Below are 50,663 nucleotides of genomic sequence, written 5' to 3'. Positions count from 1 at the left end.
GCCGGTCCTCCGGCACCAACGACAAGGCCGGCGCCCCGCAGAACCTGATGCGCTGGACGCTGACTAGCGGCCGCCCGTCGGCGCGGGCCGCGCACAGCACGGACAGCGGGTCGTCGCCGGGGTGCGCCCGGCGGCGGGCGATGTGCGGGCCGAGCAGGGCCGTCAGGGCGGGGCGGGGTCCCCCGAAGTGGTCGAGGCCCGCACGGCACAGGGCGTGCACGCGCGCGGTGGACTCGATGGGCAGCCCGAGAGCGGCGACGACCGCCGCGGTGGGCAGCCACTGGCAGAACTCGGCGACGAGATCGGCCTCCTGACGCGCCAGGAGACGGCGCGCCAGCACGTACGCCGCCCGCTCCACTCCGGCGGCGAGGGCCGCGGGCACCCGGTCCTGGAACACCTTGAAGGCGCCCTCCAGGCGGGCGGGCACGGGCCCGGGCTCTGGGGCGCCGAACCTCGGATCGGCCAGCACGGCACGCACGTCCTCGTACCGGCTGACCAGCCAGGCACCGAACGGCGCGTCGTAAAGGAGGGGGTGGCGGCGGCGCAGGGTGCGGTAGAGCGGGTACGGGTCCCGCGCGACACCGGGGTCGAGGAGGCTCGGCGGGGTGAGGGCGGGCGACGGGGTGAGCGGGGGCGTGTACGGGGTTTCGCGCGCGGGGTGGGGCGGCGCCGGCGCGGTGTCCGCGATGGGGCCCGGCGTCGGGGCGGACGGGGTCACGGCGGGCGGGGAGGGCAGGCGCGAGTCGGTCGGCGGCCGGCCCGCCCGCGGCGCGCGGGTCGGCGGGCAGGTGACTGTGGGTGGGGCGGCCCGCAGCGCCGCCGGGGCGCCCTCGCCGGGAAGGCCGTGTGGACAGAGCACGGCGGGCCTCCATCTCGGGTCTGCGCGCCGGACCCGCGCGCGGGCTGCCCCCAGCGGACCACCGCGCACGCCGGGGCGCAGTTCACGTACACCCGTACGAGTGGTCCGCGTGTCGTGTCCCTGGGCGGGAAGGGCGGGGGGGTAGGCGTCGTGAAGGCGGGCCGGGTGCCCGTTCCGCCGTCCCCGCGCCCCTGCCGTAACCGCTCTCCGGAGACGGGCCGCCGCGCCGGGCCGGTACGCGCTCCCGAGCGAGCCGGAGCACACACCCCGGCGAACCCTTGGGCACCCCCGGGCCACCCGGTGCGCGCAGCCGAGCGGCCCCGTCCGTTTCCTGGTGCGGCCCACGGCCGGGAGAAGTGCTGCCGGGTGCCCTCTGGCGTCGGTCCGGCAAATCGTTGACAGTTCTCCAAGAGCGTGGAGTACTGCCGAGAGCGACGCAGGGCGGACCAGTCGGGGGTGAGTCACCTGCCGGAGTTGCGCTACCCCAGTGTGACCGAAATCGTCACGTCCGCACGGGCGTTGGCGTCCCACCGTCCGGACCTGTGCGTCCTGAGACAGGTGGGGGTCTCCCGTGGGGGACGACCCCTCCACCTGCTGTCGGTCGGACACGCGAGGCGCGCCGTCCTCGTCGTGGCGGGCGCCCACGCCAACGAGCCGACCGGCGGTTCGACCCTGCTGCACCTGGCCGAACGGGCGCTGCACCAGAGGGAGTTGCGCAGGGACACCTCATGGCACTTCCTGCTCTGCGCGGACCCGGACGGAGCGAGCCTGCATGTGACGCCCGCCCCGCGCACCCTGCTCGAATACCACCTGGGCTTCTTCCGTCCGGCGGGCCCCGAGCAGCCGGAGTGGTCGCCGTCCGTCCTGCCGCCCGACCGGCTGCCGCCGGAGACCCGCGCGCTGACCCGGGTCATCGACGAACTGCGCCCCTACCTCCAGGCGACCCTGCACGGAACCGATCTGGGCGGTAGCTGGGTGCAGTTGACCAAGGACATCCCGGGGCTCGCGGAGCCGTTCGCCAAGTCGGCGGCCGAGCTGCACATCCCGGTCGAGACGGCCGCGTCGGACGCGGCGGGGTGGCCGGCCTCCGGCCCCGGGGTGCATGTGATGCCGGCGCCGGGCTCGGACACGGCGTACCCGAGCATGCCGGACGACGCCCGGCACAGCACCTGGTACCACGCCCACCGCTACGGCGGTCTGACCGCGGTGGTGGAAGTGCCGATGTGGGCGAGCGACCTGGTGGACGATCCGGCGCCGCACCCCGATCCGGCCGCGGCGCTGCGGCGGTTGGCCCGCAGGCTGCTCACCGACGCGCTCCAGGTGGAGGCGGTGCTCGCGCGGGCGGCGCCCCGGCTGCCCGGTCCCGACGGTCCGCTGCTGCGGGCCGCGAAGTGGGCGCTGGAGCTGGTGCCGGGCCTGGCCGGGGACTGGTCGCAGGCGCCTCCGCCGGACACGACGCGGGCCTATGTGGGCAGCGTCGACGCGTTCGGGCGGCGCCTGCCGCTGCGGGCCGCGTCGATGCTGCTGCGGGTGCTCCAGGAGGCCGGCGACCGCGAGGCGCCCCTGCTGGAGGATCTCGTCGCCGCCTGGAGCGAGGCCTTCGCCTTGCGGTTCCGGGCGCGCTGGGTGCCGCTGGAGAACCAGGTCGAGCACCAGGCCCGTACGGTCGTCGCGGCGGCCCGCCACGCGAGGGAGAGGGCCGCCTGACGCGCGGGGGCCGTCACCGCAGGCCCGAAGCCGGCTCCCCGGCCGGCCGGAACGGAGGGAATGCCGGTCAGCCGGAACGCGGCGCGCCCCGGCCAGTTGGAACCGAGGGCGTCCGGGCCAGTTGGAACCGAGGGCGTCCGGGCCAGTTGGAACGGAGACCGGTCGCGACGGCGGGCGTCAGGTCGGCCGCCGGGGCCGACGGCGCCCGGTCAGTCCGAGGCGAGGCGGAACAGCATGCGGCCGAAGCCGACCTGGTCGCCGTCCTGGACGACGGAGACGCCGATGACACGGCGTCCGTTGACGGTCGTGCCGTTGGTGGAGCCGAGGTCGCGCAGCACCCACACCCCGCTCTGTCGGCTCAGTTCGGCGTGGACGCGGGAGACCGTCTCGTGGTTGAGGCGCAGCCCGCTGGCCGGGTCGCGGCCTATCCGCAGCGGGTACGGGCTGCCGGGGTTGGGGAGCTGGAGCTTGGGGAGCCGCTCGGCCTGCCAGGCCCTGCGCAGCCGGACGGTGAAGCCGGAGACGGCCTCCACGGTCCCGAAGACCGCCTTGGACCAGCGGCTCTCGGTGGGCAGGTCGGCGGTGAGCACGGCGAGTTCGTCGGACCGCCGGGCGGCCAGCGCCAGTTCCATACGGCGGATGAACGTGTCGTGCGAGAGACGCCCGAGGGCGACGCCGTCACGGAGCGACTTGAGCGCCCGGTCGCGCTCCGCGTCGGACAGCCGCGCGGGGTACGTGTGGAACTCGAAGGACGACGTCACGTTCGTGATTGTCGGTCAGCGAGGACGGCGTGTCCAGAAAATCCGTGAAGGGCCGGGGCGGTCGACGGGCACCGGCCCGGGCGGCCGGCGGACGGGACGCGCGCGCCCAATGGGCGAGGGACACGCGGCAAAAGGGTGGATCGGAAAGCGAATTGATCTCGTGTGGCGCACCATGGACGGACTGGGTCACGCTGAGCCGACAAGGGAGAACTCTGTGCGATTCGAGGTGTGGGCACCGCAGGCCGACCGGCTGACACTGCACTGCGCGGACGTCACGCGCGCGATGGAGCGCGATCCCGGCCGTCCGGGCTGGTGGACGGCCGAGGCGGACGCGCGGGACGGGACACGGTACGGCTTCGCGGTGGACGAGGGTCCCGTACTGCCCGATCCGCGCTCCCGCCGGCAGCCGGACGGCCCCGACGGGCTGAGCGCGGTGGTCGACCAGGAACAGTACGCGTGGCGGGCCGAATGGTCCGGGCGGGCGCTGCCGGGCGCGGTCCTCTACGAGCTGCACGTGGGGACGTACACACGCGAGGGCACGCTGGACGCGGCGGCCGACCGGCTGGAGCATCTGGCCGAACTGGGCGTCACACACGTGGAGTTGATGCCGCTGTGCCCGTTCCCGGGCCGGCACGGCTGGGGGTACGAGGGTGTCTCCCTGTGGGCCGTGCACGAACCGTACGGCGGCCCGGAGGCGCTGAAGCGCTTTGTCGACCGGGCGCACGAACTCGGTCTGGGCGTCGTCCTGGACGTCGTGCACAACCACCTCGGGCCGTCCGGGAACTATCTGCCCGCGTTCGGGCCCTACTTCACCGACACCCACCAGACGCCGTGGGGCTCGGCGGTGAACCTCGACGCGCCCGGCTCGGACGAGGTGCGCGACTATTTCGTGGGCAGCGCGCTGGCGTGGCTGCGCGACTACCGGCTCGACGGGCTGCGCCTGGACGCGGTGCACGCGCTGAAGGACACCCGCGCGCTGCACTTCCTGGAGGAGCTGTCGGCGGCGGTGGACGCGCTCGGCGGCGAGCTGGGCCGGCCGCTGTTCCTGATCGGCGAGTCGGACCTGAACGACCCGCGGCTCATCACCGCCCGCGAGGATGGCGGCCTCGGTCTCGACGCCCAGTGGAACGACGACTTCCACCACGCCCTGCACACCACGCTGACCGGCGAGGGACAGGGCTACTACGCGGACTTCGCGCGGGCCCCGCTCACCGCGCTGAGCAAGACGCTCACCTCGGGCTACTTCCACAACGGCACGTACTCCAGTTTCCGGGGCCGGCGTCACGGGCGGCCCATCGACCGCGCGCGGGTCTCGGCGCAGCGCCTCCTCGGCTACGCGCAGACCCACGACCAGATCGGCAACCGCGCCCAGGGCGACCGGCTCTCGGCCTCCCTCTCCCCCGGGCTGCTGGCCTGCGCGGCGGCGCTGACGCTGACCGCGCCGTTCACGCCGATGCTGTTCATGGGCGAGGAGTGGGGCGCGAGTACGCCGTGGCAGTTCTTCACCGACCACACCGATCCCGAGCTGGCGGAGGCCGTACGGCGGGGCAGGCGGCGGGAGTTCGCGGCGCACGGCTGGGCGGAGGAGGACGTACCGGACCCGCAGGACCCGGCGACCCGGGACCGCTCCTGCCTGGACTGGTCGGAGCCCGAGGCGCCCGCCCACGCGCGGCTGCTGGCCTGGCACCGCGAGCTGATCGCGCTGCGCCACCGCCAGGCCGACCTGTCGGACCCCGATCTCGCCGCGGTCCGGGTGGCCCACGATCCGGAGGCGCGCTGGCTGGCCGTGCGGCGCGGTGACGTCCGGGTGGCGGTGAACCTGTCGAAGGACCCGGCGGTGATCCCGCTCGGTGTCCGCCGGGGGCGGGTGCTGGCGTCCTGGGACCCGGTCGCGGGAGCGCTCACGGACGGCGTGCTGAACGTGCCGGGCGAGTCGTGCGTGGTGCTCACCCAGGCGTGAGGCGCCTCGGGGGGAGGCGGGCGGGACGGGCGGGCCGGGCGGAGCCGTCGGTCTCGGTGGCGGAACAGGCGTCCTCGGTAGCGGAACAGGCGTCGGTGTCGGCGTCGACTCCGGCACCCGCGTCGGCCTCCGCATCGGCGTCGTCATCGGCACCGGCGTCCGTGTCGGCCTCGGCACCAGCTCCGCACCGCACCGGCACCGGCACCGGCGTCCGTGTCGGCACCGGCACCGGCACCGGCACCGGCACTCCTAGGGTGATTCGTCCGGCCCGTCCCGCAGGTCCGTCACCCGCTCCAGCAGGATGGGCTCCCAGGCGCGCCGCAACCGCGCCTCCAGGAGCGGCACGGGCTCCTCGTTCCCGTCGTGGAGGCGGTCGGCGAGACGTACGACGGTGTCGCAGCGGGCCAGCCACAGCCCGCGCAGGCAGGGGCGGGCGCCGTAGCCGGCGAGGGTGGCGGCTCGTACGGCGGCGGGGGCGCCGACGGCGACGGCGAGCCCGGCGATGTCCTCGGCCGGGTCGCCGACCACCGCGCCGCCCCAGCCGAGGACGCCCCGCAGGCGCCCGCCGGCGCCGGTCACGAGGTGGTCGCCCCGCAGGCCGTGATGGACGAGGAACGCGGCGCCCGGCTGCGCGGCGAGCTGGACGGCGGCGGACTCCGCGAGCTGGTCGAGCCGTGCCGGGTCGAACTCCTCGGCGGGCAGCCGTTTCGCGGCGCGCACCGCGGCGGCCCGCAGGGTGTTCAGGGACCGCGGCCGGGCCTGCGGCACACCGAGCGTCCCGGCCTGGCGTACGGGCACCTCGCGCAGCCCGGTCAGCAGGCCCGCCAGGTCGGCTTCCCCGGCGGCCGAGACGTCCTGCTCCTCGCCGGTGCCGCCGGGCAGCCGGGTGTCGAGGGTGTAGGCGAGGCCGCTCGCCCACTCGCCGTGCGCGACGCTCACCGGGATCTGCACCCCGAGGTGCGGGCGGACCAGGTCGCGCAGCCGCAGCTCGCGGCGCTGCCGTACGGAGGCCTCGCGGTCCCCGGCGAGACGCAGTACATGGCGTGCGCCGACCCACCAGGTGAGTTGCCCGCCCTCCCCCGTGACGGGCCGCACCTCGGGTCCCGGGCCGGCGGCGCCGTCGTCGGCGAGCACCGAGCGGACCAGTCGGCCGACGGTGTCCCGGGTGGGGGTCGGAGTGGGGGTCGGGGTCGGTTGACTCATGGGCGCGCCCTTGTCGTCCGGGGGCGGGGGCGAAGCGGTCGCCGCGCGGTCGGTGCGTCCACGTCAGCCGACGATCACCATCTCGCGGGAGGTGTTGTTGAGCCGGCGTCCGCCGTCCTCCGTCACCGTGACGATGTCCTCGATGCGGACGCCGAAACGGCCCGGCAGGTAGATGCCGGGTTCGACGGAGAAGCACATGCCGGGGACCAGCGGCTGTTCCTCGCCCTCGACCATGTACGGCGGTTCGTGGGTGGTGACGCCGATGCCGTGTCCGGTGCGGTGGATGAAGTACTCGCCGTATCCGGCGTCCTCGATGACGGCGCGGGCGGCCCGGTCGATGTCCTGGCAGGCGGCTCCCGGGCGCACCGCGCGGAAGCCGGCCTCCTGGGCGGCGCGCACGATGTCGTGCACCGCGCGCTCCTCTTCGTCCGGCTCGCCGACGTGGACGGTGCGGGAGGTGTCGGAGCCGTAGCCGTCCTTGAGGCCGCCGAAGTCCAGGACGACCATGTCGCCGTGTTCGATGACCCGTTCGTCGGCCTCGTGGTGCGGGTTGGCGCCGTTCGGCCCGGAGGCGACGATGGTGAAGTCGACCTGGGAGTGTCCGAAGCGGCGCAGCAGGCCGGCCAGCTCGGTGGAGACCTCCGACTCCCTGCGGCCGCCGAAGGTGACCTCGCGGATCTCCTCGAAGGCGGCGTCGGCCGCGGCTCCGGCCGCCGCGAGCCGTTCCAGTTCCGCGGCGTCCTTGACGGCCCGGAGCATCGGCAGTACCTCGGTGAGCGCGGCGTACCGGGTGTCGGGGAGCCGTTTCTGGAGGCCGAGCAGGTGCAGGGCCCAGCCGTTGTCGCTGATGCCGAAGCGGCCCGCCGGGTCCAGGAGGGGCGCCGCCGCCTCGTAGGGGTCCGTGCCGTCGGTCCAGTCGTGCAGGGTCAGCGCGGGCGCGCCGGCCGACTTGGCCGCGTCGGGCGCCTCCAGGGTGGGCACGACGAGCGCCGGGTCCTGCCCGGCCCTGAGCACCAGCAGGGTGAGCCGCTCCGTCTCGACCGGGCGGTACCCGGTCAGCCACACCAGGTCGGGGCCCGGCGCCACCAGGACGCCGTCCAGGCCGGCATCTGCCGCGGCTCGGGCGGCACGGTCCATACGGGCCTCGTAGTCGGCGGCGGTGAAGGGGGCGGGGTCGGGCATCGGTGCCTCCGGGTGTGCGGAGTTCCCCGTAGGGCTACGGGCAGCATCCTCCCTCTCCGCCGGGGCGGGCGCGAGCCGATACGCCCGGCCCGTCGCCCCAGCCACGCGGCGCGGGCGGCCGGACGTGCGGGGTGGGCAGCCGGAGCTGCGGGGCGGGCCACGCGGGAGGGGCGGGTGTCCAGGCGACTTCGGCGGGGGCCGGGGGCGGGGGCCGAGGCCGGGGCCCGGGAGCCGGGGGACCATTGGCAGGAGGGCAGGGGGTAGGGGGCAGGGGCCAGGTGCCGGGCACGGGCCATGCCGGGCAGGGGCAGGGGCGAAGTCGGGGCCGGGCCCGCTCCGGGCCCGGGGGCCGCTCACGTCACGATGCCCGGGATCGCCGAGAGGTGGGCGCGGGTGCCGTTCGTGTGGCGGACGCCCAGGGGGATGCCCTCGCCGGGGCGGGCCGTGGTGATCGCGTGGGCCAGGTCGGACGCCGACTTGATGGTGGTCCCGGCGACGGAGAACAGGATGTCGCCACGGACCAAGCCGGCGGTGTAGCCGGGGCCGGGCTGGTGTACGCCGACGAGCAGGGCGCCCGCGCCGTCGGGGGCGTCGACGGCCTCGATGCCGAGCGTGGCCCGCGCCGGGCCGTCGGGAGCCTTCCCCGGCGGGACGGGGGCGGCGCTGCCGGAGGCCGTCGCCGTGGTGGTGCCGCCCGGCCGCGGTGCCGCGGAGGCGCCTGCCCGACCGGGGCCCCCGGAGGGGCCGTGCGCCTCCCCGGCCGCCGCGGCCTGCTTCTGCATCGCCGCCAGCTTGCTCATGCCGATGACCGTCGCGCCCACCGTCCCGAGCCCCACCCCGGACAGCACCAGCACCACCCCGACGAAGAGGCTGAACACCAGCGTGACCAGTCGTCGGCCACGGCGCCGTGCCGCGTGCGGTCGCCGGACTGCGCCGACGGGACGCTCCCCGGTGCCCGGTTCCTGCCCGGGCATCGGCTTGGGACGCAACGCGGTCTGTTCCATGGGGTCGCCTCCGGCGGATGCTCTGCGGATCGCCTGCGGCTTCTGCCCTACCCCGCGCTCCACCGCGCGAAGGTTCCCTAACGAGTGAGACTGACGCGCCCGTTCGAGAGACCGCTCGGCCGGCGGACAGGCGCGCGGACATGCCGGAGAGCGGTACGGGCGCCCCGGTTCGTACCGGACCACCCGCACCGCCGAACCCGGCCGGTCACCCCGGCGGCCACACCTCCGGCCGCCACACCTCCGGCCGCCACACCGGCAACCGCGTTCCGTGGCGGCTCAGGAGACGGCCGCTCAGAGCGCGACAGGCTCCGCCTGCCAGGCGAACGGCAGCCGGGGAGTCTGGTCGGGTACGAACCCGTGCGCCCGCCGGGCCAGGTCCGCCGCGCCGTAACGGTGGCAGTCCTGATGCCACTTCAGGATGCCGGCCAGCCAGTTCCGCAACTGGCCCACATAGCCCTCCATGATCCCGCGCACCTCCTCCGAGAGCTTGAAGTCCTCGAACAAGATGGGGAATTCATGGGCGGCGACATGCTGGAACTGCTCCATCCGCTGGGTCATCAGGTCATGGATGATGCCGAGCCCGGTCGGATAGTCGACGCCGAAGAAGTTCTGCACGACGAGGATGCCGTTGTGCACCTCCCCCTCGTACTCGATCTCCTTCTGGTACGAGAACACGTCGTTCAGGAGCATCGCGTAGTCCATCGCCGCGTTCTCCAGCGAGCGGACCGGGCCGCTGCGGTACACCTCCGGCGGGACGGCGGGCCCGTGACCGAGGCGGCACAGGCCCATGGTCAGCTCGGAGCCGAAGGTGGCCCGGCGCATCTCCAGATAGTCGATCGGGTCCGGGACACGGTTCTGGATCTGGTTCGACAGCTCCCACAGCCAGCTCTCGGTCATCACGTCCACCGACGCGCGCACGCTCCGCCGCGCCTCCGGGGTCATCTCCGCGGTGGTCCGCCGCCACAGGTCGATCAGGCCCCGCTCCATGGCGTTGACCGGTACGGGGACCTCCTCGCCGTCGATGGGCATGCAGGCCGACAGCCGCGCGGTGGTCAGCTTGGCGGCGGCCAGGTCGCGGCGGTTGCCGAAGAGCAGCGGGTAGTAGTCGTCGCCGTACGTCCCCCAGGCCAGCCACTGTGAACTGAGGTCGAGCGCCTCGGGCGTGGCGTCGGGATGGATGCCGGCCGCGCACAGCGGCAGGTCGTAGGCGATGAGTTTGTCCTCGTCCCAGACGCCCTCCTGGAGCATGCCCGTGCCGTACATCCAGCCGGTCAGCCGCTCACGGGCACCGGCGAGGTGCGGACTGAGGGTGACCTCGAACGGCATGTGGAAGTCGGGGAGTTGCGAGGGTCCGACCTTCTGGAACGGCACGTGGGTGTAGGCGCGCAGCCGCTCGGCGCCGGCCGCGGAGAGCAGGCCCGGCACATCCGCGGCGGAGGTGCCGAAGCCGCCCGGGGCGAAGGGCCGCGGCTCGTCGGTGGCGCCCTGGTTCATATAGCGGCTGGAGCGCATGTGCCACTCGTGGCCGCCGGACTGCCAGTCCTGAAGTCCCTGGGTGTAGGCGGCGACCGCGGCGACCTCGGGCGGGGTGAGTCCCTTCTCGGCGGCCAGCGCGGGGACTTCGGTGAGGGCCGTGTGCTCGAACTGGTGGAGCCGCGAGGTGAGGATGTCGTTGACGGTCTCGGCGGCCTGCTGGGTCGTGCAGCCGAAGAAGGTCTCCAGGACGAGGACGCCGTTGCTGAGTTCGCCCTCGTCCTCGACCTCGCGCTGGTAGGAGAAGAGGTCGTTGCGCAGATGGACGCCGTCGGAGAACGTCTCCATCAGGACGCGCAGCGGCCTGGACTCGGCGACGGACGCCGGGACTTCGGCGGTCGCGTACTCGACGAGACCGGCGGACCAGGGCGCGCCGCCGACCTTGCGGCGCATCTCGATGTACTCGACGGGGTTGGAGACCCGCCCTTCGTTGATGTTGGACAGCTCCCACATCGACTCGTTCAGCAGGTGCTCGGTGGAGACGGCGAACCGGCGCCGCCAGTCCTCCGTCATCGCGGGCACGGTGCGCGCCCACAGGTCGGCGAGGCCCGCCTCGACGGGGTTCTCCGGCTCCGGTACGGGAGTCGACAGGTCGAGCGGCATGAAGAGCGGCAGCCGGTCCAGATAGGCCTTGCCGCCCTCGCGGTCCTGGGTGCGTTTGAACGTCTCCAGGAAGTGGTCGTCGAAGAAGAACACCCACACGTACCAGTCGGTGATCAGGGACAGGGCCGGTCCGTCGCAGTCGGGGTGGGTGTACGCGCACAACAGGCCGTAGTCGTGCGCGTCGAGGTCGGACTGCTCCCAGATGCCGGAGCCTTCCAGCATGCCCATTCCGCGGGCCCACTCGACGGTGTGGGCACGCGCCTCGTCCAGGTGCGGGTTCAGCCGGGCGGTGTACGGCATGTAGAAGTGCGGGAGTTCGAACGGCTGCGTCATGGCCGGGCCCTACCCATGGCCCCGGACGGACATCCGCGGGCCGGGACATGATCACACCATCGCGTGAACCGGCGCGAAAGCCGCACGCGGCGCCCCGTTTTCCGGTCTCGGAGGGGGGAAATCGCCCAGGTCCAAGCGCCGCGTCCGGCGTGGGGGCCGGCACGGCGTCCGACCACGCGACCGGCACCGCGCCAAGTGCCGTGTCTAGCGCCGCACTTGGATCAGCGCGTGCGTCCCCCCGGTGCGCCAGCGGTCGTCCTCGGCGGCGTCCAGGGCCGCTTCGGTGGCGGAGTCGAGCCCGACGACGACATCGGACTTGAGGGTCCGCAGCGCCGCCACCGGCCCGGGGAAGTAGGCGGTGACGTCCGCGAAGGGGGTGGTCGCCGGGTGCAGCCGGTCGCCGATCAGGCGGCGGTAGTTGAGGTCGCCCTTCAGCACGGTCACCTCGGCCGCGGCGAACTCCCGCCGCAGGTCCTCGGGCAGTTCGGTGTACGGGAGCGGGGCGCAGGCGAAGGGGTGGGCGCGCAGGGTGAGCCGGCCGTCGGCGAGGGCGGCCCGGAGCCGCTGTCCGGCCTCGCCCGCCGCGCCCTTGGCCGAGGTGAGCCGGCCCAGGGCGTCGAGGACGTCGGCGGTGGTGGCGTCGGAGACGTAGTACGGGGACGGCTTGAGGTGCAGGACGGCGCGGCCGGCGCGGCCGTACCGGAGCAGGTGGTCGATCAGCAGCAGGTCGGGAAGGAGTTCGCGGCCGGCGTTGTCCGCGACCAGGCAGAGCGTGCCGCCGGTGAACAGGGATCGCAGCGTCTCGGTGTCGTCGGCGACGAGCGGGGTGTCGGCGGCGGCCTCGCCCGCGCCGGCCTGGAGCCGGAAGCCGAGGTCGGCGCGGTTGCCCCACAGGGAGCCGTGCAGCAGGGCCGGTTCGCGCTCCTCGGCGGGGCGGGCGGCGAGGTCGTCCAGCGCGGCGAGTTCCTCGTCGGTCTCCGGGGTGTCCAGCTCGGCGAGCTTGAAGGGCCGGAAGGGGTCGATGCCCTGCCAGGGGCCGGGGATGAAGTAGCCGACGGCTTCGAGGAGTTGGCGGTAGAAGTAGCTCTCGGACCAGAGGAAGGGCACGTCGAACCAGGACCGGCCGTAGTACGCCCGCCCGCCCCAGGCGTCCCAGCGGGTGCGGTCCGCCGCCGTGGCCGGCAGCGGTTCGATCACGCCCTCGGAACTGTTCGTGAGCAGGTCGGCGAGCGCCCGGCGCTGCTCGGGGCCGTACGGGGTGGCGTCCGCCACCTTCTCGATGAGCGCCGGATGCCGTTCGGCCAGCACGCTCCAGGGGAACGAGCCGCGCACCGAGGAGACGACCACCGGAGCGTCGTCGGGGGCGGCGGCGGAGGGGGCGGTGGCGTCGGGTTCGGGCATGGCGTTCACCGTACCGGCCGGGCGGGACGGTCCCAGGGGGCGGGCGCGCGTCGGGCGGGTCGCCCGTGTCGTAGGACTGCGCCGCAATGGCCCCCCGGGCGGGCGTCGGGCCGCCGCTCCCCCGGAGGTCCCGGCGGCGGCCCGGAGACGTCCGCGCCCGGTGTGAACGGACGGCGCGGCGGGCCCGTACTTCACGGTGCCCCGCGCGGAAGCCGGCCCGGCCGCGCGCGGGGTACGCCGCTTCGCCGACGCTTCGAGGAGACCTCCGGATGACCGCCTCCCGCACCGCCACCGCGGCCGCTGTCGCCCTGGCGGCCCCGCTGCTCCTCACCACGTGGGCCGCGGGCCCCGCGTCGGCGCACGGCGCCCCGACCTCGCCGGTCAGCCGGGTGTTCGCGTGCTCGCCCGAGGGCGGCGGCCTGAGCCGTACGGACGCCTGCCGGGCCGCGGTCGCCGCCAACGGAGCGCCGTTCACCGCGTGGGACAACCTGCGGGTGGCCGGGGTGAACGGCCGGGACCGCTCGGTGATCCCGGACGGCGAACTGTGCAGCGGGGGCCTGCCCGCCTACAAGGGGCTCGACCTGGCGCGCGCCGACTTCCCGTCCACGCGGCTGGTGCCCGGCGCGTCCTTCACCCTCGCCTACAGCTCCACGATCCCGCACACGGGCACCTTCAAGCTCTTCCTGACGAAGCCGGGTTACGACCCGACGCGCCCTCTGCGGTGGTCGGACCTGCCGGCGCGGCCGTTCGCGACGGCCACCGACCCGGCGCTGGTCGACGGCGCCTACCGCATCCGGGCGAAGCTGCCGTCCGACCGCACCGGCCGCCAGATGCTGTTCACGATCTGGCAGAACACCAGCACGACCGACACGTACTACTCGTGCTCGGACGTGGTGCTCTCCGGAGCGCGCGCGGCGGCCACCCCGACCCGGAGCGCGGCTCCGCCGAAGAGCACGGGTGCGGCGCCCGGCGCACGGGTCACGCACTCCCACGCGGCGCCCTCGGTGTCGTCGACGCCCCGCAGGACCGCGACGCCCACACCGTCGGACTCGCCCTCCCGGGTGACCACGTCACCCACCGAGTCGGCCGGCACCGACCGTCTGGTGCCCGCCGCCGACAGCACCTCGGGCGGCGGCGGGGCCACACTCCCGCTGGTCGCCGGGGGCGCGGCGGCGCTGCTGCTCACCGGCGGAGTCGCCGTCACCCTGCGCCGCCGACGCTGAACCCGCGTCCCGTAGGTCCCGTACGCCGCAGACCGCACACGTCGGGCTCCGCGCCGCGGGGGACTCGGGGACCTGAGGGACTCGGGGGCTCGCGAATGATCACCATCTGCGACAATCGAGACCGTACGTGATCTCGGCCGGAGATGGGCCGGGAGGGACCGCCGGTTCGCCGGCGGCCGGCCGCTTCGGGAGTGGTGATGGATCTGCGGCAGATGGAGGTCGTGGTCGCGGTGGCCGAGGAGGGCGGGTTCACCGCGGCGGCCCGGCGGCTGCACGTGGTGCAGTCCGCCGTGTCGAGCACGGTCCGCGCGCTGGAACGGGAGCTGGGGACACCGCTGTTCGACCGCACCACCCACCGGGTGTCCCTGACCCCGGCCGGTGAGGCGTTCGTCCCGGCGGCCCGCGCGGCGCTGCGGGCGGCCGAACAGGCCCGGGCGGCCGTCGACCTGGCGCGCGGGCAGCTCCGCGGAACGCTGACCGTCGGCACCATGCAGGGTGTCTGGGCCGATCTGCACAAGCCGCTGGCCGCGCTGCGCGCCGAGCATCCGGGGATCGTGGTGCGGCTGCGGCAGGCGGCGGTGGTCGACATCCGGCAGGCGTTGCGCGAGGGCACGGTGGACCTCGCGGTGGTGGCGCTCGACCGGCAGCAGCAGCGCGGTCTGGTGACCCGGCTGCTCTCCCGCGAGGAGATGGTGCTGGTGTCCGCCCCGCGCCGGGCCGTCGCCGGGTCCGGCCCCGACGGCACGGTCACGCTCGCCGAGGCGGCCGGGCTGCCGCTCGTGGACTTCGTGCCGGGCTGGGCGATCCGCCTCTCGGTGGACCGGGCGTTCCGGGCCGCCGCGCTGGAACGGGAGACAACCTTCGAGGTCAACGACATCGTGGCGGCGGCCGAACTCGTCCGCAACGACCTGGGCGTCTGTGTGATGCCCGCCTCGATCGCCGCGCGGTTCCCCGACCTCGTCACCCGCGCCTTCGACCGGCACGCGCCGCACTGGAAGGTCATGGTGGTCCGCCCGCGCGGCGAGGCCCCGCCGGTGGTCGCCGCGCTGCTCCGCCACATGACCTGAGCACCGGTCGGGCCCGCTGACCGCCGGGGCCGGTCGGGCCGCCTGGCCGGAGGACAGCGGAGGACAGCTCAGGCTTCCTGGTCGGACGGGTAGGGCTGCGGGGTCAGCCGGTGCAGCCCCTTGCGGTCGTAGTAGCGGGTCATCGCGAAGCCGAAGAGGAGACCCACCGCGGCGCCGACGCCGATCATCGTCCAGGCGCGGTCGAGGCCGGCGTCGGCCCGCGCGTCGAAGAAGAGGATGGCGCGCACCCCGTCGCTGAGCTGCCGCATCGGCTCGAAGATCGAGAGGAAGCGGTAGAAGCCGGGGACGGCCTGGAGCGGCACGGTGGCCCCCGAGGACGGCAGGCCCAGCACGATGAACACGAACATGGACACGAGCTGCCCGATCCCGCCGAACGCCGCGTTGATGGCCTGCACGCCGAGGCCCACGGCGAGGCTCGCGCAGTACGAGTAGATCCACAGCAGCGGCAGATGGGTGGCGTCCATGCCGAGGATCGCGACGGTGGCCAGCATGATCAGGGAGACCGTCAGCAGGGTGATCCCGGCGGTCATGCCCATCTTCAGGAGCAGCGTCTGCGTGCGGTTGATCGGCACGGTGGGCCGGCGGGTGTGCCAGGGCCCGATCTCGCTGTCGGTGTACCCGAGGGCGGTGTCGACGCCGGTGCTGATGAGGTTGGCGCCGAGGAATCCGGCGAGCACGAGGAGCAGGGTGTAGTAGAAGGCGCTGAGTCCGAGACCGCTGCGGCTGCCGATGGGGTGTCCGACCCGGGTGACGACCTGGACGGGCTCGGCGAGGAGCAGCCGAGTGGTGGCGTCGGCCTTCGCGGTGGCGGGGGCCGCGGTGAGCTGTTTGCCGATGGTGGCCGAGGCCTGCTGCGCGGCGGCGGTGGTGATCCGGCCGGCGAGGGACGAACCGAGGCTGCCCATACCGGGGTTGGTGAGCACCGTCAGGGTGGGCCGGGTGGTGGCGTTCGCCGTGGTCAGCGCGGCGAGCGAGTCGGTGAAGTCCCTGGGGACCTCCAGGGCGCCGTAGATCTTCCCGGAGGCGAGTTCGTCGCGCGCCTCGGCCGGGGTCAGCCGGCGCCAGTCGACCGTGCCGGACGTGCCGTCGGAGACGATGGCCGTGGTGATCTGGGTGCCGATGTTCTGGTGCTGGCCGGGGAGCGGCTTGCCAAGGTCCGCGTTGACGAGGCCGATCGGCAGGTCGCTCAGGTGCTGCTCCGGCTTGACGATGCCGCCCATGTAGAGCAGCGACAGGAGCAGGGCGAGCAGCGCGGTCAGCACGGCGGGGAAGAGCCAGATCTTGGGCCGCCGCAGCAACACCCCGGCCCGCGCCCCACCCGAGGCCCCGCCGGCCCCGCCACCGGCGCCCGCCCCGCCTCTCGCGCCGGGCCCCCTTCCCCCGCCGGAACCGTCTCCCGCGCCGGGGCCGTCTCCCCCGGGGCCGCCGGCGGCCCCGCCTCCGCCGAGGGCGTCGGCCGGGTCCCTGACGGCGTCACCACCGCCGGTGGTGTCGCCGTGGTCCTTCGGGTGCTTGCTGTCGGCGTCCATGCTTCTCCATAGGGTCCGGGGGCGCGGGACCGTCGGGGGCGCGGCCCGGCCGGGCAGCCGGGGGCCGCGGGTCAGGCCAGGATCGGGGGTCACCGGTCGCCAGGGGCGCAGACGCGCCGACCGACGGGTTGACGGCCGCGATAACCTGACGGGCATTCGGACGTCGTTCACGCTCACGGGCGCGGCCGTCCGCCGACGGTACGACGGAGACCGGGACGGAACGCCCGGCCCAGGTCTCGCGGCCCTGCCACACCTCACGTTCCCGGGGAGAAACGTGCGCAAAGGAAAGGCGATGCGGCGCCTGGTCGACACGTTGGCCGAGGAGGTCCGGCTGCCGGTGCCCACCACCCCGGACGCGCTGTTCGGCGAACTGATCCGCGCGGTGGGCAAGTTGACGGGGCGTGAGCTGGAGCTGGTGAAAGAGCGGTTCCCATACGGGACCGCCAGCGGGCTGTGGCTGGACCTGCCCGACCGGGACGTCGTCGTGGTGGAGCAACGGGCCACTCCGCTGCACCAGTTGGCGATCTTCTTCCACGAGGTCTGGCATCTGGAGACGGGCACCTGCGGCGCCCATCTCGTCGGCCGTCCCGTGGCGGCCCGCATGCTGTCGACCCGCCCGGACCTCCCCCAACTGGCCGAGACGGTGCGGCGGGTGGCCGCACGCTCCGACTTCAGCCGGTCCGAGGAGGCGGACGCCGAGCGGTTCGGACTGCTCGCGGTCACCCGGTTCCGTATATGGCTGGAGGGCGAGGACGACGGGACGTCAGCGGACCTCGGCGAGATCGCGGGACGGATCGGCGCCTCGCTCGGAAGCCGTCGCCGGCAGGTCTGAGCCGTGGAATCCTCGGACTACTACATACCGGCGATCGCGCTGTGGGCCTGCCTCGCCATCCGTCTTCCGGGGCTGCTGAGGGACTGGCGGGACCCGCTGGTCCGCTCGGTCGGCCTGGTGGTCGCGCTCGGCGGAGCCGGATTCGTGTTCGCCGCGCCGCCGACCATCGCCGCGGTGAACACCGTCAGCGGGGTCCCCAACGCGTCCTCGCTGCTCGTCTACGTCATCATCTCCGCGTTCAGCGTGTCCTGCCTGCTGCTCATCGTGCACTGGCGGGGCGGGCCCCCCGCGTACGTACGGCGGGTCTCGCGGCGCTGGCGGATCGCCTACCTGCTGGTCATCGCCGCCCTGGTCACGCTGTTCGCCCTCGGTGACGCGCCGGAGGAACGCCGCACCGACTTCGACACGCACTACGCTTCGCAGCCCTTCATCGCCGAGATGATCGTGCTCTACCTGGTCGCCCACATCACCGCCGCCGTCGTCACCACGGCACTGTGCTGGCGCTGGTCGCTCCAGGTCCACGGCTGGCTGCGGGCCGGCCTGGTGGTGCTGTGCGCCGGCTGGCTGCTGAACCTGTCGTTCAGCTCCCTCAAGCTCGCCGCGGTGAGCGCCCGTTGGGCGGGTCACGACTGGGACACGCTCAGCACTACGTTCTCCCCGCTCGTCTCCGCCGTGGCGGCGCCCTGCGCCACGGTGGGTTTCCTCCTGCCGCTGGTCGGCCCGCGGGCCGCCGCCTCCGTCCGCGCCGTCGCCGCCTGCCACCGGCTCGGAACACTGTGGCGGGAACTCGGCGGCGCCGCCTGCGGTACGGAACTCGCGGGCCCCGTCTCCTGGTACGCCTCGCCGCACGTCCGCCTCACCCGGCGCGAGGCGGGCATCCAGGACGGTCTGAGCCTGATCCGGCCGTACCTCGACGACGCCGTGCGGACCCGTGCGGTGGCGGCGGCCGAGGCGGCCGGGGCCTTGGCGGGCGAGGCCGCGCTCGCGGGGGACGCCGCGATGGTCCACTCCGCCGTACACGCCAGACGGGAGGGCCGCCCCGGAGCGGCCAGCGTGGCCCCGGACGCCTCCGTCGCGGCCCTGCGCGCGGACCTGCCGGGCCTGTCCCGCGCGCTGCGTGCCCGGCCCGCGCGGGCGGTCCGCCCCAGGCCGGCCCCACCGTCTCCGGCGACCGCCCGGGACGGCGAGAGGACCCGCACATGACGCCGGCCTTCCCCCGCCGCGGCCCGTGGGCGGGCCTGTGGACGAGAGGGCGCTGAGCGGTGGACAGCGGAGTCATCTTCTACGTTCCCGGTGTCGCGCTGCTCACCGTGCTGACGCTCAAGGCCCGTTCCCTGAAGGACACTTGGCGCGATCCGCTGATCGCGTCCAGCAACGCCATCCTGCTGATCGGCGCACTGGTGTGCGTGCTGTCCGCGCCGCCCACGATCACCGTCGTGAACGCGGCCACCGGGATCGCCAACTTCTCGGCCCCGCTCGTGTACTGCGGCATGACGGCGCTCAGCGCCGGATACCTCGTCCTGATGACCGCCTGGCGGGGCGGGCCGCGGCACCGGCTCGAACAGCGCGTTCTGCTGATCGGCGCGGCATCCGCGCTGGTCGTCTCCGGGATCCTGGTCCTGTTCGCCCTCGCGGACGTACCCGTCGAACGCACCCGGGACCTGGACACCTACTACGCCGGCACCCCGTACATGCGCGAGATGATCCTGCTCTACCTGGCGTTCCACACCGTGGCCAGCCTGCTCCTGACGGGCATGTGCCTCAGTTGGGTCCGCGTGGTGACCGGCATCACGCGGACCGGCCTCGTGCTCGTCGTCATCGGCGCCTGCTTCGACCTCTCCTTCCAGGCGGCCAAGTACGCCGCGCTGGGGGCCCGTTGGAACGGGCGGGACTGGGACTTCCTCAGCACCGACGTGTCGCCCCCGCTGGTCGCGACGGCGGGTATCTTCGTCGCGACCGGGTTCGCGCTGCCCCGGCTCGGGCCGTCCCTCGCGGACACGCTGCGGGCGCGGCGCCGCTGCCGCATGCTGAAGCCGCTGTGGGCGGAGGTACGCGGGCTGCCGGCCCCGGACGGCGCGGCCGTTCCGTGGTGGACGCCTCCCACCGTCCGGCTGACCCGGCAGGAGATCGCGATCCTGGACGGAGTCCTGGCCTGCGGGCCCTATCTGGACCCCACGGTGCGCGACAGCGCCTACGCGGAGGCGCTCAGGCAGCCGGTGGCGGGCCGCTCCGCCCGGGCGCGGCGGGGCACCGCCGTGCGGTTGACGCCCCTGGAACAGGCGACGGTGGTGGCGGACGCGGCCATGCTCGCCGCCGCCCGGGCGCGGATGGCCGGCGGCCGGCACGAGCCGTGCGAGGCCGACCGGGCGGGGATGCTGGACAGCATGGAGAAGCCGCATCTGCGGGTCGGCCTCGCCCAGGCGCTGCGGTCCTCACCCGTCGTCGCCGCCGCCCGCCGTCGGGCCGCCCCGCAGGACGCGCCCAGGAACTGACGGACCGCTCGGAACCGACGGACCCCTCGGAGCCGACGGACCCCTCGGAACCGACGGACCCCTCGGAACCGACGGACCCCTCGGAACCGATGACCCCCTCGGGATCGACCGACCCCTCGGGATCGACCCGGGCATCGGAGCGACGACGGACGCCGCTCGGCGCGGGGCGTGCCCCCGCCGGGCCGCACGGGGGGGCGGAGAAGGCCGACCACTCGTTGCGGAATCGATTCCTCACGTAGTGTTCGACTGCCGTGCCGGCGCCGGCGGACCCAAGTCCGTTTCCCCGGTGGTGATTCCGGCGCGTACGCCGCCCGCCAGGCCCGACCACGAACCGGACCGGGCCGGGGGCCGAACGCCGGCGCACCGCGGGGCGGGGTCGGCAAGGCGGGACCGACCGGCAGGCGTGGACCGGCCGGGACCGTCCCGCGCACCGACCGCCCGAGACAACCGCGGCCGCACGGCCGCCAGAGAGGGTGTTTCCGCCGATGTCTGAACGCAGGCCCGGTCACCGGCCCACCGCCGTGGTGATCGGTGGGGGTATGACCGGAATGCTCGCGGCCACCGTGCTCGCCGGCTTCGGGGACGTCACGGTCGTCGAGACGGACACGCTTCCCGAACAGCCCGCCCCGCGCCGGGGGTTGCCCCAGGCCCGGCACGCCCATGTGCTGTGGTCGGGCGGGGTCAAGGCGCTCGAACAGCTGCTGCCCGGCATCACGGACCGGCTGCTGGAACGCGGGGCGCGGCGCGTGCCGGTCATGTCCGGCATGGTCAGCAAGGCACCGTCCGGGCAGTGGTTCCGCCGGTTCGAGCCCGCCCGTCACGTGAACATCGTGTGCTCGCGCGACCTGCTCGACGCGACGATACGCGCCGAGGTCCTGCGGCGGCCCGGCGTCACCGTGCGGTCGGGCGCCGAGGCCGTCGGACTGGAGGGCACCGCCGACCGGGTGACCGGGGTCCGGACCCGGGACACGACAGGCGAGGACACGCTCGCCGCGGACTTCGTCGTGGACGCAAGCGGACGCGGCAGCCGGGCACCGGCGTGGCTCTCCGGGCTGGGCCTCCCGGCCGTCGACGAGCGCGTCGTCGACGCCGGTGTGGGCTACGCCAGCCGGATCTACCAGCCCCCGGCCTCCACGCTGGACGACTTCCCCATCGTCAACATCCAGGCCGAACCGACCAACCCGCCGGGCAGGGGCGGCATCATCCTGCCCATCGAGAACGGCCAGTGGCTGGTCACGCTCGCGGGCACGCGCGGCGGCCGGCCGGAACGGGACAACGAGGCGTTCGTGCCCTTCGCGGCGTCGCTCGCCCACCCGGTCATCGGCGAACTCCTCACCCGCGCCAAGCCGGTCACCGACGTCGTCACGACGCACAGCACCGCCAACAAGCGCCGCTACTTCGAGAAACTGGACCGCTGGCCGGCCGGCTTCGCCGTGCTCGGGGACGCCGTCGCCGGATACAACCCGGTGTACGGGCACGGTCTGACCGCCGCGGCCCAGAGCGTCGTCGCGATGGGCGAGGTGTTGGGCCGCCACGATCCCGGCGCGGCGAGGACCGCCCGGCTGGTGCAGCGCGCGGCGGCCCGTCCGGTGGGGCAGGCCTGGGATCTCGCCGTGGGACAGGACGCCTTCTATCCCGGCGCCGCCGAGCAGGCGCCGTCCCGCGCGGAACGCCTGATGGCCGCCTTCATCGACCGGGCGGTGGACGCCGGAGCCCGCAATCCGCATGCCCTGCGCGCCCTGTTGGACGTGATGAGCATGGAGCGGCCACCCACCCGGCTCCTCGCCCCCGACATGCTCTGGCGGGTGCTCTTCGGCCCCAAGAAGCCCCTCCTGGACGGCCCGCCACTGACGGACAGCGAGCGCAAGTCGGTCGGCCTCTGAAGGGACCGCGAACTCGCGTACGGTGCCGGGGACTTATCGGCATGGGCTTACACCGAAAGGGACTTACGAGCGGTGAGGCTTACGGTGCCGGCGTGGCCCGGTAAGCGGTGAGGCCTACGGTGCCGCCGTGGCCCGGTAAGCGGTGAGTTCAGCGTCCCGGGGAGCACGGGGCACGGAAGGCGCGGCGGCGTCGGTGGGCCGGGGACAGCCCGCCGCCGCGCCCTCCACACTCCGGCGTCCCGGGCCCCCGCGCTGTCCGTCAACTCCCCACCCCGCCACAGCCCCCGGTGCCACCACATCCCACCGCGCCGCAGTCCCCGGTGCCCCCCACCCCGCCGCAGTCGCCGGTGTCACAACATCCCACCGCGCCGCCGCCCCTCCCACCGTGTCGCCCACAAGCCAAACCCCCTTCCTCTCCCGGACGCATGGCCGTCACACCGCACGGGAACGTTTCCTCCGTCCCCGTTGCAGCGCCTTGGATCCGTCCGTCCGCATGGCGGGCGTGACGCGGAAGGACGACGTGCGCCGTGTCCCTGCTTCCGCTCGACTCCCTCCCCGCAGCAGCCCCGTCGACCCCGGCGGCCCCAACGGCTCCCCCGGACCCCACGGTCACCTCACGCCGGTCGACCGCTCCAGCCCCTCCAGAACCTCCAGCACCTGCGACCACCGCACCCCCCACTGCCCCCGCCCCGGCTCTCGCCCCCACCCCCGACTGCCTCACCCCCCTCCCCCGCCTCACCCGTCTCGCGATGGCCCTGCTGCCGCTCCTGCTGATCGGGGTGTGGGCGGTACTGGACTGGCAGAGGATGCGGGACGGAGTCCTCCGGCTGGGCGCCGCGGACCCCTGGTGGCTGCTGGCCGGTGTCCTGTTCACCGCCCTCGGCTGGGTGGCCGCCGCGTGCATACGCCAGGGCGCCCTTCCGGAACGGCTGCCGCCCGGCCCGCTGCTGGCGTCGCAGTTCGCCGCCGGCGCCGCCAACCAGGTCCTGCCGGCCGGGATCGGCGCCCACGCGGTGACCCTGCGCTTCCTGCGCGGCCAGGGTGTCCCGCTGGCCCGCGCCACGGCCTCGGTCGCCCTCTACTCGCTGGTCAAGCCGCTGGCGAAGATGCCGGTGCTGGTCGCCTTCCTGGTGGCGTCCGAGGACACCCGCAGGCTGGGCCGGTTCGCGCCGGACCGCTGGACACTGGTGCCCGCCGCGGGCAGCGTGGCGGCCGGGCTCGTCGTCGTGCTGGCGGTGCCGGCGATCGTGCGTCCGGTCCGCCGGCCGGTGCTCGGCTTCCTGCGCACGGCGCTGACCGACATCCGGATCCTGCACACCCGGCCGAGCCGGGTCCTGGCCCTCTGGGGCGGATCCGCCGCGGCGCCGCTGCTCCAGGGGAGCGTGGTGGCGTCGGTCGGGTTCTCGCTCGGACTTCCGCTGTCCTGGACGCAGGTGATGCTCGCGCTGCTGGTCGCCAGTACCGCCGCGGGTGCGGTGCCGGCGCCCGGCGGCATCGGTCCCATGGACGCGGCCCTGGTGTTCACCATGGTCACGCTGGGCGCGCCGGTGAGTGTGTCGACGGCCACCGTGATCGGCTATCGCGTGCTGACGGTCTGGGTGCCGTTGCTTCCCGGCACGCTGGTGCTGTCGGCGTTGGTGCACCGCAAGGTTCTGTGACGGCGGTTGTGGCCGTATGATCCGATCCGCGTGATCCAGTGCGCCGCCCTGTCCGGGCATTCGTCGCGGCCCGTGCCGCCAGAGAGAAGCAGGTCGGCCACGTGACCGATGTCGGCGTCAACGCCCCCTGGAAGCTTGCCCGTTGGGCGCAGGCGGCGATAGCCGTGGCCGTCGTGGCGGATGTGTTCCGCGCGACCGCCTTCCAAGCCCACGCCGTGGATCCGGGCGCCGGAACCCTGCGCACGTCGGGGCAGGCCTCGCTGGTGTTCTTCTACGCGACGGCGGCGGCGGCCGCGCTCTTCCTAGTGTGGTTCACCCGGGTCCGCCGCAACGCCCAGGTGATCAGCGGCAACCCGGCCCTCGCGGCCGGCGCCTGGCCGGTGGTCGCCTGGTTCGTGCCGCTCGTGAACCTGGTGCTGCCGCGCCGGTTCGTCCTCGACATCCTGCGGGCGAGCACCGGCGGGGTGAAGCCGGGGCGCGACGAGAGACTGGTGAACGCCTGGTGGGGCGCGTGGGCCGGACACGCGCTGCTGGTGGGCATCGCCCAGGAGGCCGCCCCGGCGTCGCTCCCCCTCCTCGTCCTGGGAGGGGCCCTCATGGCGACCGCCGGAATCCTCGCGATCCAGATGATCCAACGCCTGACACAACTCCAGCCGGCCTCTCAGCCGGCCCCGACGACACCGTCCCCACTCCAGCCCGACCCCATGTGACCGGACCGTGCGCCCTGGGCGGCACCACCCAGCCGGTCCCTGGGCGAGCGGTGCCGCCCAGGGTCTTGGCTCAGCCCTCCTCCGGCGTCAACCGCAGCGAGATGCTGTTGATGCAGTACCGCTGGTCCGTCGGGGTCGGGTAGCCCTCGCCCTCGAAGACGTGGCCGAGGTGGGAGCCGCAGCGGGCGCAGCGGACCTCCGTGCGGACCATGCCGTGGGAGCGGTCCTCGATCAGTTCGACGGCGTCGGTGTCCTTCGGGTCGTAGAAGGACGGCCAGCCGCAGTGCGACTCGAACTTCTCCGTCGAGGTGAACAGCTCCGCACCGCAGGCGCGGCAGGAGTAGACGCCCTTCGTCTTGGTGTCGGTGTACTCACCCCGGAACGCGGGCTCGGTACCGGCCTGGCGGAGCACCGCGTATTCGGCCGGGGTCAGCTCCGCGCGCCACTCTTCGTCCGGCTTTTCGACGTCGTACGACATGTTGCTCAACCCCTTGCGTTCCGGGAGGCTCACTGGGAGCCGCTCCTACTCGGACAGGCGGGCGAGGATCTCCGGTCCGAGATCCGTCACGTCACCCGCGCCCATGGTGAGAACGAGATCACCGGGCTTCGCCATTCCCGCGACGGCCGACGGCACGTCCGCCTTGTCGTGGACCGGGGTCACGTCCGCGCCGGCTGCCCGCGCGGCCTGGAGGATCAGTTCGCTGGTGACGCCCGGGATCGGGTCCTCGCGGGCCGGGTAGATGTCGAGGAGCACCGAGGCGTCCGCGAGGGCCAGCGCCTCGCCCATCTCCTTGCCCAGCTCCTGGGTACGGGAGAACAGGTGCGGCTGGAAGACGACGAGGATGCGGCCCGAGGTGCCGGCGCGCATGGCCTCCAGGTCGGCCGTCATCTCGGTGGGGTGGTGCGCGTAGGAGTCGACGACCTGGACGCCGGCCGCCTCGCCCTTGAGCTGGAGGCGGCGCTTCACGCCGGTGTAGGAGGCGAGCGCGGGGGCCAGCTCGGTCGCCGGGATGCCGAGGGCGACACCGGCCGCGAGGGCGGCCACCGCGTTGTGCGCGTAGTGCCGGCCGGGGACGGAGACGGTGAAGGTCAGCTCGGCGCCGTCCAGCAGGACGGTCACCTCGCTGGTCAGCCCGCGCGGCACGACGGACAGCACCCGGACGTCGGCGTCGTCCGCGTCGCCGTACGTCACCACGGTCACGTCACCGCCCCGGACGCGGCGGGTCAGCTCGCGGGCGCCCTCGTGGTCCGAGGAGACCACCAGCGTGCCGCCCTCCGTGACGCGGTCCACGAAGGTCTCGAAGGACTCGTAGATCTCGTCCATGGAGGCGTAGTTGGCGTGGTGGTCGAGTTCGACGTTGAGGACGATCGCGACCTCGGGCGCGTACTTGTGGAAGCTGCGGTCCGATTCGTCGGCCTCGGCGACGAAGATCTCGCCGTCGCCGTGCAGGGCGTTCGAGCCGGGGGCGTCGAGATCGCCGCCGATGGCGTACGACGGGGAGAGGCCGAGCGAGGAGAGCGAGACGGCGAGCATCGACGTGGTGGTCGTCTTGCCGTGGGTGCCCGCCACCGCGATCGGGCGCAGCCCGTCCATCAGGCGGGCGAGGGCGTCCGATCGGTGGACGACCGGGATGCCCAGCTCGGCGGCGCGGGCCAGCTCCGGGTTGTCGGCGCGGATCGCGGAGGAGACGACGACACAGCTCGCGTCGGGGGCGAGGTGGCCGGCCGCGTGACCGATGTGGACGGTGGCGCCGAGCGCGCGCAGGGCCTCGGCGGTGGCGGAGTCCTTCGCGTCGCTGCCCGCGACCCGGGCCCCGCGCTGGGCGAGGATCTTCGCGATGCCCGACATCCCGGCGCCGCCGATGCCGATGAAGTGCGGTCGGTCCATCGCGGTAGGAAGGCCGGGTGCCATGCGTGTTTCTCCCCAAGATCCGGTACGAAGGTGGGCGCGCCCTCCGTGGAGAACGCGCCCCCAGCCTATGGGGTGCGGCCGGCCACGCCCCACAAGGGACACCGGCGCCGCCCCCCGGTCCTTCCGTGCGGGGCCCGGCCCCGCACGGCGGTCGGTGTCCGGCCCGGCCGCCGCGCGGCGCGCGCCCTCACGCCTTGCTGTGCGAGAACAGCTTCAGCACCGGCACCCCCACCTTGTGGCGCGCCTTGGACGCCCAGTCGCGGTGGAAGAACTCCTCCACGTAGTGGGGGTCGGTGAGCACGATGACCTCGTCGGCCTTCACCTCGTCGACCAGGTCCTTCAGCGCGTCGAGCGGGTGATCCTCGATGAGCCGTCCCTCGGCCTCGCTGCCGGACGCCCGCAGGGCCACCAGCGACACCTCCAGCGCCCGCTCCCCCTGGCTCGCGGCGGCCTCGCCCTCCGGGGTCTCGCCCTCGCGCGCCGCCTCGTCCAGTTCGCCCAGCGCCACGTCGTCGATGGCCCGCAGCAGCCGGTCCGCCTGGTCGCCCCGGGGCTGGAGCAGTACGTGGAAGGCGACCGCCTCGTCACCGTGCAAGGTGGTGACGAACTCCACGTCGGCGGACGTCAGGGCCTTCTCGATCATCAATACGCTTGTGAACACGACAGGCGCCCTTCTCGTCCATGGGCCGTCCCGGCCCCCTGCAAAAACCATCCTGCCCCGTGATCGCACGGGGTCTGCGCGATTTAGTGTGCCCGGCGCGGAACAAACGGAACGTTATATTCCGGCTTCGCGTCGGTGCCGCCGTTCAAGGCCGGCGGTATCTGCTGTACAGAAAGCCGTCCTCTTCCAACAGCGACACCAGTTCGAACCGGCGCGGCAGCGGCACCGCGGGCCCTCCCGCGACGCGCTGGGCGTCACCGGCGGTGAGCATCGGGGACAGCGTCAGACACAGCTCGTCGAGCACCCCGGCCCCGATGAACTGACCCAGCAGCCGGGGCCCGCCCTCGGTCAGCAGCCGCCGGTGGCCGAGATCGCCGAGGGCCCGTACCGCGCGGGCCGGGTCCACTCCCGCGCCCTCGCCGGCGATCACCACCCGGGCGCCCGCCTTCTTCGCCGCCGCGATCCGGTCCGCGGGGGCCGCCGCGCCGGTCAGGACCAGCGTGGGCACCAGGGGCGAGGTGAACAGCGGCAGCGAGAAGTCCAGGTCGAGGCTCGCGCTGACGACCGCGATGGCGGGCGCAGGGCCCTGGCCCGCCGCCTCCCGCAGCGCCGCGAAGGCCTCCCGCGCGCGGGCGGGCCGGTAACCCTCCTGGCGTACCGTTTCCGCACCGGCCAGGACGACATCCGCGAGACCCCGCAGAACGCCGAAGACCCGCATGTCGGTGGCGCCGGAGATGGGCTGCGAGCGCCCGTCGTGCTGGGCGGCGCCGTCGAGCGTGGAGACCATGTTGGCGCGCAGCCAGGGTCCGTCGGCTTCGGGGTAGGCGTAGGCCTCGGCCAGTTCCCCGAGCCCCCACTCCCGCTCCGTCGCGTCCGCCCCGGGGGCCCCGCCGGAGGCCTGGGCTGCTGTTTCGTGGGTCACGGGGAACAGGCGTCGCATGACGTGCAGTGTGGCACGGCGCTCAGACCGTCCCGCCGTCACGTCCCCGTCCGCCCGTCGACACCCACGCGCGCGCTCTCGCCGCACCGGGCCGGCTCTCCTCCGGGCGAACGACAGGGACACGGCCCGGCCCGCTCCGGGCGAACGACAGGGACCTGGCTCGCCCTCCTCCGGGCGAACGACAGGGACCTGGCTCGCCCTCCTCCGGGCGAACGACGGGGACATGACGGCAGGGCCTAGAGTGGGTGACCGTGTCGTCCTCACCCACCGCCTCCGGGATCGACCCGATAGCCGAAGCGGCCCCCCTGTCCCTGTGCGCCCGCGAGCCGCACGTGCCCGCCGACCGGCTCGTCGCCGAGATGGTGCCGCCGCCGCGCTTCGACTCGGTGCGCTTCGCCACGTACATCCCGGACCCGAACCAGCCGACCCAGACCGAGGCGGTGGCCGTCCTCGAGGCCTTCGCCGCCGGGCTGGGCGGGGCGCACGCCATGGGCGGCGCCAAGCGGAAGCTGTTCGGTTTCGGCAAGGCGCCGAAGACCCCGGCCGGCCCCCGGGGCGTCTACCTCGACGGCGGGTACGGCGTCGGCAAGACCCATCTGCTCGCCTCGCTGTGGCACGCGACCCCCGCCGAGCCCGCCCTCAAGGCGTTCGGCACCTTCGTGGAGCTGACCAACCTGGTCGGCGCGCTCGGCTTCCAGAAGACCGTGCAGACCCTGTCCGGGCACCGCCTCCTGTGCATCGACGAGTTCGAGCTGGACGACCCGGGCGACACCGTCCTCGTCTCGACCCTGCTCGGCAAGCTGGTCGACGCGGGTGTCGCGCTCGCCGCCACGTCGAACACCCTTCCGGGCAAGCTCGGTGAGGGCCGCTTCGCCTCCGCCGACTTCCTGCGCGAGATCCAGGGCCTGTCCGCGCACTTCCGGCCGCTGCGCATCGACGGCGAGGACTACCGGCACCGCGGGCTGCCCGAGGCACCGGCGCCGTTCTCCGAGGAGCAGGTCACCAAGGCGGCATACGCCACCGAGGGCGCGTCCCTGGACGACTTCCCGCACCTGCTGGAGCACCTGGCCCGGGTGCACCCGAGCCGCTACGGCGCCCTGACCGACGGGCTCCGGGCGGTCTGCCTCACCGACGTGCGGCCCGTCCCCGACCAGTCGACGGCGCTGCGGCTCGTGGTGCTCGCGGACCGGCTGTACGACCGCGAGGTGCCGGTCCTCGCCTCCGGGGAACCCTTCGACCGGCTGTTCAGCGAGGAGATGCTGAACGGCGGCTACCGCAAGAAGTACTTCCGCGCGATCTCCCGCCTCACCGCGCTGGCCCGTGACGCCAAGGGGCTCGTGGCGGACCCGAAAGGCTGAGCATGATCCGGCGGGGAGCGGGTTCGCGCCAACCGCCCGCCCCCTTTCGGGCGCTCTCGCGGCACGAAACGCGCAGTTAACCCCGCAAACGGCTCCGGCCGTTAATCTGACGCCCGAAGCTGACTGGTGCCATGGGTGAGCGGCCGGGAGGGGGGCGTATGTTCCGAGGTACGACGGCCCGGACCCTGTTCGTGATGCTCGCCGCCGTCCTGCTGAGCCTGCAACCCCTCGCCCCCGCCGAGTCGTTCGCGTCCGCGCACCGGGGCGAACTCGTCGCCTGCGCCGAGACCGAACACCCCCACAAGGTGGCGCCCGCGCAGGGAATCCGGCGGCGCGTCCACGACGAGGACCTCACTCCAGGACCGCCGGTGCTCGCGCCGCGGGAGAGCGACCCGGCCGCCGGTCTCGGGCCGGCCCCGCTGCGCGCCGCGCACCCGGACACGTCCAGAGCCTCGACCGCGCACTCCCCCGCGGGACTCCAGGTCTTCCGCTGCTGAGCAGAGCACCTCCCCCCACGCTCTGTTCAGCACACCGACGCGCCCCGAGGGCGCGCCAGGAGGAACCGACATGCAGCCTCTCATCGACCATGCCCGCTCCTTCGGCCGGCGGCCCGAGGATTTCGCCTCGCTCGCCCAAGGCCAGTCCCCGCAGGCCCTGTTCGTCACCTGCTCCGACTCCCGGGTCGTACCGGCCCTGATCACCGGTGCCCGCCCCGGCCAGCTCTTCGAGCTGCGCACCGCGGGCGGCATCGTCCCGCCCTACGTCCTCGGCCGGCCGTCCGCCGAGGCCGCCACCGTCGAGTACGCGGTGGAGGTGCTCGGCGTCCGCGAGATCGTGGTCTGCGGCCACTCGCACTGCGGTGCCGTCGGCGCCCTGGTGCGCGGCGAGGACCTCACCGCCGTCCCGGCCGTCCGCGACTGGCTCGCCCAGGCCGCCGCCCTCGCCGACGCGCCGGACGAGGACCCGGCCGTCGCGGAGGCCGTACGGCACCACGTGCGGACCCAGTTGCTGCGGCTGCGCTCGTACCCCTGTGTGGAACGGGCCCTGACGGACCGTCGGGTCCGGCTGCACGGCTGGTACTACGAGGTCCACACCGGCGCGGTGCTCGAACACCGCCCGGACACCGACACCTTCGAAGCGCTGTGAGGCGCCCGATGACCCGCCCCCACACCCCCGAAGGCCCGGCCCGAAAGCCCGGCCTCGGAAGCCTCCCCGCCCGATTCCCCCATCTGCGGCAGGACTTCGCCGCCTCCGTCGTCGTCTTCCTGGTCGCCCTGCCGCTGTGTGTCGGCGTCGCGGTCGCCTCCGGGGTGCCGGCCGAGATCGGCCTGGTCACCGGCATCGTGGGCGGCGTCGTCACCGGCATGATGCGCGGCAGCAGCCTTCAGGTGTCGGGCCCGGCGGCCGGCCTGACCGTACTGGTCTTCGAGGCGGTGCGGGCGTACGGTCTGCCCGCGCTCGGCGTGATCGTGCTCGCCACCGGTCTGCTCCAACTCCTCATGGGCGCCCTGAAACTGGGGCGCTGGTTCCGGGCGATCTCCCTCTCGGTCGTCGAGGGGATGCTCGCGGGCATCGGGCTCGTCCTGATCGCGGGCCAGCTCTACGCGATGGCGGGGCTGACCGCGCCGGCGTCCGGCGTGGACAAGCTCACCGGTCTGCCGGGGGCGCTCGCCGACGCCGTCCGGGACCCGGAGGCGCTGGCCTCGCTCGGGCTCGGCGCCGGCACGGTCGCCGTGCTCGTCCTGTGGCCGCGGCTGCCCCGCCGGGTGCGCGCCGTTCCGGCGGCGCTCGGCGCGGTCCTCCTGGCCACCCTCGCCGTACCGGCCCTCGGTCTGCCCGTCGCCACGGTCGAGGTCCGGGGGCTGCTGGGCTCGGTCCAGCCGCCGCCCCTCGACGCCTTCCGCGAGCTAGCGACGGTCGGGCTGCTCGGCACGATCCTCGCCTTCACCCTGATCGCCTCCGCCGAGTCGCTGTTCAGCGCGGCGGCCGTGGACCGGATGCACGACGGCCCGCGGACCGCGTACGACAAGGAGCTGATGGCGCAGGGCGCGGGCAACACGGTCTGCGGGCTTCTCGGGGCGCTGCCGATGACCGCCGTGATCGTGCGCAGCGCGGCGAACGTCCGGGCGGGGGCGCGCACCAGGGCGTCCCGGGTGCTGCACGGCGTCTGGCTGCTGCTGTTCGCGGCGCTGCTGCCTGCCGCGCTCGGGGTCATCCCGCTGCCCGCCCTCGCGGGCGTCCTGGTGCACGCGGGCTGGAAGCTGATCCCGTCGCGCGAGCTGGTGGCGCTGTGGCGGAAGCACCGGGGCGAGGCGCTGATCCTCGTCGTCACGGCCGTGTCGATCGTCGCCGTCAGCATGTTCGAGGGCGTGCTGATCGGGCTGGCGCTGGCGGTCGCGAAGACGGCGTGGGAGGCCTCGCACGTGCGGCTCGACGTCATAGACAAGGGAGCGGGTCCCGTGCAGGTGTACCTGTCGGGCAACGCCACCTTCCTGCGGCTGCCGAAGATCCTCGACAGTCTGGAGGCGCTGCCGCAGGACCGTCCCGTCGAGCTGAACCTCTCCGGCGTGCACCACCTCGACCACGCGTGCCGGTCCGCGCTGGAGACCTGGTCGGCGCGGCACAGCGCCGCCGGGACCGAGCCGGTGCGGGTCACCCCCGACATCTGATCCGCCGGTGAGGGTGGCCTTCGGCCGGGTCCGCCGCGTGGCGGGCCCGGCCGATCCCGTCCGGGGAGCCGTCGGGAGCCGTCAGGGGGCCGAGCGGCGGCCCGGCGGGTACGCGGGACCGGCGACGTAACCTGGATGTGTGAGACGAAACGGACGGCCCGGAAGAGGGCCGCCCGCTCGGACGACTCGGAAGGGGGTCGTCATGGTCGAGGAAATCATCGCGGCGATCGCGGTCGCGGGCTCTGCCGGAGTGGTCTACGTCGCGGCGGCGGCCCGGGTCGTCAAACAGTACGAGCGGGGTGTGGTGCTGCGCCTCGGGCGGCTCGCCGGAGACGTGCGTGGTCCCGGCTTCACCATGGTCGTGCCGTTCGTGGACCGGCTGCGGAAGGTCAACATCCAGATCGTGACGCTGCCGGTGCCAGCCCAGGAGGGCATCACCCGGGACAACGTGACGGTCCGGGTGGACGCGGTCGTCTACTTCAAGGTGGTGGACGCCGCCGACGCCGTCATCCGGGTCGAGGACTACCGGTTCGCGGTCTCCCAGATGGCCCAGACCTCGCTGCGCTCGATCATCGGCAAGAGCGACCTGGACGACCTGCTGTCCAACCGCGAAAAGCTCAACCAGGGGCTGGAGTTGATGCTCGACAGCCCGGCGATCGGCTGGGGCGTGCAGATCGACCGCGTCGAGATCAAGGACGTCTCCCTGCCCGAGACGATGAAACGCTCCATGGCCCGCCAGGCCGAGGCCGACCGCGAACGCCGCGCCCGGATCATCAACGCGGACGCCGAGTTGCAGGCCTCGAAGAAACTCGCCCAGGCCGCCGAAGTGATGTCGGAACAGCCCGCCGCCCTCCAACTGCGGCTGCTCCAGACCGTGGTGGCCGTCGCCGCCGAGAAGAACTCCACCCTCGTCCTCCCCTTCCCCGTCGAACTCCTCCGCTTCCTCGAACGGGCCCAGGCCGGGCAGCCCCCGGTCGCCCCGGAGCAGCAGTCGCGACGGCCGCGCGAGACGCCGCCGCCGATGGACGCCCAGCAGGTCACCGAGGGGACGAAGGAGCCGGACCGGCCGGACGGGGCCGCCAGGCTGCCGGAGGGGCTCGGCGTGCCGGACGTCTTCGGCGACACCGACGGGCTCGGGATCCCGGGCGCCTTCGGGGACCTGGAGGTGCCCGGCAGGCTGCCGGAGTCCCGGGAACCGGACGAGCTGCCCGAGGAACTCCGTGAGGAGCCGCTGGACTGACCCCGTACGGCTCGGGGCACCCGCTGCGGGCACGCGGTGACCGGGCCGGCCGCCCCCATGGGACGGGTAGCGGGCCCCGGACACCCGGCGCACCATCGAGGAACACGGCCGGAAGGGGCGCGCGGTGGCCAAGAAGCACGGCACAGGGCACGACACGAAGGACGGCGGGAAGCACGGCAAGGCGCACGGCAAGAAGGACGGCAAGAAGCACCACGGGAAGCACGGCGGCGCGGAGGGCGAGGCGAGGCCGCCCGCCCGGCTGCGGGAGCTGCTGCGCGTCCCCGGCGGACAGGGCGTGGACCTCTCCGCGTACGACGCCGCGGCCACCCCCGGCGGACCGCACGACAAGGCGGCCGGTCTGGCCGCCACCGCCCGGATGGCCGAACCCCTCGCCGACCTCCAGGAACGCCTGTGGGCGGCGAGCACGGCGGGTGACCAGCGGCGGGTCCTGCTGATCCTCCAGGGCATGGACACCAGCGGCAAGGGGGGTGTCGTCAAGCACGTGATCGGCCTGTTCAACCCCTCCGGCTGCCGGATCCGGTCGTTCAAGGCGCCCACCCCGCAGGAGCGCAAGCACCCCTTCCTCTGGCGGATCAGGCGGGCGCTCCCCGAACCCGGCGAGATCGGCATCTTCGACCGCTCGCACTACGAGGACGTCCTGATCGGCCGGGTGCGCGAGCTGGCCCCGCGCAAGGAGATCGCCCGCCGCTACGGCGAGATCAACCGCTTCGAGGAGTCCCTCGCCGCCGAGGGGATCACCGTCGTGAAGTGCTTCCTGCACGTCTCGTACGAGCAGCAGCGGCGCCGTCTGCTGGCCCGCCTCGACAACCCCGAGAAGTACTGGAAGTTCAACCCGGGCGACATCACCGAGCGCGCCGCGTGGCCCGCCTACCAGAAGGCGTACGAGATCGCCCTCGACCGCTGTTCCACGCCGGGCGCGCCCTGGTTCCTGGTGCCCGCCGACCGCAAGTGGTACCGCAACTGGGCCGTGGGCCGACTCCTCCAGGAGCACCTGGAGGCCCTGGACCCGCAGTACCCGAAGGCGGACTTCGACGTGGAGGAGTGCCGTCGGCTGCTCCTCACCGGCGAGACGGGCCCAGGCGCGGCCCCAGCCGGGTGACGTCACGGCCGGAAACGGGCGCCACACCGTCATGACGAACGTTTGATCACACTTCCGTCCATATCGTCATACGGTGATCCTTTCCGTACGGAGTATCGCCGTGACCTGCGCCCTCGGAGCCCTCGCCGCCGCACTCGCCGCGTGCGGGGGCCCGGCCGCGCCGCACGCCGCCCGCCAGGGGCACCACGCGCCCGCCAGCAGCCCGGCCCCCTCGCGCCCGCCCACGCTCGCGCCCGGGCCGGCCGGTCTGACGCCCGTCTTCGAGAACGGCCCGCGCACCCGGGACAAGACGGTCGCGCTGACGTTCGACGCCGACATGACCGCCGACGAGGGGCCGCGGGCGGCGGCCGGGGAGCATTTCGACAACCCGGAGCTGATCGCCACCCTGCGGTCGTTCAAGGTCCCCGCGACCGTGTTCATGACCGGCAGATGGGCCGACCAGTACCCGCGCGAGGCCCGGGACATCGGGCGGGACCCGCAGTTCGAGATCGCCAACCACTCGTACAGCCACTACGCCTTCACCAAGGACTGTTACGGCCTGCCGACCGTGTCCGAGGACAAGATGCGGGCGGACGTGGAGCGGGCCTACGCCGCGTTCAAGCGGGCCGGTGTGCCGGACGCGATGCCGTACTTCCGCTTTCCCGGCGGGTGCTACGACCAGCGGTCGCTGCGGACGCTCAGCGCGGCCGGTGTCACCGCCGTGCAGTGGGACGTGGTGAGCGGTGACGCGTTCGCGACGGACGCCGACGCCGTGGCGCGGCAGGTCCTCGACGGGGTGCGGCCCGGCTCCGTGGTCGTCATGCACTGCACGCGCAGCGCGGCCCCGGTGACCGAGCGGGCGCTGCACACGATCGTGCCCGCGCTGCGCGCGAAGGGCTTCCGGTTCGTGAAGGTGTCGGAGCTGATCGGCGCCTCCGCCGGCCGGCACTGACGCGCTCGGCTCCCCGGCTCGGCGCCTCTCCCGTGTTTCCGGCCGCCCGGTCCTCGTCCGTACGCTGGTGGCATGAGCGACGACTACTGCGCCACCGGCGCGGACGGGCCCGGCGGGGAGTCCCGCGACCTCGCGGCGGCGGGCGACGCGGGTCCGCCGTACGCGGAGTGCGTGCTGTGCCGCGAGCCCACCGAGTACCCGGAGTCGCACCGGGGTGTCACGCTGTGCCCCGTCTGCGAGTGGCAGGAGGCCCAGCGCACCGCCTGCTCGGGGTGACCGGAAGAGAACCATGGCCGTCCGGCCGGTCCGACGAGCTGTCCGCCCGGTCCGTCCGGCCGGGGCGGATCTTGGGCCTGGCAGACTTGGGGTCGTGAGCAGCGATGTGACCCCCGGCGGCGACAGCCCCTTCCGTTCCGAGCCCACCGCGCGTGACGCGGCGCCGCAGTTCGTGCTGCCGCTGGTCGTGCGCATCGAGCGGGCGGCTCCCCCGGCGCGCACCGACGCGCTGGAGACGTCGGCCCGGGCGGTGCTGACGATCCTGAGCGACGAGCGGTCGCTCGGGGACGGCGAGTGGGCGCGGGCCATGAAGGACTGGCAGGACGCCCGGATCCGCAAGGTGGTGCGGCGGGCGCGCGGCGCCGAGTGGCGGCGGGCCGAGGCGCTGCCCGGCATCACGGTGACCGGTCGCTCCGCCGAGGTGCGGGTCTTCCCGCCGGTGCCGCTGGACGGCTGGCCCAGGGATCTGGCCCGGCTCCAGGTCTCGGGGACGGATCTGGACGACCCCGAGCCGCCGGGAGCGGCCGACCCGCAGGCGCCCGTGCTGTGGCTGAACCCGCGCCTCGACATGTCCGCCGGCAAGACGATGGCGCAGACGGGCCATGGCGCCCAGCTGACCTGGTGGGAACTGTCGGACGAGGAGAAGAAGGCCTGGCGGGACGCCGGCTTCCCGCTCACCGTACGCACCGCGGAGGACGCCCACTGGGACGAACTCATGCGGGGGGACGGGCCGTTGGTGCGCGACGCGGGCTTCACGGAGATCGCACCGGGCGAGACCGTCGCCGTCGAGGGCGTGGACCGCGTACGGGCGCTCAAGCGGTGAGGCGTTCACTCAAGCGGTGAAGACGTCACTCGAGCGGTGAGGGCGTCCGGTCAAGCGGTGAGGGCGGCGGGCGCTCACCGGGTGAGGTCGGTACTCGGGACGGCGCTTCCGGAGTGAGGTCGCTGCCCGAGGGGTGACTCCGGTGCCGGTGGCGCGGCTCAGTCGGCCAGGGCGGAGGCGAGTTCGGCGGTGGCCCGGACGAGTTCGGTGTCCGGCTCGTCGAGCAGGTGCTGAAGGGAGCCGCGGCGGGCGCGGACGGCCTGACGGGCCTCGCGCTCCCAGCCCACGTAGTTCTCGCGGCGGTTGAGCAGCTTGGGGTAGGCGCGGGCGGTGCGCTCCCACTGGCGGGCGTCGGCGATGTCCTTCAGGAGCTGGGCGATCTGCACCCGGCAGGTGACCTGCGGGAGTTCGAGCAGCTCCCACAGGAAGGGGACCGTCGCGGCGGTGGCCTGTTCGACCACGAAGCCGTACTGGCAGATTCGTTCCCGCAGGTCGCGGAGTGCTGTCCGGGCCGTCGCCTCGTCACCCCAGGCGATGGCGTCGAGCAGCAACGGGATGGCCTGAGCGGAGCCGCTGGAGTCCTTGATCTCGTCCCACGACACCCGTGCCAGATTCTCGAGTGGTGTTGCCATTTCCGCTCCCTCCGAAGGCGTCGGACAGTGCCGGGTGGTGACCGGTCGGCATACCGGTCCCTGGCCCGCACCGCGCGGGCGCTCCCTGAGACAACGTCAGTACCTGACGCTGGCAAGGATGTTGGCGCCGCCGCTAGTATCCACCCCGACAGCGCCGTCGTGCAATTGCACGAGAAATTGCACGGAGGCGGAAGGGAAGGATCAAGCCATGTGAGGTCCGGCCGCGTCCGAGACGCCGGAGGGCCGGGAGTTCACGTGGTGGAACGTCAGCAAGGAGAGTGCGTGGTGCGATCGGTGCCGAACGGTGTGCGGGCGAGCGACCTGGCAGCTCACTGGATCAAGAGCAGCCACAGCAACGCCGAAGGAAACTGTGTCGAGGTGGCCGGCCTGGCCGAAGGGGGTATCGCGGTGCGCAACTCCCGTGACCCGGAAGGGCCCGCGCTCGTCTACACCCCGGCGGAGGTGGCCGCCTTCCTGGCCGGTGCGAAGGATGGCGAATTCGACCACCTCATCTGAACGGACGTCTCTGTCACAGGACTTACGCGCCACGGACCCGGGTGCCGGGTACCGGACCCCGAGGGATTCCGGACCCGGCGCCGCAAAGCGGAGGAGTGGTCACCCACTTCTGCCCAGGCATGCGGCAAAGGCCGCCGTGGTGCGATAATTTGGGCTGTCTTCTGCCGGTCGACTGGGAGCCAGGATGTCTGTCGAGTCACCCCGCGTCTCTCGCCTCGAACCGTATCTGAGTCGGCCCGAGCCCGCGCCCACTCTGCTGAAGATGCTGGTCGGCGTTCAGCTCGCGGGTGCCCGTGAGGACGCCGGCCTCTCCCAGGAACAGGCGGCGCGGGCCCTCGGGTTCAGCCCGGCGAAGCTGTCGCGGATCGAGGCGGGCAAGGGCCGCAAGCCTCCCACGGAGGCCGACGTCCGCTCCCTCCTCGGCCTGTACGGGACCGACGACTACGAGGTGTCCGTCCTGCTGCGGCTGCTCCAGCGGGCCGGTGAGCCCGGCTGGTGGCAGCGCTACGACAAGCGGCTGATGCCCGAGTGGTTCGACCGGCTGGTCGGGCTCCAGGAGGCGGCCACCACCATCCGTACCTTCGAGATCCAGTATGTGCCGGGCCTGTTGCAGACCCCGGACTACACCCGGGCGGTCATACGGCGCGGTCTGCCGACGGCGCCGGCCGGCGAGGTCGAGCGCCGGGTGGAGCTGCGGATGCGGCGGCGGAACCTGCTCGACCGGGTGGACGCGCCGCATCTGTGGGCGGTCGTCGACGAGTCCGTGCTGCTGCGCGTCCTCGACAGCCCCGAGGTGATGCGCGAGCAGTTGGCGCACCTCATCGAGATGGCCGCGCGCCCTCATGTGATCGTGCAGGTCGTGCCGTTGGACGTGACGAACGCGTCGGCACCGGCCATCCCGGTCACCTATCTGCGCTTCGGCGGCGCCGAACTGCCCGACGTGGTCTACCTGGAGCACATCAGGAGCGCCAACTTCCTTGAGGACCGCGACGAGACGGAGGAGTACCGAGTGGTGCTCGACCGGCTCGCCGACGAGGCCCTCAGCCCGCGCGAGTCCCTGACGCTGCTGCGCGAGACGATGGAGCGGCGCTACGGCACGCGGGCATGACGGTGCGGGCCCCGGCGCCGTACGCCGGAGCCCGCGGCTCCCCGGTCAGCGGATGCGGCCTACGCCGCCGAACTCGATCCACTCCTGGGTGAGTTGACGCGCCACCACCTCGTTGTCCGGACGCCAGGTGGACACCTCCACGAGCCCGGGCTCCAGGATGTCCATCCCGTCGAAGAACGCCTCCACGTCCTTCTCCTGGCGCACCCGGCCCCAGTGTCCCTGCGTCGCGGTGTCCATGAAGTCGGTGACGAACTTGCGGACCTCGGGGTCCTCGCTGACCAGCTGGCACATCACCATGAAGCTGCCCGGGGCGAGCCGCGCCGAGACCCGCTCGATCACGGCGAGGGGCCCGTCCGTGTCACTGTCCGGGATGCAGTGGAACACCGAGTTGAACAGCACGGCCACCGGCTGGGAGAAGTCGATCAGCCGCTCGGTGTCGGGGTGCGAGAAGATCTGCTCCGTCTCGCGCAGGTCGGCGTGTATGACGGCGGTCCGGTCGTTCTGGTCCAGCAGGGCCCTCCCGTGCACCAGCACCATCGGGTCGCTGTCGACGTAGATGACCCGGCAGGACTCGTCGACCTGCTGGGCGACCTGGTGCACGTTGTTCTGCGTGGGCAGGCCGGACCCGTGGTCCAGGAACTGCCGGATCCCGTAGCCGTCGGCGAGGGTCTTCACCACCCGCTGGAGGAAGCGGCGGTTGTTCAGCGCCAGCGCGCGGGTGCTCGGAACGACCTTGTCCAGCTCCTCGCACGCCGCCCGGTCCGCGGCGTAGTTGTCCTTGCCGCCGAGATAGTGGTCGTACATGCGTGCGGCCGTGGGCACGGTGGCGTTGATCGCCGTGGACAACTGCTGGTCAGGCTGCATCTTTCCCCCAGATCAGTGTCGCGCCAAGGGACAGGCCCGACGGTCAATACATAGTAGAGAAACGGAAGTTGGCGATACCAGTCCTTGAACGAAGGTCCCGCCGGACCGGACATGTCCTCGCTCCGCCGCTGAACGGCAAAGCCCTCCCCCGCGTATCACCAAGTACTGGCCAAGTACCGGTTCCCAGCGGCCAGTCGGCTCGTTCCAGGAGGCACCCTTGCGGCGTATCAACGGCAGCGCCCTCGTCATCGCGGCGCTCGTCGCCACCCTCGGCGCGCTCGCGTTCCCCGTCTGGTCGTACGCCGACCGCTCGGGCACCGGTCAGGCGAACCTCGCCGCCGGCACGGTGAACACCCGCTGGGGTCCGCTCTCCGCCTCGGACCGCGACCTGATCGTCCGGGTGCGGCTGGCCGGACTGTGGGAGCTGCCCGCCGGACAGCAGGCCATCGAGCGCGCGCCGACCAAGGCGGTCAAGGAGGCCGGCGACCATCTGATCGTCGGGCACACCGACCTCGACAAGCGGGTGCGGATCGTCGCCGCCCAGCTCAACGTGGAACTCCCCAACCAGCCGAACGAGCAGCAGCAGGGCTGGCTCCAGGAGCTGACGGCGGCGAGCGGCAAGGAGTACGAGCGCAAGTTCGCGAACCTGCTGCGCGCCGCGCACGGCAAGATCTTCCCCGCCATCGGCGCCGTCCGGAACAGCACGCGCAACTCGCTCGTCCGCCAGTTGGCCAGTGACGCCAACGTGACCGTGCTCGACCACATCACCGTGCTGGAGAAGACCGGCGAGGTGGACTTCGACGCCATCGCCAACGACACGGCCGGGGCGTCGACCGCCAGCCCCACCGGTCCGCCGCCGCCGACCATCGGCGAGCCGGTGGCCTCCGCCCCGCCCGTCCGCCCGCGCGCCGGCGTCGAGGTGTCGTCGACCCCGTCCCCGCAGCCGCCCGGCGAGGTGAACACCGCCCGCCCGGAGCCCTCCGACCCCGACAACGTGCTCCGCTAGCCTCTCGGCCTCTCGGCCTCTCAGCCTCTTGGTCCCAAGACCCCTCGGTCCCTCAGTGCCCGTCGGGCCCGGAGACCCGGGCGGCGGGCCCGGCGCCGGCGCACTCCGGGCGGCGGCCCGAACCTCAAATGTTGCTCTGAACGTCCGCTCCGGTGGGTTCGGCGCGCGCCCGCTGGGCCATGACACGGTCACACCGGGGGACGCGCCGTCGTGAGGAGACGACACACAGGCAAGCCGGACGGGCACCGTGACGAAGGAGGGGACATGCAGCAGCCGAGGCGGCTGGGGACCGGAATCGGATGGCGGCCGGAGATCGCCGAGGCCGTGGAGCGCATGCCCGGCATCGACTGGGTCGAGGCCGTGGCGGAGAACGTGTGCCCCGGCCACGTTCCGGAGTCGCTGCTGCGGCTCCGCGAACGGGGTGTCACCGTCGTACCGCACGGCGTCTCGCTGGGCCTCGGCGGCGCCGACCGCCCCGACGAGTCCCGGCTCACCGCGCTCGCCGAGCGGGTGGAGGCGCTGGGGTCGCCGCTCGTCACGGAGCACATCGCGTTCGTCCGGGCGGGCGGACCGCTCACCGCCTCGCCGCTCCTGGAGGCCGGCCACCTGCTGCCGGTGCCGAGGACCCGGGACGCGCTGGACGTCCTGTGCGCGAACGTCCGTGCCGCGCAGGCCGCGCTGCCCGTACCGCTCGCCGTGGAGAACATCGCCGCGCTGTTCTCCTGGCCCGGTGAGGAGATGACCGAAGGGCAGTTCCTCTACGAACTCGCCGACCGCACCGGGGTACGGCTGCTCGTCGACGTCGCCAACCTGCACACCAACCACGTCAACCGGGGCGAGGACCCGGCCAAGGCGCTGGACGAACTCCCCGTCGAGGCCATCGCCTACGTCCACGTCGCAGGCGGCTTCGAACGGGACGGCGTCTGGCACGACAGCCACGCCCACCCGGTCCCCGGACCCGTGCTGGACATCCTCGCGGACCTCGCGTCCCGGGTCGCCCCGCCCGGGGTCCTCCTGGAACGCGACGAGAACTTCCCCGACCCCGCCGAGCTGGAACGGGAACTGGCCGCGATCCGGAGCACGGTGACCCGCGCCGAGGCGCGGGCGACGGCCGGGGCGGGCCTGCGGGGCGGCACGTCCGCGGGGAGGACCACACCCGGGGTGAGCGCAGATACCGGCACGGCACCGGACACCGGCCCCACCTCTCCCGCCACGCCGGACACCGCCCCCGCCACCCCGGCCGCGCCGGACGCCGGCCCCGGCGAGGTCACGCCGGTCAACGGCCCCGACGCGGTCGGCGCGGCCAGGCAGGACACCGGCCCCGGCCCGGCCGCCGAGGACGCCGCCCGGCAGCGGCTGGGGCTAGCGCAGGCCGCCCTGCTGTCGGCGCTGGTCGCCGGGACCCCGGCGCCCGAGGGGTTCGACGGGGTCCGGCTCGGGGTGCAGGCCCGTTCCCTCGCCGCCAAGCGGGCGGACGTGGTCGCCAAGGTCGCCCCCGAACTGCCGGAGATCCTCGCGGAGGTGTACCGGCCCGCCTTCCTGGCGTACGCGCAGGGCCACCCCATGACCGGCGGCTACCGGCGCGACGCCCTGGACTTCGCCGAGCACCTGCTGCTCGCCGGGCTCCCGGAGAGCACCGAGACGCGGCTGCTGCGCGACTGGTGGCTGGAGCGGTCGGGGCCGGCCCCGCTGTCCCGGCGCCCGGCGGCCCGGCTGGCCCGCGCGACCCGCAGGGTGCTGCTGCGCCGCTGAGGCCGAGGGAGGGCGGTGGGGCGGGCGGGGCCCGTGGAGTGTGCCCGGACTAACACCACCTCTTGTGAAGGTGATGTGTGCGTCCGTTTCCTATGGGTTCGGGGAGGTCTGACGTAGGCGCGAACCACCACAACCGGCGCCTACCACCCTCCCCGCAACCCGGTCTTCCCGTACGGCAGTTGGCGTAGCCCCCGCAGTAGCATGCCAACCCGCACGCGAAGCGCATTAGCGTGCGGTGCCGTAACAGGAGGCACCATGCGATCCATCAACCGCTCCGGATTGGTCAGCGGAACAGGGCTCATCATCACCGCCCTCCTGGCGACCCTCGCCGCGCTGGCCTTTCCGATCTGGTCGTACGCGGACCGCTCCGGTACCGGACTCGACACCCTGAACGCGCAGACCGTGGCGACGCGATACGGCCCGTTGTCGGCCCTGGACCGGGAATTCGTCACCAAGGTCCGGCTGGCCGGGCTGTGGGAACTGCCCGCCGGCCAGCAGGCCCAGGAGCGCGGCACCACCCAGGCCGTACGGACGGCGGGCGAACACCTCATCGAGGGCCACACGTTCCTCGACGCCCGGGTCCGCGGCGTCGCCGCCCGGCTCGGCCTGGAACTGCCCAACCAGCCGAACCCGCAGCAGCAGGGCTGGCTGGCCACCCTGAACGCGGCCCACGGCACCACCTACGACCGGGACTTCGCGAACATCCTGCGCAAGGCGCACGGCAAGGTCTTCGCGGTGGTCGCCCAGGTCCGCGCGAACACCCGCAACTCGCTGGTGCGCGATCTCGCCGACGACGCGAACACCACCGTGCTCGACCACATCAAGGTGCTGGAGGCGACCGGTTACGTCGACTTCGACGCGCTGGCCGAGGACGCCGCGACCGCGAGCCCGCCGCCGCTCACCGCCTCCCCCGCGCCGCCCGGCCCGACCGAGTCACCGCGGCCACCCGTACCGGTGACCCCGTCCTCCGGCTATCCGCTCCCGCCGCCCGCGACGCGCCCCCGGCCCACGTCGACTCCCTGAGCGCACCGGCCGGCATCCGCCGACCCGCGCCGCACGCACCTCGCCCCACCAGGCCGAGCGGAACGTCACAGACCCACGACGCTCCGTCCACATAGTGAATAAGGCATGGCGCCCGCCGCGCGCTTCGCATAGAAACACGCCATGTTCTGGGTCCTTCTCCTGCTGCCGGCCTGGGCCGCGGCCGGTATCTCGTGCACACGGCTGTGCCTGGCCGCCGTACGCGCCGCGACCGTCGACGCGGACGTGGCGGGCGCGCGCGAGCTGACGCTGTACGAGGCGGCGTTCCTGTCCGGCGGTCCGGCGCGGGTGGCCGATCTGACCCTGGTGTCGATGGCCCGGCAGCGCCGGCTGCTGCTCGCGCACACCGGCTGGGCGACGGTGGTGGACCCGCGCGGGCGCGACGACATGGAGCGCTCGGTGCTCGGGGCCATCGGCCCGGAGGGCCAGTCCCGGATAGCGCCGGTGCGGGCCGCCGCCGCTGCCGCGGACTCGGTGCGCCGGCTCGCGGACCGCCTGGTCGCGGCCGGGCTCGCCGTGCCCGACGGAGCCCGCACCACGGTCGCGGGCGCCGTCCGCCAGGTCCAGGCGGCCTCGGCCGCGGTCCTCGCGCTGGCCGTCGTGGCGGTGCTGCTGCCGGGCCAGGGCACCGGGGACGGGGTGCCGGTGGCCGTCTGGTTCGCGCTGCCCCTCGTGCTGACCCTGAGCTGCCTCGCGATCGCCCGGATCGAGGTGCACCCGTACACGCGGTGGGCCTCCCCCGCCGGACAGCGGCTGCTCGGCACCCTCGCCCGGCACTCCGACGACACCGCCGACGACCGTACGTATCTGACCTCGGTCGCCGTCCGCGGTGTCCGGGCGATCGGCGAACCGGACCTGCGGGCGGCGCTGGCCCACCGGGACCGCGGCGCGGACCGCGCGGCGGGGGGCTGACGGGCGCCCCCGGGGGCGCATCGGGGTCATTGACGCCGACACCGGCGGCCGGTGCTTTACTTCGCCGACCGGCGAACGAACCATCCTTCTGTCGCTGCCGTGCGCCGAAGGGATTCGCGATGAGAGCTGCCGTCCTCCACGGAACCGCGGGGTCCCTGCTGCTGACGGCCCTCGTCGCCGCGCCGGCCGGCGGCACCACCGCCTGGCCGGACGGGACCGGAGCGGCCTCGGCGGAGGCGCGCGGCACCGCCGTCGCGGCGGAGCGGGCGGCGGCCACCGGCATCCGCTTCGGGGCGTGCCCCAAGGTGGAGGGGCTGCCCGGCAACGTCCAGTGCGGCACGGTCACCGTGCCGCTGGACTACGCGCGGCCGGACGGCAAGCGGATCAAACTGACCGTCAGCCGGGTGAAGGCCACCGGCAAGGACGCCGGGAACCCCAAGCGCAAGGTGCCCCGGCAGGGCGCCCTCGTCTACAACCCCGGCGGTCCCGGCGCGTCCGGCATGTACTTCCCGCTGATCGGTTTCCTCCCCGAGTGGAAGCCGATCGGCGCGGCCTACGACCTGGTGGGCTACGCCCCGCGCGGTGTCGACCGCTCCGCGCCGCTGTCCTGCCAGGACCCGAAGCGCTTCCTGAAGGCGCCCTCGCAGTCGCCGACGTTCCCCTCCGAGTCGTACAAGCGGGAGAGGATCGCGGAGGCGAAGGCGTACGCGCGCGGCTGCGCACAGCGGGCCGGGGAGGCGCTGCGCCACTACACCTCGCTCAACAACGCCCGCGACCTGGACGTGCTGCGCGCCGGACTCGGGGAGCGCGGGCTGACGTTCATGGGCGCGTCGTACGGGACGTACTTCGGTGCCTTGTACGCGACGCTGTTCCCCTCGCACGTGCGGCGGATGGTCTTCGACTCGGCGGTCAACCCGGACCCCCGGCAGATCTGGTACCGCAACAACCTCGACCAGTCGGCCGCGTTCGAGGGCCGCTGGAGGGACTTCCGCGCCTGGATCGCCCGCCACGACGACGTGTACGGGCTCGGCAACACCCCCGAGGAGGTGCTGCACTCCTACGAGAAGGCGCGCGCCCAGCTCGCCGCCGCGCCCGCCGGCGGCAAGGTCGGACCGGCGCAGCTCCAGGGGGCGTTCCTGGAGGCCGGTTACTACGACGACTACTGGCCGCAGCGCGCGCTGGCGCTGTCCGCCTATCTGAAGGGCGACCCCAAGCCGCTGGTCCAGATCGCCGGACCGCATCCGGAGGCGGCGGCCGAGCAGGAGAACGGCACGGCGGTCTACACGGCGGTGGAGTGCAACGACGCGCCCTGGCCGACCGATTGGCGCACCTGGGACCGGGACAACACGCGCCTCGCGCGGGTGGCGCCGTTCGAGACCTGGGACAACGTGTGGATGAACCTGCCCTGCGCGTACTGGCCGGTGCCGCGCCAAAGGCCCCTGGACGTACGGACGCTGCCCGGTGAGCTGCCGCCGACCCTGATCCTGGCGGCCGAGCGGGACGCGGCGACTCCGTACAAGGGGGCCAAGGAGTTGCGGCGCCGGCTGTGGGGTTCGGTCCTGGTGACGGAGAACGGCGCCGGCACCCACGGCATCGGCGGCGGCCCCAACCAGTGCGTCAACGGCTATCTGAACGCCTACCTGCTGGAGGGGCGGCTCCCCGGGCGGAACGCCGGCTGCGCCCCGCACAAGGAGCCGGTCGCGCGGAAGTCCTGACCGGGCCCGGACACGGCGAAGGCGGGCGCCCCCTCGGTGAGGGGACGCCCGCCTTTCACGTGGCCCGGGCCGGCCGGGGCGGATCAGGCGAGGCCCGCGATCAGTTCGGAGACGTCCTTGCGGCGGCCCGTGTAGAACGGGACCTCCTCACGGACGTGCATCCGGGCCTCGGAGGCGCGCAGGTGGCGCATCAGGTCGACGATGCGGTACAGCTCGTCGGCCTCGAAGGCGAGGATCCACTCGTAATCGCCGAGGGAGAACGAGGCGACCGTGTTGGCGCGCACGTCCGGGTAGCCGCGGGCCATCTTGCCGTGGTCGGCGAGCATCCGGCGGCGGTCCTCGTCGGCCAGCAGATACCAGTCGTAGGAGCGCACGAAGGGGTAGACGCTGACGTAGTCGCGGGGCGTCTCGTCGGCGAGAAACGCCGGGATGTGCGAGCGGTTGAACTCGGCGGGCCGGTGCAGCGCCATGTTCGACCAGACCGGGTCGAGGGCGCGGCCGAGGCGGGTGCGCCGGAAGAGGTTGTACGCCTCCTGGAGCTGGTCGCTGGTCTCGGCGTGCCACCAGATCATGAGGTCGGCGTCGGCCCGCAGCCCCGACACGTCGTAGGTGCCGCGGACGGTGACGTCCTTCGCGGCGAGCTGGTCGAACAGCTCCTGGACCTCGTCGGCGTACCCGGCGCGGTCCTCGGGCAGTACGTCCTTCAGCCGGAAGACGGACCACAGGGTGTAGCGGATGACCTCGTTCAGGTCCTTGGCCAGCTTGCCCTTGTTCGGGACCCTGCCGGACTCGGTGGTGGGGGCGTCGTCACTCATGGGGCTATTCTCCCGCTCCGCCGTGCGGGCTCCGCACCGGGTCGGCCCGCAGCGCGTCCAGGCCGTCCCGGTCGCCGCCGAGGCCGTCCACCGCGGCGTACGCGGAGGCGATGCAGGCGGGGATGCCGACGCCGTCGTAGGCCGCGCCGCAGACCGCGAGGCCGGGCAGCTTGCCGACGTGCTCGCGGACGCGGGCCACGCGCGCGTGGTGGCCGACCGGGTACTGGGGCAGTCCGTCGTCCCAGCGGGTCACCCGGGTCTCCACCGGCCGGGCGTCGAGGCCGGTGGCCTCCCGCAGGTCGTGCCGGGACACCCGGACGAGGTCGGCGTCGGGGCGGCCGAGGACCTCCGTCTCGCCGTACCGCCCGACGGAGGCGCGCAGCACGGTGAGGTCCGGGTTCTGGCCGGCGATCCAGCCCCACTTGCGGGAGGCGAACGTCGAGGCTTTGATGGTGTGCCCGTCGACCGGCGGGACCAGGAAGCCGCTGCCCTCGGGGAGGTTGGTGGTGTCGGCGCTGCGGTAGGCGAGGGTCACCAGGGCCATCGAGGCGTACTCGACGGCGGCCAGCTCGGCCGCGGCGGCGGGGGCCTCGGCGCGCAGCAGGGCGGCGGCGGCCGGGGCGGGGACGGCGAGGACGACCGCGTCGGCGTGCAGGACCCGGCCGCCCGCGACGATCCGCCAGAGGGGGGCGGGCCCTTCCCCGGAGGCGGGGCCGGGGCGTTGGCTCGCGCCGGGGCCGTGTCGCTCACCGGAGGCGGAGGTCGAGGCGGAGGCAGGGGTCGAGGCAGTGGCGGTGGCGGAGGCGGAGGCTTGGCCTGCCGGGGCCGTCCTGCGCAGTTCGGTGACCGGGGTCCCGGTGCGGATCTCGCCCCCGCGCGCGACCACCGACTCGGCGACGGCGAGCGGCAGCCGGCCGACGCCGCCCTCGATGCCCATGAACACCGGCCCGGTCTGCCGCGCGGCGGCGGCCTTGGCCTGGATCTCCCGGACGGCCTCGGTGAGCGAGGTGTGGGTGCGGGCGGCGGCGTAGAGCTGAGGGACGGCGAGGCGCAGGGAGAGGCGGTAGGCGTCCCCCGCGTACACGCCGCCGAGCAGGGGTTCGACGAGGCGGTCGACGACCTCGCGGCCGAGGCGTGCCGCCACGTACGCGCCGACCGCGATGTCCTCGCCGACCTCGGTGCGCGGCAGGTCGGCATCGCGTTCGACGCGGCGCAGGCCCTCGGCGGAGAGGACGCCGGCGAGGGCCAAGGCGCTGCCGGGGACGCCCATGACATGGCCCTTGGGCATGGGGCGCAGCACCCCCCGGTTCCACAGCGAGGCGGAGGCGGTCGCGGGGGGCTGGAGGCGGTCGCCGAGGCCGGTCTCGCGGGCGAGGGTGACGGCTTCGGGGCGGCGGGCGAGCATCGACTCGGCGCCGAGGTCCACGCGCGCGCCGGCGATGTCGCCGGTCAGCAGCTTGCCGCCGAGACGGTCCGACGCCTCCAGCACGGTGACGCGGAGACCGCGCCCCAGCAGACGGTGGGCGGCGGCGAGGCCCGCGATGCCGCCACCGACCACCACGACGTGTCCCGAACCCGTACGAACGTCCTCTTCGCGCATGTCACCACCTTCTCAGACCCCGCCGGCCCGCCCGCCGGGAGCCCGGGGTCCGGGGCCGAGTCCGGCTCGCGTCCGGACCGTGACCGCATCGGGACCGGAATCGGCCAACGTCCGGCACCGGCCCGGCGTCGAAGGAGCGTCAGTCGTCACCACTTCGGGGGTAGCCCATGCGCACATTCACATCAGGACGTCCGGATCGGCCCGTACCGTCCGCCCACCGCTCCCGCCGGTTCCGCGCGCTGGCCGGCGTGCTGCTCGTCGCCTCGCTCGCGCTGGCCGGGTGCGGCGCCGGCGCGACGGGCGGCGCCGACGACAAGGCGGACGCGCCGGCCGCGGGCGCGAAAGAGGCGGGGGCGCGGACGGCGGACTCGGGCGCCGCGGGCAGTGACAGCGCGGCCGGCCGCCGGGCCACCGCCGCTCCGAAGGCGACCGCGACCAGCATCATCCGCACCGCCTCGCTGACCGTCCAGGTCAAGGACGTGCCCAGGGCCCTGGACGACGCCCGCACCGCCACCGAGAACGCCGGGGGCTATGTCGGCGACGAGGCCACCACCCGCGACGACGAGGGCCGCGAACGCACCCGGGTCGTCCTGCGGGTGCCGACCGAGCGGTACGACCAGGTGCTCGCGGACCTGGAGGGCACCGGCAAGGTCATGGAGCGCACCGCCAAGGCGCAGGACGTCACCGATCAGGTCGTGGACGTGGGGAGCCGGGTGGCGTCGCAGCGGGCGAGCGTGGCGCGGGTCCGCGAGCTGATGGACAAGGCGACCCGGCTGAGTGATGTGGTGGCCCTGGAAGGGGAGTTGAGCAGCCGCGAGTCCGACCTGGAGGCGCTGCTCGCCCAGCAGGCCTCGCTGAAGGACCGTACGAGTCTGGCCACGATCACGCTGTCGCTGTCGCGGACGCCGGTGCAGCGGGCGGAGAAGAAGGACGCCGAGCCGGGCTTCCTGGACGCGCTCGCGGGTGGCTGGAACGTGCTGGTCACCGTGGTCCGCTGGCTGGCCCTCGCGGTCGGCGCGGTGCTCCCGTTCGCGGCGGGCGCGGGGCTGATCGCGCTGGTGTGGCTGTTCCTCGTACGGCCCCGGCTGCGCTCCCGGCGTCCGGCGGCCAGGGCGTCGGAACCGGCCCCGGAAGCGGCCCCGCGGCCGGTCAGGGCGCCGGAGCCCGTCGCGGCATCGGCTCCGGCCGCCGTCCCGGCCTCTCCTCCCGCCGCCGTCCCGGCGTCGCGTCCGGCGCCGGGCGGCGACGCGGGTGGCCGGTCGGACGACGCGGGTGGCCGGTCGGGCGGCGCTGAGCGGGACTGAAATGACGGGCCCCCGTAGCGTGTTCGCATGAGCATGAGCCGAACGAGCGGTAGGGACGGGGCCCGGGAGCGGCTGGTCGTGATCGGGGGTGACGCGGCGGGGATGGCCGCCGCGTCACAGGCGCGCCGGCTGCGCGGGCCGGAGGAGCTGGAGATCGTCGCCTTCGAGCGGGGCCACTTCGCGTCGTACTCGGCGTGCGGCATCCCGTACTGGGTGGGCGGTGACGTCCCGGACCGCGACCGGCTGGTGGCCCGCACCCCCGAGGAGCACCGGGAACGCGACATCGACCTGCGGACGCGGACGGAGGTCACGGCCATCGACGTCGACGGCGGCCGGGTGCGCTCCCGCGAGCTGGACACCGGGACCGAGGCGTGGACGTCGTACGACAAGCTCGTGATCGCGACCGGCGCGCGGCCGCTGCGGCCCGATCTGCCGGGCATCGACGCGCCGGGCGTGCACGGCGTGCAGACCCTGGACGACGGGCAGGCCCTGCTCGACACGCTGGAGAGCACGCGGGGGCGGCGTGCGGTGGTGGTCGGCGCGGGCTACATCGGCGTGGAGATGGCCGAGGCACTCATCAAGCGCGGGTACGAGGTGACCGTCGTCAACCGGGGCGAGGAGCCGATGTCCACGCTCGACCCGGACATGGGCTCTCTGGTGCACGAGGCGATGGAGGGCCTCGGCATCACCATGGTCGGCGACGCCGAGGTCACCAAGGTGCTCACCGGGGACGACGGCCGGGTCCGCGCGGTGGTCACCGAGGACGCCGAGTACCCGGCGGACGTGGTGGTGCTCGGGATCGGCGTACGTCCCGAGACGGCGCTCGCCCGGGAGGCGGGGCTGCCCGTGGGCGACCACGGGGGGCTGCTCACCGACCTGGCGATGCGGGTCCGCGGCCACGAGAACATCTGGGCGGGCGGTGACTGCGTCGAGGTGCTCGACCTGGTGTCGGGGCGCGAGCGGCACATCGCGCTGGGCACGCACGCGAACAAGCACGGGCAGATCATCGGCACCAACGTGGGCGGCGGTTACGCCACCTTCCCGGGGGTGGTCGGGACGGCGGTGAGCAAGGTCTGCGACCTGGAGATCGCCCGCACCGGACTGCGCGAGAAGGACGCGCGCCGGGCGGGCCTGCGGTTCGAGGCAGTCACCATCGAGTCGACCAGCCGCGCGGGCTACTACCCGGGGGCCGAGACCATGACGGTGAAGATGCTCGCGGAACGGCGCACCGGGCGGCTGCTCGGCGTGCAGATCGTCGGCCGGGAGGGCGCGGCGAAGCGGGTGGACGTCGCCGCGGTGGCCCTGACCGCCGGTATGACGGTGGAGCAGATGACCACCCTCGACCTCGGCTACGCGCCGCCCTTCTCGCCGGTCTGGGACCCGGTCCTGGTGGCGGCCCGCAAGGCGATGGCGAAGGTGCGCGACGGCGCCTCGTGAGGCGCCCGCCGCTGCCCGCCGGTCGACGGCAAGGAGAACCGCCTCTACCGCGTCCCGGTGGGCGTCGTCG

43 protein-coding genes and 1 pseudogene are annotated in these 50,663 nt (G+C 73.7%); 28 read left to right on the top strand and 16 right to left on the bottom strand.

The features are described 5' to 3' along the window. Window positions 1–859 (bottom strand): annotated as a pseudogene (locus AB0912_RS27675) (hypothetical protein); the annotation flags it as partial. 456 nt (window positions 860–1,315) lie between these two features. Here AB0912_RS27675 and AB0912_RS27670 point away from each other — a divergent pair. Further along, window positions 1,316–2,566, top strand: a complete 1,251-nt coding sequence (locus tag AB0912_RS27670; protein ID WP_366704424.1) for a M14 family zinc carboxypeptidase — start codon at window positions 1,316–1,318, stop codon at window positions 2,564–2,566. Window positions 2,567–2,775: 209 nt separating this feature from the next. Here the strand turns inward: AB0912_RS27670 and AB0912_RS27665 are convergent, their stop codons facing one another. Then, on the bottom strand, window positions 2,776–3,327 hold the full coding sequence (locus AB0912_RS27665; protein WP_366704422.1) for an FHA domain-containing protein: 552 nt from the start codon (window positions 3,325–3,327) through the stop codon (window positions 2,776–2,778). Window positions 3,328–3,541: 214 nt separating this feature from the next. Here AB0912_RS27665 and treZ point away from each other — a divergent pair, with 214 nt between their 5' ends. Continuing rightward, window positions 3,542–5,287, top strand: a complete 1,746-nt coding sequence (gene treZ / locus AB0912_RS27660; protein WP_366704420.1) for a malto-oligosyltrehalose trehalohydrolase — start codon at window positions 3,542–3,544, stop codon at window positions 5,285–5,287. A 249-nt stretch (window positions 5,288–5,536) separates the two neighbouring features. Here the strand turns inward: treZ and AB0912_RS27655 are convergent, their stop codons facing one another. The 5 genes from AB0912_RS27655 to AB0912_RS27635 form a co-directional block, all read right to left on the bottom strand. Continuing rightward, entirely contained in the window at window positions 5,537–6,490 is a 954-nt protein-coding gene (locus tag AB0912_RS27655) for an aminoglycoside phosphotransferase family protein (RefSeq protein WP_366704418.1), read from the bottom strand. 63 nt (window positions 6,491–6,553) lie between these two features. Next, entirely contained in the window at window positions 6,554–7,672 is a 1,119-nt protein-coding gene (locus AB0912_RS27650; protein ID WP_366704416.1) for an aminopeptidase P family protein, read from the bottom strand. Window positions 7,673–8,025: 353 nt separating this feature from the next. After that, window positions 8,026–8,676, bottom strand: coding sequence for a PDZ domain-containing protein (locus tag AB0912_RS27645; protein WP_366704414.1), 651 nt, complete (start codon window positions 8,674–8,676; stop codon window positions 8,026–8,028). A 291-nt stretch (window positions 8,677–8,967) separates the two neighbouring features. After that, complete coding sequence (gene cyc2 / locus AB0912_RS27640; protein WP_366704412.1) at window positions 8,968–11,145, bottom strand: germacradienol/geosmin synthase Cyc2; 2,178 nt, start codon at window positions 11,143–11,145, stop codon at window positions 8,968–8,970. A gap of 204 nt (window positions 11,146–11,349) precedes the next feature. Further along, complete coding sequence (locus AB0912_RS27635) at window positions 11,350–12,546, bottom strand: damage-control phosphatase ARMT1 family protein (RefSeq protein WP_366704410.1); 1,197 nt, start codon at window positions 12,544–12,546, stop codon at window positions 11,350–11,352. Between the two features lie 269 nt (window positions 12,547–12,815). On the opposite strand from AB0912_RS27635, the gene AB0912_RS27630 reads away from it, so the two are divergent. Both AB0912_RS27630 and AB0912_RS27625 read left to right on the top strand, forming a co-directional pair. After that, the gene (locus AB0912_RS27630; protein ID WP_366704408.1) at window positions 12,816–13,769 is read left to right on the top strand and encodes a lytic polysaccharide monooxygenase; all 954 of its coding nucleotides are present in this window, start codon (window positions 12,816–12,818) and stop codon (window positions 13,767–13,769) included. Between the two features lie 197 nt (window positions 13,770–13,966). Next, complete coding sequence (locus AB0912_RS27625) at window positions 13,967–14,836, top strand: LysR family transcriptional regulator (protein WP_366704406.1); 870 nt, start codon at window positions 13,967–13,969, stop codon at window positions 14,834–14,836. 68 nt (window positions 14,837–14,904) lie between these two features. Here the strand turns inward: AB0912_RS27625 and AB0912_RS27620 are convergent, their stop codons facing one another. Then, window positions 14,905–16,386, bottom strand: a complete 1,482-nt coding sequence (locus AB0912_RS27620; protein ID WP_366704404.1) for a DUF3533 domain-containing protein — start codon at window positions 16,384–16,386, stop codon at window positions 14,905–14,907. Window positions 16,387–16,660: 274 nt separating this feature from the next. Between AB0912_RS27620 and AB0912_RS27615 the strand changes: the two genes are divergently transcribed. The 6 genes from AB0912_RS27615 to AB0912_RS27590 all read left to right on the top strand — a co-directional run bounded on the left by AB0912_RS27615 (window position 16,661) and on the right by AB0912_RS27590 (window position 23,961). Continuing rightward, window positions 16,661–17,218 (top strand): toxin-antitoxin system, toxin component, encoded by a 558-nt coding sequence (locus tag AB0912_RS27615; RefSeq protein ID WP_366704402.1) that lies wholly within the window; start codon window positions 16,661–16,663, stop codon window positions 17,216–17,218. 3 nt (window positions 17,219–17,221) lie between these two features. Continuing rightward, window positions 17,222–18,421, top strand: coding sequence for an MAB_1171c family putative transporter (locus AB0912_RS27610; protein WP_366704400.1), 1,200 nt, complete (start codon window positions 17,222–17,224; stop codon window positions 18,419–18,421). Between the two features lie 59 nt (window positions 18,422–18,480). Next, window positions 18,481–19,710, top strand: a complete 1,230-nt coding sequence (locus AB0912_RS27605) for an MAB_1171c family putative transporter (protein WP_366704398.1) — start codon at window positions 18,481–18,483, stop codon at window positions 19,708–19,710. A gap of 485 nt (window positions 19,711–20,195) precedes the next feature. Continuing rightward, complete coding sequence (locus tag AB0912_RS27600) at window positions 20,196–21,593, top strand: FAD-dependent monooxygenase (protein WP_366704396.1); 1,398 nt, start codon at window positions 20,196–20,198, stop codon at window positions 21,591–21,593. 527 nt (window positions 21,594–22,120) lie between these two features. Further along, on the top strand, window positions 22,121–23,251 hold the full coding sequence (locus AB0912_RS27595; RefSeq protein ID WP_366704394.1) for a lysylphosphatidylglycerol synthase transmembrane domain-containing protein: 1,131 nt from the start codon (window positions 22,121–22,123) through the stop codon (window positions 23,249–23,251). A gap of 101 nt (window positions 23,252–23,352) precedes the next feature. Then, entirely contained in the window at window positions 23,353–23,961 is a 609-nt protein-coding gene (locus tag AB0912_RS27590) for a DUF4328 domain-containing protein (RefSeq protein ID WP_366704392.1), read from the top strand. A 70-nt stretch (window positions 23,962–24,031) separates the two neighbouring features. Here the strand turns inward: AB0912_RS27590 and msrB are convergent, their stop codons facing one another. From msrB to AB0912_RS27570, 4 genes are all read right to left on the bottom strand, one after another. Then, window positions 24,032–24,439 carry a peptide-methionine (R)-S-oxide reductase MsrB gene (msrB, locus tag AB0912_RS27585; protein ID WP_366704430.1) on the bottom strand — a complete coding sequence of 136 codons (408 nt, stop codon included), beginning with the start codon at window positions 24,437–24,439 and terminating at the stop codon, window positions 24,032–24,034. 45 nt (window positions 24,440–24,484) lie between these two features. After that, window positions 24,485–25,873: a UDP-N-acetylmuramate--L-alanine ligase gene (gene murC, locus AB0912_RS27580; RefSeq protein ID WP_366704389.1), complete on the bottom strand. Its 1,389-nt coding sequence runs from the start codon at window positions 25,871–25,873 to the stop codon at window positions 24,485–24,487. Between the two features lie 187 nt (window positions 25,874–26,060). Beyond that, window positions 26,061–26,534, bottom strand: a complete 474-nt coding sequence (locus AB0912_RS27575; protein WP_366704387.1) for an indole-3-glycerol phosphate synthase — start codon at window positions 26,532–26,534, stop codon at window positions 26,061–26,063. Window positions 26,535–26,679: 145 nt separating this feature from the next. Further along, window positions 26,680–27,474 (bottom strand): pyrimidine reductase family protein, encoded by a 795-nt coding sequence (locus AB0912_RS27570; RefSeq protein ID WP_366704385.1) that lies wholly within the window; start codon window positions 27,472–27,474, stop codon window positions 26,680–26,682. A gap of 251 nt (window positions 27,475–27,725) precedes the next feature. Between AB0912_RS27570 and zapE the strand changes: the two genes are divergently transcribed. From zapE to AB0912_RS27525, 9 genes are all read left to right on the top strand, one after another. Next, on the top strand, window positions 27,726–28,832 hold the full coding sequence (gene zapE, locus AB0912_RS27565) for a cell division protein ZapE (RefSeq protein WP_366704383.1): 1,107 nt from the start codon (window positions 27,726–27,728) through the stop codon (window positions 28,830–28,832). A gap of 158 nt (window positions 28,833–28,990) precedes the next feature. After that, window positions 28,991–29,329 (top strand): hypothetical protein, encoded by a 339-nt coding sequence (locus AB0912_RS27560; RefSeq protein WP_366704381.1) that lies wholly within the window; start codon window positions 28,991–28,993, stop codon window positions 29,327–29,329. A gap of 70 nt (window positions 29,330–29,399) precedes the next feature. Continuing rightward, window positions 29,400–29,978 carry a carbonic anhydrase gene (locus tag AB0912_RS27555; protein ID WP_366704379.1) on the top strand — a complete coding sequence of 193 codons (579 nt, stop codon included), beginning with the start codon at window positions 29,400–29,402 and terminating at the stop codon, window positions 29,976–29,978. A gap of 8 nt (window positions 29,979–29,986) precedes the next feature. Then, window positions 29,987–31,501 (top strand): SulP family inorganic anion transporter, encoded by a 1,515-nt coding sequence (locus AB0912_RS27550; RefSeq protein ID WP_366704377.1) that lies wholly within the window; start codon window positions 29,987–29,989, stop codon window positions 31,499–31,501. Window positions 31,502–31,703: 202 nt separating this feature from the next. Then, a complete protein-coding gene (locus AB0912_RS27545) occupies window positions 31,704–32,741 on the top strand; it encodes a slipin family protein (protein WP_366704375.1) in 1,038 nt (345 codons plus the stop codon). 259 nt (window positions 32,742–33,000) lie between these two features. Next, a complete protein-coding gene (locus AB0912_RS27540) occupies window positions 33,001–33,861 on the top strand; it encodes a PPK2 family polyphosphate kinase (protein WP_366704428.1) in 861 nt (286 codons plus the stop codon). A gap of 73 nt (window positions 33,862–33,934) precedes the next feature. Beyond that, entirely contained in the window at window positions 33,935–34,792 is an 858-nt protein-coding gene (locus tag AB0912_RS27535) for a polysaccharide deacetylase family protein (protein ID WP_366704373.1), read from the top strand. 72 nt (window positions 34,793–34,864) lie between these two features. Then, window positions 34,865–35,068 carry a hypothetical protein gene (locus AB0912_RS27530; RefSeq protein WP_366704371.1) on the top strand — a complete coding sequence of 68 codons (204 nt, stop codon included), beginning with the start codon at window positions 34,865–34,867 and terminating at the stop codon, window positions 35,066–35,068. A gap of 94 nt (window positions 35,069–35,162) precedes the next feature. Further along, complete coding sequence (locus AB0912_RS27525; protein WP_366704369.1) at window positions 35,163–35,891, top strand: peptidyl-tRNA hydrolase; 729 nt, start codon at window positions 35,163–35,165, stop codon at window positions 35,889–35,891. A gap of 158 nt (window positions 35,892–36,049) precedes the next feature. On the opposite strand, the gene AB0912_RS27520 is transcribed toward AB0912_RS27525, so the two are convergent. Next, window positions 36,050–36,523, bottom strand: a complete 474-nt coding sequence (locus tag AB0912_RS27520) for a hypothetical protein (protein ID WP_366704367.1) — start codon at window positions 36,521–36,523, stop codon at window positions 36,050–36,052. Window positions 36,524–36,808: 285 nt separating this feature from the next. Between AB0912_RS27520 and AB0912_RS27515 the strand changes: the two genes are divergently transcribed. Both AB0912_RS27515 and AB0912_RS27510 read left to right on the top strand, forming a co-directional pair. Beyond that, window positions 36,809–37,039, top strand: coding sequence for a DUF397 domain-containing protein (locus tag AB0912_RS27515; RefSeq protein ID WP_366704426.1), 231 nt, complete (start codon window positions 36,809–36,811; stop codon window positions 37,037–37,039). A gap of 184 nt (window positions 37,040–37,223) precedes the next feature. Further along, window positions 37,224–38,147 carry a helix-turn-helix transcriptional regulator gene (locus AB0912_RS27510; RefSeq protein ID WP_366704365.1) on the top strand — a complete coding sequence of 308 codons (924 nt, stop codon included), beginning with the start codon at window positions 37,224–37,226 and terminating at the stop codon, window positions 38,145–38,147. 45 nt (window positions 38,148–38,192) lie between these two features. Here AB0912_RS27510 and AB0912_RS27505 read toward each other — a convergent pair whose 3' ends face one another. Further along, complete coding sequence (locus AB0912_RS27505) at window positions 38,193–39,011, bottom strand: SAM-dependent methyltransferase (RefSeq protein ID WP_366704363.1); 819 nt, start codon at window positions 39,009–39,011, stop codon at window positions 38,193–38,195. A gap of 217 nt (window positions 39,012–39,228) precedes the next feature. Between AB0912_RS27505 and AB0912_RS27500 the strand changes: the two genes are divergently transcribed. From AB0912_RS27500 to AB0912_RS27480, 5 genes are all read left to right on the top strand, one after another. Beyond that, a complete protein-coding gene (locus tag AB0912_RS27500) occupies window positions 39,229–40,017 on the top strand; it encodes a DUF4142 domain-containing protein (protein WP_366704361.1) in 789 nt (262 codons plus the stop codon). A 264-nt stretch (window positions 40,018–40,281) separates the two neighbouring features. Next, the gene (locus AB0912_RS27495; protein ID WP_366704359.1) at window positions 40,282–41,769 is read left to right on the top strand and encodes a DUF692 domain-containing protein; all 1,488 of its coding nucleotides are present in this window, start codon (window positions 40,282–40,284) and stop codon (window positions 41,767–41,769) included. A gap of 255 nt (window positions 41,770–42,024) precedes the next feature. After that, on the top strand, window positions 42,025–42,792 hold the full coding sequence (locus AB0912_RS27490; protein ID WP_366704357.1) for a DUF4142 domain-containing protein: 768 nt from the start codon (window positions 42,025–42,027) through the stop codon (window positions 42,790–42,792). A gap of 141 nt (window positions 42,793–42,933) precedes the next feature. Beyond that, window positions 42,934–43,722 carry a TIGR04222 domain-containing membrane protein gene (locus tag AB0912_RS27485; protein WP_366704355.1) on the top strand — a complete coding sequence of 263 codons (789 nt, stop codon included), beginning with the start codon at window positions 42,934–42,936 and terminating at the stop codon, window positions 43,720–43,722. A 119-nt stretch (window positions 43,723–43,841) separates the two neighbouring features. Next, entirely contained in the window at window positions 43,842–45,437 is a 1,596-nt protein-coding gene (locus AB0912_RS27480; RefSeq protein WP_366704353.1) for an alpha/beta hydrolase, read from the top strand. Window positions 45,438–45,520: 83 nt separating this feature from the next. Here AB0912_RS27480 and hemQ read toward each other — a convergent pair whose 3' ends face one another. Together hemQ and hemG are read right to left on the bottom strand one after the other, a co-directional pair. Beyond that, entirely contained in the window at window positions 45,521–46,252 is a 732-nt protein-coding gene (gene hemQ / locus AB0912_RS27475; RefSeq protein WP_366704351.1) for a hydrogen peroxide-dependent heme synthase, read from the bottom strand. Window positions 46,253–46,256: 4 nt separating this feature from the next. Beyond that, window positions 46,257–47,852 (bottom strand): protoporphyrinogen oxidase, encoded by a 1,596-nt coding sequence (hemG, locus tag AB0912_RS27470; protein WP_366704349.1) that lies wholly within the window; start codon window positions 47,850–47,852, stop codon window positions 46,257–46,259. Window positions 47,853–48,019: 167 nt separating this feature from the next. Here hemG and AB0912_RS27465 point away from each other — a divergent pair, with 167 nt between their 5' ends. Next, entirely contained in the window at window positions 48,020–49,156 is a 1,137-nt protein-coding gene (locus AB0912_RS27465) for a DUF4349 domain-containing protein (RefSeq protein WP_366704347.1), read from the top strand. A gap of 27 nt (window positions 49,157–49,183) precedes the next feature. After that, a complete protein-coding gene (locus AB0912_RS27460; RefSeq protein ID WP_366704345.1) occupies window positions 49,184–50,593 on the top strand; it encodes an FAD-dependent oxidoreductase in 1,410 nt (469 codons plus the stop codon). Window positions 50,594–50,663: the final 70 nt, after the last annotated feature.

The organism is Streptomyces sp. NPDC007084 (genome assembly GCF_040703595.1).
GTDB lineage: Bacteria > Actinomycetota > Actinomycetes > Streptomycetales > Streptomycetaceae > Streptomyces.
This window is presented reverse-complemented; position numbering and strand designations above follow the sequence as displayed.

Bases quoted from the DNA above. Each gene is read 5' to 3' on its own strand.
- AB0912_RS27655 (WP_366704418.1), bottom strand. From the start codon at position 6,490: ATGAGTCAACCGACCCCGACCCCCACTCCGACCCCCACCCGGGACACC.
- AB0912_RS27650 (WP_366704416.1), bottom strand. From the start codon at position 7,672: ATGCCCGACCCCGCCCCCTTCACCGCCGCCGACTACGAGGCCCGTATG.
- AB0912_RS27645 (WP_366704414.1), bottom strand. From the start codon at position 8,676: ATGGAACAGACCGCGTTGCGTCCCAAGCCGATGCCCGGGCAGGAACCG.
- cyc2 (WP_366704412.1), bottom strand. From the start codon at position 11,145: ATGACGCAGCCGTTCGAACTCCCGCACTTCTACATGCCGTACACCGCC.
- AB0912_RS27635 (WP_366704410.1), bottom strand. From the start codon at position 12,546: ATGCCCGAACCCGACGCCACCGCCCCCTCCGCCGCCGCCCCCGACGAC.
- AB0912_RS27630 (WP_366704408.1), top strand. From the start codon at position 12,816: ATGACCGCCTCCCGCACCGCCACCGCGGCCGCTGTCGCCCTGGCGGCC.
- AB0912_RS27625 (WP_366704406.1), top strand. From the start codon at position 13,967: ATGGATCTGCGGCAGATGGAGGTCGTGGTCGCGGTGGCCGAGGAGGGC.
- AB0912_RS27620 (WP_366704404.1), bottom strand. From the start codon at position 16,386: ATGGACGCCGACAGCAAGCACCCGAAGGACCACGGCGACACCACCGGC.
- AB0912_RS27600 (WP_366704396.1), top strand. From the start codon at position 20,196: ATGTCTGAACGCAGGCCCGGTCACCGGCCCACCGCCGTGGTGATCGGT.
- msrB (WP_366704430.1), bottom strand. From the start codon at position 24,439: ATGTCGTACGACGTCGAAAAGCCGGACGAAGAGTGGCGCGCGGAGCTG.
- murC (WP_366704389.1), bottom strand. From the start codon at position 25,873: ATGGCACCCGGCCTTCCTACCGCGATGGACCGACCGCACTTCATCGGC.
- AB0912_RS27570 (WP_366704385.1), bottom strand. From the start codon at position 27,474: ATGCGACGCCTGTTCCCCGTGACCCACGAAACAGCAGCCCAGGCCTCC.
- AB0912_RS27560 (WP_366704381.1), top strand. From the start codon at position 28,991: ATGTTCCGAGGTACGACGGCCCGGACCCTGTTCGTGATGCTCGCCGCC.
- AB0912_RS27555 (WP_366704379.1), top strand. From the start codon at position 29,400: ATGCAGCCTCTCATCGACCATGCCCGCTCCTTCGGCCGGCGGCCCGAG.
- AB0912_RS27550 (WP_366704377.1), top strand. From the start codon at position 29,987: ATGACCCGCCCCCACACCCCCGAAGGCCCGGCCCGAAAGCCCGGCCTC.
- AB0912_RS27545 (WP_366704375.1), top strand. From the start codon at position 31,704: ATGGTCGAGGAAATCATCGCGGCGATCGCGGTCGCGGGCTCTGCCGGA.
- AB0912_RS27530 (WP_366704371.1), top strand. From the start codon at position 34,865: ATGAGCGACGACTACTGCGCCACCGGCGCGGACGGGCCCGGCGGGGAG.
- AB0912_RS27520 (WP_366704367.1), bottom strand. From the start codon at position 36,523: ATGGCAACACCACTCGAGAATCTGGCACGGGTGTCGTGGGACGAGATC.
- AB0912_RS27510 (WP_366704365.1), top strand. From the start codon at position 37,224: ATGTCTGTCGAGTCACCCCGCGTCTCTCGCCTCGAACCGTATCTGAGT.
- AB0912_RS27505 (WP_366704363.1), bottom strand. From the start codon at position 39,011: ATGCAGCCTGACCAGCAGTTGTCCACGGCGATCAACGCCACCGTGCCC.
- AB0912_RS27495 (WP_366704359.1), top strand. From the start codon at position 40,282: ATGCAGCAGCCGAGGCGGCTGGGGACCGGAATCGGATGGCGGCCGGAG.
- AB0912_RS27490 (WP_366704357.1), top strand. From the start codon at position 42,025: ATGCGATCCATCAACCGCTCCGGATTGGTCAGCGGAACAGGGCTCATC.
- AB0912_RS27485 (WP_366704355.1), top strand. From the start codon at position 42,934: ATGTTCTGGGTCCTTCTCCTGCTGCCGGCCTGGGCCGCGGCCGGTATC.
- AB0912_RS27480 (WP_366704353.1), top strand. From the start codon at position 43,842: ATGAGAGCTGCCGTCCTCCACGGAACCGCGGGGTCCCTGCTGCTGACG.
- hemQ (WP_366704351.1), bottom strand. From the start codon at position 46,252: ATGAGTGACGACGCCCCCACCACCGAGTCCGGCAGGGTCCCGAACAAG.
- hemG (WP_366704349.1), bottom strand. From the start codon at position 47,852: ATGCGCGAAGAGGACGTTCGTACGGGTTCGGGACACGTCGTGGTGGTC.
- AB0912_RS27465 (WP_366704347.1), top strand. From the start codon at position 48,020: ATGCGCACATTCACATCAGGACGTCCGGATCGGCCCGTACCGTCCGCC.
- AB0912_RS27460 (WP_366704345.1), top strand. From the start codon at position 49,184: ATGAGCATGAGCCGAACGAGCGGTAGGGACGGGGCCCGGGAGCGGCTG.